The 56,461-nt window shown below is 66.3% G+C and carries 53 protein-coding genes, 1 tRNA gene and 1 riboswitch (2 of these 55 cut by a window edge); of the genes, 29 read left to right on the top strand and 25 right to left on the bottom strand.

The genetic code is table 11. The features are described 5' to 3' along the window. Both NU688_RS13385 and adeC read left to right on the top strand, forming a co-directional pair. Positions 1-2,777, top strand: the 3' portion of a protein-coding gene (locus tag NU688_RS13385; RefSeq protein WP_257861113.1) for an efflux RND transporter permease subunit. Its footprint begins 382 nt before the window's first position; the window shows 2,777 of its 3,159 coding nt (coding positions 383-3,159); the start codon falls outside the window, past its left edge; its stop codon occupies positions 2,775-2,777. A gap of 10 nt (positions 2,778-2,787) precedes the next feature. Then, positions 2,788-4,296, top strand: coding sequence for an AdeC/AdeK/OprM family multidrug efflux complex outer membrane factor (gene adeC / locus NU688_RS13380; protein WP_257861111.1), 1,509 nt, complete (start codon positions 2,788-2,790; stop codon positions 4,294-4,296). Between the two features lie 165 nt (positions 4,297-4,461). On the opposite strand, the gene NU688_RS13375 is transcribed toward adeC, so the two are convergent. The 11 genes from NU688_RS13375 to NU688_RS13325 form a co-directional block, all read right to left on the bottom strand. Beyond that, positions 4,462-4,538: transfer RNA gene (locus NU688_RS13375), tRNA-Pro, on the bottom strand. Between the two features lie 26 nt (positions 4,539-4,564). Further along, the gene (locus NU688_RS13370; RefSeq protein ID WP_257861110.1) at positions 4,565-5,023 is read right to left on the bottom strand and encodes a MerR family transcriptional regulator; all 459 of its coding nucleotides are present in this window, start codon (positions 5,021-5,023) and stop codon (positions 4,565-4,567) included. A 73-nt stretch (positions 5,024-5,096) separates the two neighbouring features. Continuing rightward, positions 5,097-5,468, bottom strand: coding sequence for an integration host factor subunit alpha (locus NU688_RS13365; protein ID WP_257861109.1), 372 nt, complete (start codon positions 5,466-5,468; stop codon positions 5,097-5,099). Positions 5,469-5,470: 2 nt separating this feature from the next. Further along, on the bottom strand, positions 5,471-7,912 hold the full coding sequence (gene pheT / locus NU688_RS13360) for a phenylalanine--tRNA ligase subunit beta (RefSeq protein WP_257861108.1): 2,442 nt from the start codon (positions 7,910-7,912) through the stop codon (positions 5,471-5,473). A gap of 38 nt (positions 7,913-7,950) precedes the next feature. Beyond that, positions 7,951-9,027, bottom strand: a complete 1,077-nt coding sequence (pheS, locus tag NU688_RS13355; RefSeq protein WP_257861107.1) for a phenylalanine--tRNA ligase subunit alpha — start codon at positions 9,025-9,027, stop codon at positions 7,951-7,953. Between the two features lie 113 nt (positions 9,028-9,140). Continuing rightward, positions 9,141-9,500, bottom strand: coding sequence for a 50S ribosomal protein L20 (rplT, locus tag NU688_RS13350; protein WP_007832499.1), 360 nt, complete (start codon positions 9,498-9,500; stop codon positions 9,141-9,143). Positions 9,501-9,524: 24 nt separating this feature from the next. Then, positions 9,525-9,728, bottom strand: coding sequence for a 50S ribosomal protein L35 (gene rpmI / locus NU688_RS13345; protein ID WP_007832497.1), 204 nt, complete (start codon positions 9,726-9,728; stop codon positions 9,525-9,527). Between the two features lie 154 nt (positions 9,729-9,882). Further along, positions 9,883-10,506: a translation initiation factor IF-3 gene (gene infC, locus NU688_RS13340; protein ID WP_257861208.1), complete on the bottom strand. Its 624-nt coding sequence runs from the start codon at positions 10,504-10,506 to the stop codon at positions 9,883-9,885. A gap of 101 nt (positions 10,507-10,607) precedes the next feature. Continuing rightward, a complete protein-coding gene (gene thrS, locus NU688_RS13335; protein WP_257861106.1) occupies positions 10,608-12,515 on the bottom strand; it encodes a threonine--tRNA ligase in 1,908 nt (635 codons plus the stop codon). Positions 12,516-12,847: 332 nt separating this feature from the next. Beyond that, positions 12,848-14,167 (bottom strand): isocitrate lyase, encoded by a 1,320-nt coding sequence (gene aceA, locus NU688_RS13330; RefSeq protein ID WP_176656518.1) that lies wholly within the window; start codon positions 14,165-14,167, stop codon positions 12,848-12,850. A gap of 218 nt (positions 14,168-14,385) precedes the next feature. Continuing rightward, entirely contained in the window at positions 14,386-14,799 is a 414-nt protein-coding gene (locus NU688_RS13325; protein WP_257861104.1) for a gamma-glutamylcyclotransferase, read from the bottom strand. A 40-nt stretch (positions 14,800-14,839) separates the two neighbouring features. Here NU688_RS13325 and NU688_RS13320 point away from each other — a divergent pair, with 40 nt between their 5' ends. Together NU688_RS13320 and NU688_RS13315 are read left to right on the top strand one after the other, a co-directional pair. After that, positions 14,840-15,763, top strand: coding sequence for a DMT family transporter (locus NU688_RS13320; protein WP_257861103.1), 924 nt, complete (start codon positions 14,840-14,842; stop codon positions 15,761-15,763). Positions 15,764-15,918: 155 nt separating this feature from the next. Continuing rightward, positions 15,919-16,365, top strand: a complete 447-nt coding sequence (locus NU688_RS13315) for an SWIB/MDM2 domain-containing protein (protein ID WP_257861102.1) — start codon at positions 15,919-15,921, stop codon at positions 16,363-16,365. A 39-nt stretch (positions 16,366-16,404) separates the two neighbouring features. Here NU688_RS13315 and NU688_RS13310 read toward each other — a convergent pair whose 3' ends face one another. Next, positions 16,405-17,184, bottom strand: a complete 780-nt coding sequence (locus tag NU688_RS13310) for a helix-turn-helix domain-containing protein (protein ID WP_257861100.1) — start codon at positions 17,182-17,184, stop codon at positions 16,405-16,407. Between the two features lie 103 nt (positions 17,185-17,287). Between NU688_RS13310 and NU688_RS13305 the strand changes: the two genes are divergently transcribed. Further along, the gene (locus NU688_RS13305; protein ID WP_257861099.1) at positions 17,288-17,578 is read left to right on the top strand and encodes a hypothetical protein; all 291 of its coding nucleotides are present in this window, start codon (positions 17,288-17,290) and stop codon (positions 17,576-17,578) included. Here the strand turns inward: NU688_RS13305 and NU688_RS13300 are convergent. Further along, positions 17,547-19,268, bottom strand: a complete 1,722-nt coding sequence (locus NU688_RS13300) for a thiamine pyrophosphate-binding protein (RefSeq protein ID WP_257861098.1) — start codon at positions 19,266-19,268, stop codon at positions 17,547-17,549. The two genes, NU688_RS13305 and NU688_RS13300, sit on opposite strands and share 32 nt — an antisense overlap. A 93-nt stretch (positions 19,269-19,361) precedes the next feature. Here NU688_RS13300 and NU688_RS13295 point away from each other — a divergent pair, with 93 nt between their 5' ends. The 14 genes from NU688_RS13295 to arsC all read left to right on the top strand — a co-directional run bounded on the left by NU688_RS13295 (position 19,362) and on the right by arsC (position 34,190). After that, complete coding sequence (locus NU688_RS13295) at positions 19,362-20,018, top strand: TetR/AcrR family transcriptional regulator (RefSeq protein WP_257861097.1); 657 nt, start codon at positions 19,362-19,364, stop codon at positions 20,016-20,018. 148 nt (positions 20,019-20,166) lie between these two features. Further along, on the top strand, positions 20,167-21,159 hold the full coding sequence (locus tag NU688_RS13290) for a tripartite tricarboxylate transporter substrate binding protein (protein WP_257861096.1): 993 nt from the start codon (positions 20,167-20,169) through the stop codon (positions 21,157-21,159). A 26-nt stretch (positions 21,160-21,185) separates the two neighbouring features. Beyond that, positions 21,186-21,959, top strand: coding sequence for an ABC transporter permease (locus tag NU688_RS13285; RefSeq protein WP_257861095.1), 774 nt, complete (start codon positions 21,186-21,188; stop codon positions 21,957-21,959). Positions 21,960-22,000: 41 nt separating this feature from the next. Continuing rightward, complete coding sequence (locus NU688_RS13280) at positions 22,001-23,011, top strand: ABC transporter substrate-binding protein (RefSeq protein WP_257861094.1); 1,011 nt, start codon at positions 22,001-22,003, stop codon at positions 23,009-23,011. 41 nt (positions 23,012-23,052) lie between these two features. Then, positions 23,053-23,832 carry an ABC transporter ATP-binding protein gene (locus NU688_RS13275; protein ID WP_257861093.1) on the top strand — a complete coding sequence of 260 codons (780 nt, stop codon included), beginning with the start codon at positions 23,053-23,055 and terminating at the stop codon, positions 23,830-23,832. Positions 23,833-23,841: 9 nt separating this feature from the next. After that, positions 23,842-25,272, top strand: a complete 1,431-nt coding sequence (locus NU688_RS13270; RefSeq protein ID WP_257861092.1) for an enolase C-terminal domain-like protein — start codon at positions 23,842-23,844, stop codon at positions 25,270-25,272. Between the two features lie 31 nt (positions 25,273-25,303). After that, on the top strand, positions 25,304-26,467 hold the full coding sequence (locus NU688_RS13265; protein WP_206174280.1) for a Gfo/Idh/MocA family protein: 1,164 nt from the start codon (positions 25,304-25,306) through the stop codon (positions 26,465-26,467). 13 nt (positions 26,468-26,480) lie between these two features. Continuing rightward, complete coding sequence (locus NU688_RS13260; protein WP_257861091.1) at positions 26,481-27,668, top strand: dihydrodipicolinate synthase family protein; 1,188 nt, start codon at positions 26,481-26,483, stop codon at positions 27,666-27,668. 8 nt (positions 27,669-27,676) lie between these two features. Beyond that, entirely contained in the window at positions 27,677-28,555 is an 879-nt protein-coding gene (locus NU688_RS13255; protein WP_257861089.1) for a sugar phosphate isomerase/epimerase, read from the top strand. A 48-nt stretch (positions 28,556-28,603) separates the two neighbouring features. Next, entirely contained in the window at positions 28,604-29,695 is a 1,092-nt protein-coding gene (locus NU688_RS13250; protein ID WP_257861088.1) for a DNA glycosylase AlkZ-like family protein, read from the top strand. A 309-nt stretch (positions 29,696-30,004) separates the two neighbouring features. Further along, on the top strand, positions 30,005-32,191 hold the full coding sequence (locus NU688_RS13245; protein ID WP_257861087.1) for a TonB-dependent siderophore receptor: 2,187 nt from the start codon (positions 30,005-30,007) through the stop codon (positions 32,189-32,191). Positions 32,192-32,290: 99 nt separating this feature from the next. After that, a riboswitch (FMN riboswitch) is annotated at positions 32,291-32,454 on the top strand. Between the two features lie 100 nt (positions 32,455-32,554). Beyond that, positions 32,555-33,067, top strand: a complete 513-nt coding sequence (locus NU688_RS13240) for a 6,7-dimethyl-8-ribityllumazine synthase (protein ID WP_176656500.1) — start codon at positions 32,555-32,557, stop codon at positions 33,065-33,067. A gap of 32 nt (positions 33,068-33,099) precedes the next feature. Further along, positions 33,100-33,783 carry a glutathione S-transferase family protein gene (locus NU688_RS13235; RefSeq protein WP_257861085.1) on the top strand — a complete coding sequence of 228 codons (684 nt, stop codon included), beginning with the start codon at positions 33,100-33,102 and terminating at the stop codon, positions 33,781-33,783. Positions 33,784-33,809: 26 nt separating this feature from the next. Continuing rightward, positions 33,810-34,190 (top strand): arsenate reductase (glutaredoxin), encoded by a 381-nt coding sequence (gene arsC, locus NU688_RS13230; RefSeq protein ID WP_257861084.1) that lies wholly within the window; start codon positions 33,810-33,812, stop codon positions 34,188-34,190. A gap of 22 nt (positions 34,191-34,212) precedes the next feature. On the opposite strand, the gene NU688_RS13225 is transcribed toward arsC, so the two are convergent. From NU688_RS13225 to queG, 6 genes are all read right to left on the bottom strand, one after another. Then, positions 34,213-35,583, bottom strand: coding sequence for a sulfatase (locus tag NU688_RS13225; protein ID WP_257861082.1), 1,371 nt, complete (start codon positions 35,581-35,583; stop codon positions 34,213-34,215). 11 nt (positions 35,584-35,594) lie between these two features. Beyond that, positions 35,595-36,686 carry an ABC transporter substrate-binding protein gene (locus NU688_RS13220; protein WP_257861081.1) on the bottom strand — a complete coding sequence of 364 codons (1,092 nt, stop codon included), beginning with the start codon at positions 36,684-36,686 and terminating at the stop codon, positions 35,595-35,597. A gap of 21 nt (positions 36,687-36,707) precedes the next feature. Then, the gene (locus NU688_RS13215) at positions 36,708-37,526 is read right to left on the bottom strand and encodes an ABC transporter ATP-binding protein (protein ID WP_257861080.1); all 819 of its coding nucleotides are present in this window, start codon (positions 37,524-37,526) and stop codon (positions 36,708-36,710) included. Positions 37,527-37,545: 19 nt separating this feature from the next. After that, complete coding sequence (locus tag NU688_RS13210; RefSeq protein ID WP_257861079.1) at positions 37,546-38,367, bottom strand: ABC transporter permease; 822 nt, start codon at positions 38,365-38,367, stop codon at positions 37,546-37,548. 10 nt (positions 38,368-38,377) lie between these two features. Then, the gene (locus tag NU688_RS13205; RefSeq protein ID WP_257861078.1) at positions 38,378-39,235 is read right to left on the bottom strand and encodes an ABC transporter permease; all 858 of its coding nucleotides are present in this window, start codon (positions 39,233-39,235) and stop codon (positions 38,378-38,380) included. A 392-nt stretch (positions 39,236-39,627) separates the two neighbouring features. Then, on the bottom strand, positions 39,628-40,707 hold the full coding sequence (queG, locus tag NU688_RS13200) for a tRNA epoxyqueuosine(34) reductase QueG (protein ID WP_257861077.1): 1,080 nt from the start codon (positions 40,705-40,707) through the stop codon (positions 39,628-39,630). Between queG and tsaE the strand changes: the two genes are divergently transcribed. From tsaE to NU688_RS13185, 3 genes are all read left to right on the top strand, one after another. After that, positions 40,693-41,208 (top strand): tRNA (adenosine(37)-N6)-threonylcarbamoyltransferase complex ATPase subunit type 1 TsaE, encoded by a 516-nt coding sequence (gene tsaE / locus NU688_RS13195; protein WP_257861076.1) that lies wholly within the window; start codon positions 40,693-40,695, stop codon positions 41,206-41,208. The two genes, queG and tsaE, sit on opposite strands and share 15 nt — an antisense overlap. Further along, the gene (locus NU688_RS13190; protein ID WP_257861074.1) at positions 41,205-42,710 is read left to right on the top strand and encodes an N-acetylmuramoyl-L-alanine amidase; all 1,506 of its coding nucleotides are present in this window, start codon (positions 41,205-41,207) and stop codon (positions 42,708-42,710) included. The genes tsaE and NU688_RS13190 overlap by 4 nt, the downstream gene beginning before the upstream one ends. A gap of 153 nt (positions 42,711-42,863) precedes the next feature. After that, entirely contained in the window at positions 42,864-43,148 is a 285-nt protein-coding gene (locus NU688_RS13185) for a glycine zipper domain-containing protein (RefSeq protein ID WP_257861072.1), read from the top strand. 64 nt (positions 43,149-43,212) lie between these two features. Here the strand turns inward: NU688_RS13185 and NU688_RS13180 are convergent, their stop codons facing one another. Further along, complete coding sequence (locus tag NU688_RS13180) at positions 43,213-43,875, bottom strand: DedA family protein (RefSeq protein WP_257861071.1); 663 nt, start codon at positions 43,873-43,875, stop codon at positions 43,213-43,215. Between the two features lie 49 nt (positions 43,876-43,924). Between NU688_RS13180 and NU688_RS13175 the strand changes: the two genes are divergently transcribed. Both NU688_RS13175 and mutL read left to right on the top strand, forming a co-directional pair. Next, positions 43,925-44,416 (top strand): GNAT family N-acetyltransferase, encoded by a 492-nt coding sequence (locus NU688_RS13175; RefSeq protein ID WP_257861070.1) that lies wholly within the window; start codon positions 43,925-43,927, stop codon positions 44,414-44,416. Between the two features lie 90 nt (positions 44,417-44,506). Beyond that, positions 44,507-46,399, top strand: coding sequence for a DNA mismatch repair endonuclease MutL (gene mutL / locus NU688_RS13170; protein WP_257861069.1), 1,893 nt, complete (start codon positions 44,507-44,509; stop codon positions 46,397-46,399). Between the two features lie 17 nt (positions 46,400-46,416). Here mutL and NU688_RS13165 read toward each other — a convergent pair whose 3' ends face one another. After that, entirely contained in the window at positions 46,417-47,982 is a 1,566-nt protein-coding gene (locus NU688_RS13165; RefSeq protein ID WP_257861068.1) for an MFS transporter, read from the bottom strand. A 131-nt stretch (positions 47,983-48,113) separates the two neighbouring features. On the opposite strand from NU688_RS13165, the gene NU688_RS13160 reads away from it, so the two are divergent. Next, entirely contained in the window at positions 48,114-48,932 is an 819-nt protein-coding gene (locus NU688_RS13160) for a helix-turn-helix transcriptional regulator (RefSeq protein WP_257861067.1), read from the top strand. Positions 48,933-49,153: 221 nt separating this feature from the next. Next, positions 49,154-50,104, top strand: coding sequence for an alpha/beta hydrolase (locus tag NU688_RS13155; protein ID WP_257861207.1), 951 nt, complete (start codon positions 49,154-49,156; stop codon positions 50,102-50,104). A 41-nt stretch (positions 50,105-50,145) separates the two neighbouring features. On the opposite strand, the gene NU688_RS13150 is transcribed toward NU688_RS13155, so the two are convergent. The 4 genes from NU688_RS13150 to NU688_RS13135 all read right to left on the bottom strand — a co-directional run bounded on the left by NU688_RS13150 (position 50,146) and on the right by NU688_RS13135 (position 53,922). Continuing rightward, positions 50,146-50,724, bottom strand: a complete 579-nt coding sequence (locus NU688_RS13150) for a hypothetical protein (RefSeq protein WP_257861066.1) — start codon at positions 50,722-50,724, stop codon at positions 50,146-50,148. 63 nt (positions 50,725-50,787) lie between these two features. Continuing rightward, a complete protein-coding gene (locus tag NU688_RS13145) occupies positions 50,788-53,034 on the bottom strand; it encodes a xanthine dehydrogenase family protein molybdopterin-binding subunit (protein WP_257861065.1) in 2,247 nt (748 codons plus the stop codon). Between the two features lie 12 nt (positions 53,035-53,046). Continuing rightward, positions 53,047-53,520, bottom strand: coding sequence for a (2Fe-2S)-binding protein (locus NU688_RS13140; RefSeq protein ID WP_257861064.1), 474 nt, complete (start codon positions 53,518-53,520; stop codon positions 53,047-53,049). A 39-nt stretch (positions 53,521-53,559) separates the two neighbouring features. Next, on the bottom strand, positions 53,560-53,922 hold the full coding sequence (locus NU688_RS13135) for a c-type cytochrome (protein ID WP_257861063.1): 363 nt from the start codon (positions 53,920-53,922) through the stop codon (positions 53,560-53,562). 225 nt (positions 53,923-54,147) lie between these two features. On the opposite strand from NU688_RS13135, the gene NU688_RS13130 reads away from it, so the two are divergent. The 3 genes in view from NU688_RS13130 to NU688_RS13120 are tightly spaced (at most 57 nt apart) and all read left to right on the top strand, a layout consistent with a single transcriptional unit that may run on beyond the window. Further along, the gene (locus NU688_RS13130; protein ID WP_257861062.1) at positions 54,148-55,068 is read left to right on the top strand and encodes an AraC family transcriptional regulator; all 921 of its coding nucleotides are present in this window, start codon (positions 54,148-54,150) and stop codon (positions 55,066-55,068) included. 57 nt (positions 55,069-55,125) lie between these two features. Then, a complete protein-coding gene (gene miaA / locus NU688_RS13125) occupies positions 55,126-56,151 on the top strand; it encodes a tRNA (adenosine(37)-N6)-dimethylallyltransferase MiaA (RefSeq protein WP_257861060.1) in 1,026 nt (341 codons plus the stop codon). Next, a protein-coding gene (locus NU688_RS13120; protein ID WP_257861059.1) for an ABC transporter ATP-binding protein crosses the window boundary here: on the top strand, positions 56,148-56,461 show its start. Its footprint extends 340 nt past the window's final position; 314 of the gene's 654 nt are visible here — the first part of the coding sequence; its start codon is at positions 56,148-56,150; its stop codon lies beyond the right edge, outside the window. Before miaA ends, NU688_RS13120 begins: the two co-directional genes overlap by 4 nt.

The following is a 56,461-nucleotide window of genomic DNA, read 5'->3' as shown; positions in this document are numbered from 1 at the left end:
CCGTCACGAAGTCGGCCTCCAACTACCTGAACGTGCTGGCCTTCACCTCCGAAGACGGCAGCATGAACGGTGCCGACCTGTCCGACTACGTGGCGGCCAACGTGCAGGACCCGATCAGCCGCGTCGAGGGCGTGGGCGACACCACGCTCTTCGGTTCGCAGTACGCCATGCGCGTGTGGATCGACCCGAACAAGCTCTCCAACTTCAGCCTCACGCCGCTGGACGTGAAGAACGCGATCACGGCGCAGAACGCGCAGGTTTCCGCCGGCCAGCTCGGCGGCATGCCTGCTGCAAACAATCAGCAGCTCAACGCCACCATCACCACGCAGACACGCCTGAAGACCGCACAGGAGTTCGAAGACATCCTGCTGCGCACGCAGACCGATGGCTCGCAGGTTCGCCTGCGCGACGTGGCCCGCATCGAGCGCGGCAGCGAGTCGTACAACACGGTCGGGCGCTACAACGGCAAGCCGGCCGCGGGCCTGGCCATCAAGCTGGCCACGGGTGCCAACGCGCTCGACACGGTCAAGGGCATCGACGCCCGCGTCGCGGAACTCGCGAAGTTCTTCCCGCCGGGCATGAAGGTGCAGAAGCCCTACGACACCACGCCCTTCGTGCGCATTTCGATCGAGGAGGTTGTCAAGACGCTGATCGAAGCCGTCGTCCTGGTGTTCCTGGTGATGTACCTCTTCCTGCAGAACTTCCGCGCCACGCTGATCCCGACCATCGCGGTGCCGGTGGTGCTGCTGGGCACCTTCGGTGTGCTCGCGGCCTTCGGCTTCACGATCAATACGCTGACGATGTTCGCGATGGTGCTGGCCATCGGCCTCCTGGTCGACGATGCGATCGTGGTGGTCGAGAACGTCGAGCGCGTGATGGCCGACGAAGGACTCTCGCCCAAGGAAGCCACGCGCAAGTCGATGGACCAGATCACGGGGGCGCTGGTTGGCGTGGCGCTGGTGCTCGCGGCGGTGTTCGTGCCGATGGCCTTCTTCAGCGGCTCCACCGGCGTGATCTACCGGCAGTTCTCCATCACCATCGTCTCGGCGATGACGCTGTCGGTGCTGGTGGCGCTGGTGCTCACGCCCGCGCTCTGCGCCACGCTGCTCAAGCCGGTCGACAAGGACCACGCGATGGCCACCACCGGCTTCTTCGGCTGGTTCAACCGCAACTTCGACCGCGGCAACCACCGCTACCAGGGCATCGTGCGGCACATGGTGGGCAAGGGCTGGCGCTACATGGCCCTGTACGCGGTGCTGCTGGCCGTGGTGGTGGTCGGCTTCATGAAGCTGCCGGTCGGCTTCCTGCCGGACGAAGACCAGGGCACCATGTTCGCGCTGATCCAGCTGCCGCCGGGCGCCACCAATGCGCGCACGGACGAGGTGATCCGCCAGGTCGAGCACCACTTCCTGGTCGACCAGAAGGACGCGGTCTCGGGCCTCTTCACGGTGGCGGGCTTCAGCTTCGCTGGCGGCGGGCAGAACACCGGCTTCGCCTTCATCAAGCTCAAGCCCTGGGACGAGCGCAAGGGCGAAGCATTGAGCGTGACCGGCGTGGGGGGCAAGGCCGCCGCGTTCTTCGCGACGCTGCGCGACGCCAAGGTGTTCGCCTTCGCGCCACCGGCCGTGTCGGAACTCGGCAACGCGACCGGCTTCGACCTGATGCTGCAGGACCGCGCCAACCTCGGCCACGAGGCGCTGATGCAGGCGCGCAACCAGCTGCTCGGCACGCTCGCCAAGGACCCGCGGCTGGTGGCCGTGCGACCCAACGGCCAGGAGGACACGCCCGAGTTCAGACTCGACATCGATCCACACAGGGCACAGGCGCAGGGCCTCTCCATGGCCGACATCAACGACACCTTCTCCACCGCCTGGGGCAGCAGCTACGTCAACGACTTCATCGACCAGGGCCGCGTGAAGAAGGTGCTGCTGCAGGCCGACGCGCCGTTCCGCATGCTGCCGGAGGACATCGACCGCTGGTACGTGCGCAACAGCGCCGGCACCATGGTGCCCTTCACCTCGTTCTCGAAAGCGAGCTGGATGTCGGGCTCGCCGCGGCTGGAGCGCTACAACGGCGTGCCCTCGGTGGAAATCCTGGGCATGGCCAAGCCGGGCAGCGCCTCCAGCGGCGAGGCGCTGGCCATCGTCGAGGAGGCGGTCGCGAAGTTGCCTGCGGGCATCGGCTACGAATGGACCGGCCTGTCGCGCCAGGAGAAGGCATCGAGCGGCCAGACCGGCCTGCTCTATGCGTTGTCGATCCTGATCGTGTTCCTCTGCCTCGCGGCGCTGTACGAGAGCTGGGCGATTCCGTTCTCGGTGATCCTGGTGGTGCCGCTCGGCGTGCTAGGCGCGCTGATCGGCGCGATCTTGACGTGGAAGATGAACGACGTGTACTTCCAGGTCGGCCTGCTCACGACCATTGGCCTCGCGTCGAAGAACGCCATCCTGATCGTCGAGTTCGCGAAGGACCTGCATGCGCAGGGCAAGAGCCTGGTCGAGTCGGCGCTGGAGGCGGCGCGCATGCGGCTTCGGCCCATCCTCATGACATCGCTGGCCTTCGTGCTCGGCGTGCTGCCGATGGTGCTGGGCACCGGTGCCGGGGCCGGCGCGCAGCATGCGCTGGGCACGGCCGTGATCGGCGGCATGCTGTCGGGCACGCTGCTCGCCATCTTCTTCGTGCCTCTTTTCTTCGTGCTGGTGCGCGGCCTCTTCAAGGGGCGGTCCACCGCATCGCCCTCGCCGACCTCGCACGCGCAACCGGCTGCGGCCGCTTCCTGAGGAGCCTTCCATGAACACGTTCCGATTCGCCCCCCTCGCACTCGCCGCCTTGATGGCCGGCTGCAGCCTGATGCCCGCCTACCAGCAGCCCGCGGCGCCCGTGGCCGGCAGATTCGCCGGCGACACGGGCAATGCCCCGGCCTCCACGCCGGTGGCCGACCTCGGCTGGCACGACGTCTTCACCGATCCGTCGCTGCAGCGCGTGATCGAGATGAGCCTTGCCAACAACCGCGACCTGCGCGTGGCGGTGCTCAACATCGAGAAGGCCCGCGCCCAGTACCGGGTGCAGGACGCGGCGCTGTTCCCCACCGTCAACGCCAGTGCCGGCGGCAGCGGCAGCCGCACGCCGGCCGATCTGTCGTCAACGGGCGAAGCGCTCACAGCGCGGCAGTACAGCGCGTCGCTAGGGTTCAGCTCGTACGAGATCGACCTGTTCGGCCGCGTGCGAAGCCTGAGCGCGCAGGCGCTGGAGCAGTTCTTCTCCACGGCCGAGGCGCGCCGCAGCACGCAGATCACTCTCGTCGCCGAGGTGGCGACCAGCTACCTCACGCTCGCCGCCGACCAGGACCAGTTGAAGCTCGCGCGCGACACCCTGCGCAGCCAGAGCGACTCCTACGGCCTCAACCAGCGCAGCTTCGAACTGGGCGTGGCGTCGGCGCTCACGCTGAGCCAGGCGCAGACCAGCGTCGACACCGCGCGCGTCGACGTCGAGCGCTACACCTCGCAGGTGGCGCAGGACCGCAATGCGCTCGTGCTGCTCGTCGGTGCCGAAGTGCCGGACGATCTGCTGCCGCAGTCGCTGCCCGATGGCGCGGCGGCGGCCGCAAGCCCGCTGGCCACCATTCCGCCGGGACTGCCCTCGGAGCTGCTGCAGCGCCGGCCCGACATCCTGCAGGCCGAGCGCGGCCTGAAAGCCGCCAACGCGTACATCGGTGCGGCGCGCGCGGCCTTCTATCCGAGCATCAGCCTCACGGCGTCGGCCGGCACGTCGAGCAGCCAGCTCTCGGGTCTGTTCAAGGGCGGCTCGGGCAGTTGGAGCTTCGCGCCGCAGATCACGCTGCCGATCTTCGATGGCGGCGCCAACCGCGCGAACCTGAAGATCGCGACCGTGAGCCGCGACATCTCGGTGGCGCAGTACGAGAAGGCGATCCAGACGGCATTCCGCGAAGTGTCGGACGCACTGGCGCAACGCAGCACGCTGGGCCGCCAGCTCGATGCGCAGCAGTCGCTGGTGAATGCAACGGCAGAGAGCTACCGGCTCTCGGACGCGCGCTTCCGGCGCGGCGTCGACAGCTACCTGAGCGTGCTGGATTCGCAGCGCTCGCTCTACACCGCGCAGCAGAACCTCATCACCACGCGCCTGTCGCGCCTGACCAACCTCGTCACCTTCTATAAGACGCTGGGCGGTGGCTGGGTGGAGAACACCGGCGCGCCGGTCACGGCGTCGGATCAGCCGCCGTCGGCGCGCAACCGCAACCCAATCGCGCCGATGGCGAAGACCGCGCAGGCCTCGTCCTGATCGGGCATGTCGCCGCTGATGCCCACGGCCCCGGTCACGTGGCCATCGGCGTCGCGGATCGCGCCCCAGCGGGGAGCAGGTGGTTCCAGGACTGGTTCCATTCCTTCGCGCAAAGAAAAACGGGTCAGAGCTTGTGGCTCTGACCCGTTGATCTGACTGACGTTTTGGTCGGTGTGAAAGGATTCGAACCTTCGACCCCTTGCACCCCATGCAAGTGCGCTACCAGGCTGCGCCACACACCGAAGCCTGCAATTATAGCCGGCTGAAATCAGCGTCCGACGGTCAGGAGCTCACGAATTTCAAAAAGCTCGCGGCGAAGGTGCAACAACTGCGACAGGTCGACCGTGCGCGGCGCAGCCGAATCGGGGCTGTCCTGCACAACGGCGGCATCGAATTCTTCCTGGTCGATCTCGATCGCTTCCATGCCTTCGAGCGGCACTTCGCCGGCCTTGCGGCGATCGCGCTCGCCTTGCACGAGTTCTTGCAGCTTGTTGCGCGCGCCGCTGATCGTGAAGCCCTGGTCGTAGAGCAGGTCGCGGATGCGGCGGATCATGAGCACCTCGTGGTGCTGGTAGTAGCGACGGTTGCCGCGGCGCTTCATGGGCCGCAGCTGCGTGAACTCTTGCTCCCAGTAGCGCAGCACGTGGGGCTTGACGCCGCAGAGTTCGCCGACTTCACCGATGGTGAAGTAGCGTTTGACAGGAATCGGCGGGAGCGCTTTCTCCATTATTTCCATTGAAATCAAGACGGTGCGCGGGAAACCGGAGAGATTACTCTACGCAACCGCCGAGCACCAAGCACTATTCGGTGCCCAGGCTCCACTCGACTTCGGATGAGCCGCCCTGCTCGATGCTTCCGTGAATCTGTTCCTTGAGCTTGGCGCTCGCATGGAACGTGGCAACGCGACGTTCGCCGATCGGAATGGCTTCGCCGGTGCGCGGATTGCGACCGGGCCGCGGCGCCTTCACGCGAATCTGGAAGTTGCCGAAGCCCGAAATCTTCACGTCCGTGCCTTCGATCAGGCTGCTGGCCACGAGCTCGAAGAACGCCTCGACCATGTCCTTGGACTCGCGCTTGTTGAGGCCGATCTGCTCGAACAGCAGATCGGCCAAATGCGCCTTGGTGAGCGCCGGCGTTTCGAGCGCCTCGAGCGTGAATTCGGCAGCGTTCATCTTCATCCTCTCAAGCGGCCGCCGACCTTGGCGCCCAGTTGTTCGACGATTGCACGGACCGCAGGCTCGACCTGCTCGTCCGTCAAGGTGGCGCTGTCGCTCTGGAAGCTCAGGCGCACCGCCATGCTCTTCTCGCCCTGCGCCAGCGCGCCGGGTGCTGCGACCGCACCGCCCTGCAGCGGCTGCGGACGGTAGATGTCGAACAACGTCGCATCGCGCAGCAGGCCCTGTGCGGCCGCGGTGGCGCGGATGGCTTGCATCAGCGCATCGTGCGTGACTGCCTCGGCGACCACGACCGCGATGTCGCGCTCGACGGCCTGGTGCTTGGGCACAGGCTGCGCCACGGGCACGAGGCGCGCGGTGACGGCATCGAGGTCGAGCTCGAACAGCACGGGCGCCTGCGCGAAGTCCCACTTCTGGCGCCAGCGCGGATGCAACTCGCCGACGAAGCCGATGGCCTTGCCGTCGATCGACACGCGGGCCGAGCGACCAGGGTGCAAGGCGGGATGCTCGGCCGGCTCGAAGCTCGGCACCAGCGGTGCGAGCAGCGCTTCGACGTCGCCCTTGACGTCGTAGAAATCGACGCGATGCGCCTTGCCGTCCCAGCGCGCTTCATCAGCGTCGCCCCAGGCGAGACCTGCCACGCGCATCGGCTGATTCACACCACGCACGGTGCTGTCGGTCGTGACCACACTGTCGTCGCGCATGAACACGCGGCCCAGTTCGAACACGCGCACACGCGGCGCCTTGCGGTCAAGGTTGAACTTCAGCACCTGCAGCAGCGAGCCGAGCAGCGAGGAGCGCATCACGCTCATCTGGCTGGCAATGGGGTTCAGCAGCTTGACGGGATTGGCATTGCCGGCGAGGTCCTGCTCCCAATGCGCTTCGACAAAGCTGAAGTTGATGGTTTCCTGGTAGCCGAGCGCCGCGATGCTGCGACGCACCGCGAAGCGGCTGCGCTGCGCCTCGGGCCGCACGCGAGCGGTGATGGGCGCGAGCGGTGCGGTGGTCGGCAGGTTGTTGAAGCCGATCAGGCGTGCGACTTCTTCGATCAGATCTTCCTCGATCAGCAGGTCGAAGCGATGCGGCGGCGGGGTCACAGTCAACGTGTCTTCGCCTTCGGTGATGGCGAAGCCGAGGCGGTTGAGCGCATCGGCGCATTGCGCCTGCGTCAATGGCATGCCGATCACACGCGCTGCGCGCGCCACGCGCAGCGTGACGGGCACGGCGGCCGGCACGTTCAGCGTCTGATCGTCCATCTTGCCGGCTTCGCCGCCGCAGATCTCGATGATCAGTTGCGTGATGCGCTCGATGATCTCGACGCTCCGGCTCGGATCGACACCGCGCTCGTAGCGGTGGCCCGCATCGGTCGAGAAGTTGAAACGGCGCGAACGGCCCTGCACAGCCTCGGGCCACCAGAACGCGGCCTCGACGTAGATGTTGCGGGTGTCGTCGGACACCGAGGTCGCATCGCCGCCCATGATGCCGGCCAGCGACTCGACTTCGCGGTCGTCGGCGATCACGCCGACCTTGTCGTCGACGGTGATCGTGGTGCCGTTCAGCAGCTTGAGTTGTTCGCCCGCCTTGCCCCAGCGCACCGTGAGGCCGCCGTGGATCTTGTCGAGGTCGAAGATGTGGCTGGGCTGGCCGTACTCGAACATCACGTAGTTCGAGATGTCGACCAGCGGCGTCACGCTGCGCTGGCCGCAGCGCGCGAGGCGCTCGACCATCCAGGCGGGCGTGGTGACCTTGGTGTTCACACCGCGCACGATGCGGCCGGAGAAACGACCGCAGAGTTCGGGCGCTTCGACCTTGACCGGAAGCACGTCGTTGAACGAAGTGGCCACGGGCGCGATCGTCGGCGTCTTGAGCGGCGCGCCGGTGAGTGCCGCGAGTTCGCGCGCGACACCGTAGACGCTGAGGCCGTGCGCCAGATTGGGCGTGAGCTTGAGGGTCAGCAGCGCGTCGTCGAGCTTGAGCACGTCGCGCACGTCCACGCCGATGGGCGCATCGGCATCGAGCTCCAACAAGCCGCCGTGGTCTTCGCTCAGCTTCAGTTCGCGCGCCGAGCACAGCATGCCCTGGCTCTCGACGCCGCGCAGCTTGCCCAGCTTGATGAGGAACGGCTGGCCGTCTTCACCCGGCGGCAGTTCGGCGCCAACGAGCGCGCAAGGCACCTTGATGCCGACGCGCGCATTGGGCGCGCCGCACACGATGTTGAGCAAGGCGCCCTGCCCCACATCGACCTGGCACACGCGCAGGCGATCGGCATTCGGGTGCTGCTCGGCTTCCTTGATTTCGCCGACCACGATGCGCGTGAAAGGCGGCGCCACCGGTCGGCGCTCTTCGACCTCGAAGCCGCCCATGGTGAGCGTTTCGGCCAATGTGGCGCTGTCGAGGGGCGGGTTGCAGAACTCGCGCAGCCAGGATTCCGGGAATTGCATCTCTTCGATCTCGATCTGGTTTTTCTGGGGATGGGTGCTTACTGGAACTGCGAGAGAAAACGCAGGTCGCCGTCGAAGAAGAGGCGCAGGTCGTTCACGCCGTAGCGCAGCATCGTGAGCCGGTCGGGGCCCATGCCGAAGGCGAAGCCGATGTAGCGCTCGGGGTCGAGCCCCATGTTGCGCACCACGTTCGGATGCACCTGGCCCGAACCCGACACCTCGAGCCAGCGGCCGGCCAGCGGTCCGCTCGCGAACTGGATGTCGATCTCGGCGCTCGGCTCGGTGAACGGAAAGAAGCTCGGGCGGAAGCGCAGCACGAGGTCGTCGCGCTCGAAGAAGGTGCGGCAGAAGTCGGTGAAGACAACCTTCAGGTCCTTGAAGCTCACGTTCTCGCCGAGCCAGAGACCTTCGCACTGGTGGAACATGGGCGAGTGGGTGGCGTCGCTGTCGACGCGATAGGTGCGGCCGGGGGCGATCACGCGGATCTCGGGCGCTTTCACGGTGCCGGTGGTGTCGGCTGCGGCCGCGGCGAATTCGGCCGCGTACTTCTTGATGTGCTGATGCGCGTAGCGCACCTGCATCGGGCTGGTGTGCGGACGCAGGTTGTAGGGGATGCCGTCGTCGCCGTTGAGGTCGACGTAGAAGGTGTCCTGCATCGATCGCGCAGGATGGTTCGGCGGGTTGTTGAGCGAGGTGAAGCTGTGCCAGTCGCTCTCGATCTCCGGACCGTCGGCCACGTCGAAGCCCATGCTCGAGAAGATCTCCTCGATGCGCTCCAGGGTGCGGCTCACGGGGTGCAGGCCACCGGGGATGCGGCGACGGCCGGGCAGGCTCACATCGAGCGCTTCGGCACGCAGTTGCTGGGAGAGTTCCTCGTCGGCCAGTTGCTGGCGGCGATCGGTCAGTGCGGACTCGATGGCCTGCTTGGCGACGTTGATCGCGGCGCCGCGGGACTTCTTCTCTTCGACACTCAGCGCGGCCATGCCCTTCATCAACTCGGTGATGCGGCCCGACTTGCCGAGGAACTGGGCCTTGGCGTTTTCGAGCTCGGCGGGCGTTCTCGCTTCGGCGAAGGCGGCGCGGGCGGTGGCTGCGAGGGAGTCCAACTCGTTCATGGCAACAAAAATCTTCGAGGGGAAATAAAAAAGAGCTGGAGCCTTTTCAAGCGCCAGCCCTTGAGCCGTGGGCGCAGGAAGCTGCCCGGAGGCAGCACCCCTGCTGTGCAGAATCAAGCAGCCAGCTTGGCCTTGACCTGCTCCACGATGCCGGCAAAAGCGGCCTTGTCGTGCACGGCGATGTCCGCAAGCATCTTGCGGTCGATCTCGATACCGGCCTTGCGGATGCCGTTGGCGAACTGGCTGTAGGTCAGGCCCAGTTCACGCGAGGCGGCGTTGATACGCGCGATCCACAGCTGACGGAACACGCGCTTCTTGGTACGGCGGTCACGGTAGGCGTATTGGCCTGCCTTCATCACCGCCTGTTTGGCGACGCGGAAGACATTGCCGCGGCGACCGCGGAAACCCTTGGCGAGTGCGAGAACTTTCTTGTGGCGGGCGCGAGCCGTTACACCACGTTTGACGCGAGGCATGTGTGTACTCCTTGTTCGTCTGAGTTAAATGCCACGGCCGGGCAGCATGGCGGCGACAGAAACCATGTTGGTCTCATGCACTGCGACTGCACCACGGAGGTGACGCTTGTTCTTGGTGGTCTTCTTCGTCAAGATGTGACGCTTGAAGGCTTGACCGCGCTTGACGGTGCCACCGGGACGAACGCGGAAACGTTTTTTCGCGCTGCTCTTGGTCTTCATTTTGGGCATGTGAATGCTCCTTTAGTTTGTGCTCGTGAGGCGCCATGGATGCTCCATGAACTTGTTGGCCCCGAGACACTTCTTTATCCCGCCGCTGCCTGCACTTCTTTCAAAGTGCCGGCAACAGCGAAATCCCTTCAAAACCTCGTCTGCTGCAAACGCCTCAGGCGGTTGCCGCGGGCGCCGTTGCCGGCGCAGCGTCTGCTGCCGGTTTGGGAGCACCGCCGCCGGCCTTCTTGCGGCCCGGCGCGATCATCATGATCATCTGCCGGCCTTCCAGCTTCGGGAACTGCTCGACCATGATCAGGTCGCCCAGCTCATCACGAATGCGCTGCAAGAGTGCCAGACCGAGCTCCTGGTGCGTGATCTCGCGACCGCGAAAGCGCAGCGTGATCTTGCATTTGTCGCCGTCTTCAAGAAAGCGCCTGATGTTGCGCATCTTGATGTTGTAGTCACCATCGTCGGTACCGGGCCGGAACTTGATTTCCTTGACCTCGATGACCTTCTGCTTTGACTTCGCCTCGGCCGCTTTTTTCTGCTCGTGGTACTTGAACTTGCCGTACTCGATCAGGCGACATACCGGCGGATTGGCCGCCGCGACGACCTCCACCAGATCCACATCGGCCTCGCCAGCAAGGCGCAAGGCCTCCGAGAGACTCATAACACCCATTGGCTCGTTTTCCGGGCCTACAAGGCGGACTTCCGGGGCCATGATTTCCCGGTTCAGGCGGTGTTGGCGTTCCTCGCGGTGGCGGCGGTCGCGAAATGCAGTAGCGATGGTCAGAATCCTTCAAAATTTGCTACAAAATCTGTAGCGAACGCCGGTCAGTCCTCGCGGACAAGCGGCACGATTTGGCTGGGAAACATATGGGGTGTTTCAGAGACAAATCAACGCTTGTCGGCAATATCCTGGACGAGCCGTTGCACGAACGATTCGAGGGACATTGCTCCGAGGTCTTGATTGCCCCGGGCGCGCACTGCGACGGCACCTGCTTCCTTTTCCTTGTCGCCCACGACGAGGATGTAAGGGAGCTTTTGCAACGAATGCTTCCGTATTTTATACGTAATCTTCTCGTTGTGCAGGTCCAGCTGAACCCTAAGCCCTTGATTTTGCAGCGTTTTCGCAACTTGCGCAGCGTAATCGGCCTGCCCTTCGCTGATATTGAGCACCGCCACCTGTACCGGAGCGAGCCATGCAGGCATCGCGCCGGAGTGGTGTTCGATCAGCATGCCGATGAAGCGCTCCAGGCTGCCCACGATGGCTCGATGCAACATCACGGGGTGCGCGCGGCCGCTCGATTCGGTCACGTACTCACCGCCCAAGCGCTCGGCCGTGTTGAAGTCGACCTGCATCGTGCCGCACTGCCACTGGCGGCCGATCGCGTCGCGCAGCGTGTATTCGATCTTGGGGCCGTAGAAAGCGCCATCGCCGGGCGAGATGATGAAGTCGACGCCCGAGCGGCGCAGCGACTCCATCACCGCATGCTCGGCCTTGTCCCACAGCTCGTCGGAACCGACGCGGTTCTCGGGCCGCGTGGCAACCTTGTAGAGGATGTCCGTGAAGCCGAAGTCGGCGTAGACCTTCTGCAACTGCTCCGTGTAGGCGATGCATTCGTCGAGGATCTGGTCTTCCGTGCAGAAGATGTGCCCGTCGTCCTGCGTGAAGCCGCGCACACGCATGATCCCGTGCAGCGCGCCGCTGGGTTCGTTGCGGTGGCACTGGCCGAACTCGCCGTAGCGCAGAGGCAGATCACGATAGCTGCGCAGATCGCTCTTGAAGATCAGCACGTGGCCCGGACAGTTCATCGGCTTCAACGCGTATTCGCGCTTCTCCGACTCCGTCGTGAACATGTTGTCGCGGTAGTTCTGCCAATGGCCCGTTTTCTCCCACAGGCTCTTGTCGAGGATCTGCGGGCCCTTCACTTCCCAGTAACCCGTGTCGCGGTAGATGCCGCGCATGTACTGCTCCACCGCCTGCCACAACGCCCAGCCCTTCGGGTGCCAAAACACCACACCCGGCGCCACTTCATCAATGTGGAACAGGTCGAGCTCCTTGCCGAGCTTGCGGTGGTCGCGCTTTTCGGCTTCCTCGATGCGCTGGATGTACTGGTCGAGCTGCTTCTTGTCGGCCCATGCCGTGCCGTAGATGCGTTGCAGCTGCTCGTTCTTGGCGTCGCCGCGCCAGTAGGCACCGGCCAGCTTCGTGAGTTTGAAGACCTTCAGGAAGCGCGTGTTCGGCACGTGCGGGCCGCGGCACATGTCGACGTATTCCTGGTGGTAGTAGAGGCCCATCGCCTGCTCGTCGGGCATGTCTTCGACGAGGCGCAGCTTGTAGTCCTCGCCACGCGACTTGAAGACCTCGATCACCTCGGCACGCGGCGTCATCTTCTTGACGACGTCGTAGTCCTGCGCAATCAACTCGCGCATGCGCGCCTCGATCGCGGCCATGTCCTCGGGCGTGAAGGGGCGTTCGTAGGAGATGTCGTAGTAGAAGCCCTCGTCGATCACCGGACCGATCACCATCTTGGCCGTCGGGTAGAGCTGCTTGACCGCATGGCCGACCAGGTGGGCCGTCGAGTGGCGAATGATCTCGAGGCCTTCGTCGTCCTTGGGCGTGATGATCTGGAGCTTGGCGTCGTGGTCGATGACGTCGCTGGCGTCGACGAGCCGGCCGTCGACCTTGCCGGCCACCGTCATCTTGGCGAGGCCGGGACCGATGGACTGAGCCACTTCGGCCACCGAAACCGGGCCAGGGAACTCGCGGCGCGAGTTGTCGGGGAGCGTGATCTGGATCATGTGAAACCTCGGGAGAAAACAAAAAAGCGCGGTGGATGCCGCGCTTTGCTTGGTTGGGAGCTGGAAGAAACCAGCGAGCGCGGGCTACCGGCTCTTTCCTTCGATCGCGTCGAAGAAGAAAAAGCCGCTGAATCCTTGCGGAGTAGTTCGCGGTGTCATAACCAAGGTGCCTTTCTCGCTCTTGTTGAGTGCAGAGACGACGATTCTAACTTCTGCCCGCCCGGGCCGTGGCGCCCACGTTCTCGAGCCCCTGCGCCTCGCCGGGCCGCGCGCAAAAAAGCCCGGCGCATGGCCGGGCTTGAAAGTGACAGCGAAAGATCTGGGTCGGCAGATCAGTGGAACTGCTCTTCTTCGGTCGAGCCGGTCAGCGCTGTGACGCTGGACTTGCCGCCCTGGATCACGGTGGTCACTTCGTCGAAGTAACCCGTGCCCACTTCCTGCTGGTGCGACACGAAGGTGTAGCCACGGTCGCGCGCCGCGAATTCAGGCTCCTGCACCTTCTCGACATAGGCCGACATGCCACGCGCCACGTAGTCCTGTGCCAGGTCGAACATGTTGAACCACATCGAGTGGATGCCGGCCAGCGTGATGAACTGGTACTTGTAGCCCATGGCGCCCAGTTCCTTCTGGAACTTGGCAATGGTGGCGTCGTCGAGGTTCTTCTTCCAGTTGAACGACGGCGAGCAGTTGTAGGCCAGCATCTTGCCGGGGTGCACCTTGTGCACGGCTTCGGCGAACTTGCGGGCGAACTCGAGGTCGGGCGTGCCGGTTTCGCACCACACTAGGTCGGCGTAGTAGGCGTAGGCGACGGCGCGGCTGATGGCCTGGTCCATGCCCTTCTTGGTCTTGTAGAAGCCTTCGGCGGTGCGCTCACCGGTCAGGAAGGGCTTGTCGTTCTCGTCGTAATCGCTGGTGATGAGGTCGGCCGCTTCCGCATCGGTGCGGGCGATCACGAGCGTCGGGGTGCCGCAGACGTCGGCCGCCATGCGGGCCGCGATGAGCTTCTGCACCGCCTCGGTGGTGGGCACGAGCACCTTGCCACCCATGTGGCCGCACTTCTTGACCGAAGCGAGCTGGTCTTCGAAGTGCACGCCGCCGGCGCCGGCCTTGATCATGGCCTTCATCAGTTCGAAGCCGTTCAGCACGCCACCGAAACCGGCTTCGGCATCGGCCACGATGGGCGCGAAGTAGTCGACGTAGCCCTTGTCGCCGGGGTTCACGTTCTTGGACCACTGGATCTCGTCGGCGCGGCGGAAGGTGTTGTTGATGCGCTCGACCACGGTCGGCACCGAGTCCACTGGGTACAGCGACTGGTCGGGGTACATCGAGGCGTAGCTGTTGTTGTCGGCGGCAACTTGCCAGCCCGACAGGTAGATGGCCTTCACGCCGGCCTTGACCTGCTGCATCGCCTGGCCGCCGGTGAGCGCGCCGAGGCAGTTGACGTAGGGCTCGTTGTTCACCAGGTCCCAGAGCTTCTCGGCGCCGCGGCGAGCCAGCGTGTGCTCGATGGGGAAGGAGCCGCGAAGGCGCACGACGTCGGCAGCGCTGTAGCCGCGCTTGATGCCCTTCCAGCGCGGATTGGTGGCCCAGTCTTTTTCGAGGGCGGCAATCTGCTGTTCGCGGCTCAGTTGTTCGGTGAGGGTCTGGGGCATGGTCACTCCGTGAGGTTGATTGAAGGGTTGAAAGCGGTTGGGCGCTGCGGCCTTGGGATCAACTGTAATTCGATCCGAGACTCTTATGTCTTATAGAAGACATATTTTTCAATCAATAAAATCAACAACTTATGGATATATCTCTCAATGCGAAATTATTTTTCTCATATTGAGAAAAAATATTGCGCCGCAACAGTCACGCCTTCCACGATGTGCAATCAATCTCTCGGTGGTGAAAACGTCAGCGATTTCTGCGCGGCATGGGCGATCCAATCGCCGCCACTGATCACCGGACGGCCCGCAATCCGCGAAGGATGGATCTCGTAGACCAGGCAATCGAGCCACTGCGCACCAACCGCCACGCGAACCTCGCGCTTGATGTACTCGCCCGAATCGTCCTCGGCCACTTCTTCCAGCAGATCGAGCGCCGCCTCGACCGCGGGCTCGACGCGATAGATCTCGCCCTTCACGCGCCCCACCCCGCCGAGCGCGATGCCTGGATAGGCACCAAGGTCGTACAACGTCCCGGCAATGCTTGCCTCTTCGACGAACACGGGCGCTGGCCGATAGCGCGCGATGTCGTTGCGGCCAAGCCGGCGCAGCGTGCCGTAGACAAAAACGTGGGGCATCATCGAATCCGCCTTCTTCCGCAACAACAAGAACTTCAGTCTATTGAACTCCGCTGCCCCCGCTTCCGGCCGCCTCGTGGCCTATGGCTGCCTCGCCCTGAGCATGTCGCTCGTCGGCGCCTACGTCGCCCTCTCCAAGCCCCTTGTCGCGGCCTTCCCGGTGCTGCTGCTCGCATGGCTGCGCTTCGGCATCGCAGCACTCGCCATGCCCCACTGGCTCAAGCGTGGCGCCGACGAACCACCGATGACGACGCACACGCGCTGGCTCGTCTTCCTCGAATCGTTCCTCGGCAACTTCCTGTTCTCGATCTGCATGCTCTTCGGCGTGAGCATGACGAGCGCGGTGTCGGCGGGCGTGATCATGGCGTCGATCCCCGCGATGGTCGCGGTGGCGAGTTGGCTCTTTCTGCGCGAGCGCATCACGGTACGCATCGGCCTGGCCATCGCCTGCGCTGCATTCGGCATCAGCTTGCTGGCACTCAGCCCCGCGCATGCACCGGCTTCATCCGGTGCAGCAAAGTCGTCGATGCCGTGGCTCGGCAACCTGCTGGTGTTCTGCGCGGAGCTCTGCGAGGCCGCGTATGTGGTGATCGGCAAGTCGCTCACCGGCCGGGTCGGACCGAAGCGCATCGCGTCGCTCATCAACCTCTGGGGCTTCGTGCTCTCGACACCCTTGGGCATCTGGTTCGCGTTGTCGTTCGACTTTGGCGCGGTGCACGGCGGCATGTGGGCCCTTCTGGTGGCCTACGCGCTCGCGGCGAGCATCTGGACGGTGTGGCTCTGGATGACGGGCCTTCGCCACGTTCCCGCAGCGCAGGCCGGTGTTTTCGCGGTGATGTTGCCCGTCAGCGCGGCCCTCGTGGGCGTCCTCGTACTCGGTGAAAACCTCTCCGAGCCACAGCTGATTGCATTCGCGCTTGCACTCGCAGGCGTGGTGCTCGCGACCTGGCCTGGGCGTCGAACGTGAAAAACGAGGCTTCTCTCCTCTGAAAAAACAACAACTCCCAATGAAAAAACCGTTTTTTCCCTTGGAAACGCGTTTTTTCTCCTTTAGCATCCGCATTGCCACTGGAGACGCAAGTTTTTCATTGGTGAATGTTCAACCAAAAAAGGAAATCAACCATGGCAACTGCAAAGAAGGCTCCGGCCAAGAAAGCTCCGGCAAAGAAGGCCGCTCCCGCAAAGAAGGCTGCGGCTCCTGCAAAGAAGGCTGCACCGGCGAAGAAGGCTGCTCCTGCAAAGAAGGCTGCTGCTCCCGCGAAGAAGGCCGCACCGGCGAAGAAGGCTGCTCCTGCAAAGAAGGCAGCTCCCGCCAAGAAGCGCACCCCCAACGCTGCGTTCATGAAGGCCCTGACCCCCAGCCCGGCACTCGCTGCCGTGGTCGGCTCGACGCCTCTGCCGCGCACCGCTGTCGTGAGCAAGCTGTGGGACTACATCAAGAAGAACAACCTTCAAGACAAGGCCAACAAGCGCAACATCAACGCCGACGCAAAGCTGAAGGAAATCTTCGGCAAGGCGCAAGTGTCGATGTTCGAACTGGCCGCGCTGATCGGCAAGCACGTCAAGTAAGCGCTCAGGGGCCTTGCGCTCCTGAATCGAAAAGCCGGCTCACGCCGGCTTTTTTTTCGCCTGCGGCAAGGCCATGCCCTCCTCGAAGAAACGCGCTGGCGTGCAGCCGAAGTTCTTGCGGAAGGTCTCGATGAATGCGCTCACCGAGCTGTAGCCAATCGTCAGCGCCACCGTCGTCACCGCCTCGCCAAGGCTCAGCAGTTCGACGGCCTTCAGCAGGCGCGACTGCTGCCGCCATTGCGCGAAGCTCAATCCGGTCTCGACCGCAAAGCGACGTGTGAGCGTCCTGCGCGCCATACCGATGCGACCGGCCCACTGGTCGATGGTGTCGGGCATCGCGGGATCGTTCGCCAACGCAGTGGCCATTGCGGCCAAGCGCTTGTCCTGCGGCATCGGCAGATGCAGCGACGGCCTGGCGCTCGCGGCGAGCTCGTCGAGCAACACAGCCACAAGACGCGCGCGGCGTTCCTCGAAGGCGCTCGACGATGCGTCGAGCGATGTCAGCCGATCCACCACCGCCTGCATCAGCGGCGTCGTCGCAAACACATGCGGCCCGCCAGGCAAGCCAGCCGCCATCGTCGGATCGATGTGCAGGCTCCAGCCTGCCGTGGCGCCAAAGCTCTGCGCCGCATGCGCGCAGCGCGGCGCAATCCACCCGATCCAGCCCGGCGGCTGCACCCAACGCCCCGATAGCGTCTCGATGACCTGCAGCCCCTCGCGCAAAGCGAACAACTGCCCCGTCTCGTGCGCGTGGTAGCCCGTGACCCGCGGCGCCTCGTAAGCGGTGATCCAGAGCCTGACCGGTGCCTCAGCCGCCATGCCTGGCCCGCCGGAGGTATCGATTGGCCCCGCGCCGCAAGCCACAGAGCGCCCTGCTGCCTAGCATCGAGTCCATCTTCACAACGCCTTCAAAGGAACGCTCATGCAAGCCCAGGATGTATTGCCCGACGGCCAGGACTTCGTCATCAGGAACGGACTCCAGTTGCGCAAGGGATCGGTCGGCGCCTTCCTCGTCAACGCGCAGCTGCTTCAGGACCCAAGCGCAACCGCCGAAGCAAAGCAGGCCGCCGAGCGCGACCTGATCGACCTGCTGCCCGCCCTCGAGGCACTGGGCCTGTTCGACGTGTTCGAGTTGCGCTCGCCCACGTTGCGCGACGAGGTGGCCCGTCATCGCGCGGCGCTCAGCTCCGCGCCTGCTTCGCCGCGCGCGTGATCGACGCCAGCGTCCCGCGCGTGGTGATCAACTCGGGGTCCAGCGGAATCTCGATCAGCGTCCCCGTGTCGGCTGCCAGCGCACGCAGCAGCGCGGCTTCGAACTGCCCCGTCTCCGTCACCCGCTCGGCCGCATAGCCGTACGCGCGAGCGAGCCCGCAGAAATCCGGGTTGCGCAGCGCGGTCCCGCTGGTGCGCTCCGGGTACTCGCGCTCCTGGTGCATGCGGATCGTGCCGAACATGCCGTTGTTGAGCAGCACGACGATGCTCTTGCCGCCATGCTGCGAGGCCGTCGCCAGTTCCTGCCCCGTCATCAGGAAATCGCCATCGCCCGCGATCGTGAAGGCCACGCGCCCAGTCGCCAGGTTCGCTGCGATGCCGGCCGGCACGCCGTACCCCATCGCGCCGCTGGTCGGCGCCAGCTGCGTCTTGTGCCCCTTGGCGAGCCCGTGATAGCGGAAGTAGCGATGCACCCAGCTCGCGAAGTTGCCGGCGCCGTTGGTAATGGCCGCATCCGGCGGCAGGTGCTTCTGCAGCAGCGCGACGACCGCAGCCATGTCGACCGGGCCACGCGGGGTCTCCGCCGGCATGCCGGCCAGCGCCTGCGGCACGAGGTTAGCGTCGTAGTCCGCATGCGCCTGCTCGGTCCATTCTTCCCAGGGCAAGGTGGGCGGCGCGCTCAGCACCTCGAGGCTGCGCGCCGCGGCGCTCATGCCGGCATTGATCGCCAGATCGGCCTGGTAGACGCGGTTGAGTTCTTCCGCACTCGAATGGATGTGCACCAGTGTCTGCTTCGCCTTCGGCGCTTCGAGCAGCGTGTAGCCACCGGTCGTCATCTCGCCGAGGCGCGGGCCGATCGCGAGGATCAGGTCTGCATCCTTCACGCGCTGCGCGAGCTTGGGGTTGATCGCAATGCCGACGTCGCCCGCGTACAGCGGATGGTGGTTGTCGAACGTGTCCTGGTAGCGAAAGGCGTTGGTCACCGGCAAGCGCCAGTTCTCGGCAAAGCGCTGCAGCGCCTGCGCAGCCTGTGTCGTCCAGCCACCACCGCCCGCGATCACCAGCGGCTGCCGCGACTTCAACAGCAACTCGCGCAAAGTGCGCAGCGCACCCGGATCGCTCCACGGCTGCACCGCCTCAACACGCGGTAGCGGTCGCGCTGAAGTCTCCGAACGCAGCATGTCCTCGGGCAACACCAGCACCACCGGCCCCGGCCGCCCGTTCATCGCAGTGGCAAAGGCACGCGCCACATATTCCGGAATGCGGTCCGCATCGTCGATGCGCTCCACGCGCTTGGCGAATCCCTTCGTGCTCGGCCCGAAGAAGCTGCCGTAGTCCACCTCCTGGAAGGCCTCGCGGTCGCGGAAATCGCTGCCGACGTCGCCCACGAACAGCACCATCGGCGTCGAGTCCTGGAACGCGTTGTGCACGCCGATCGATGCGTTGGTGGCGCCCGGCCCGCGGGTGACGAAGCACACGCCCGGCCGCCCGGTGAGCTTGCCGTGCGCCTCGGCCATGAAGGCTGCACCGCCCTCCTGCCGGTTCACGATGAAGCGCGCGCGGTCGCCATACGCATGAAAGCCGTCGAGCACCGCGAGGAAGCTTTCTCCCGGCACGCCGAACGCGATCTCCATGCCTTGCGCGATCAGGCACTCGACGATCAGGTGGCCTGCGGGTTGTGATGTACTCATGAGAAGTCGAACCTCAGCTGCAATGTCTCCGGCAATTATGTGCGTCTGCTCCTCATGCCTTGCGTTAATTCCCCAAATGGTTAAATTCGCGCCATGAAGGCCCTGAAGGATTCCCCGACCGAAACGATCGAACCGCGCTCGCGCGATGCCGACCGCTCGCAGCTCGCCATCCTCGCCGCGGCGCGCGAGGAGTTCTCGCAACTGGGCCTCGCCGGCGCCCGCATGGACAGCATCGCGACGCGCGCGGGCCTGAACAAGCGCCTCATCTACTACTACTTCGGCAGCAAGGACGACCTGTTCCTCGCGGTGCTCGAGCGCACCTACGCCGACATCCGCGAAGCCGAGCAGCGGCTGCACCTGGACGAGATCGAGCCAGTCGAGGCGATCCGCCAGCTCGTGTCGTTCACCTGGCACTACTACCTCGAACACCCGGAGTTCATCACGCTGCTCAACAGCGAGAACCTGCACCGCGCGGCGCACCTGAAGCGCTCCGAGCGCATCCAGGAGATGAACTCGCCGCTGGTGCAACTGCTCGACACTGTGCTGGAGCGCGGCCGCCGCGAGAACCTGTTTCACGCGGGCGTGGACCCGGTGCAGCTGTACATCTCGATCGCGTCTCTGTGCTACTTCTACCTCTCGAACAACCACACGCTCTCGGCCATCTTCGGGCGTGACCTGCGTGCGCCCAAGGCGATGGCGCAACGCCTCTCGCACATGACCGATCTGGTCCTGGGCTACGTCCTGCGCTGAGCGCGCGGGCGTTTACAGAACCCCTGCGGGTATTCACTAGGCGGCGTCGGTTGACGCTGCGGCGCAGCCGTTCCTAAAATCGTTAATTCACTTATTGGTGAATTGATCGACTCAAGACAGCGGCCTGACCGCGCGGAGACAGACAACCATGAAGCAACTCGCACGCACCACCGCCACCACCGCATTCGTTGCACTCATCGGCCTGGCCGCGCTGATGCCGGGCCGGGCCTTCGCACAGAACGGCTACCCCACCAAGCCGATCCGCGTGATCGTTCCCTTTGCGGCCGGCAGCACCACCGACATCATTGCGCGTGCCATCGCCGACAAGATGGGCGCCAGCATGGGCCAGGCGCTGGTCATCGACAACCGCGGCGGCGCAAGCGGCACCATCGGCCAGCAGGCGGTGGCCACGGCCGCACCGGACGGCTACACGGTCATGATCCATTCGTCGTCGCACACGGTGAGCCCCTCGACCTTCGCCAAGCTGCCATTCGACACGGTGGGCGATTTCGCCGGCGTCACGCCGATCTCGTCGCTGCCCAACGCGCTCGTCATCTCGCCCTCGATGAACATCAAGACGCTGCAGCAGTTGCTGGCCGCCGCACGCGCCAAGCCCGGCAGCATGAACTTCGCCTCGGCCGGCCAGGGCAGCGCCACGCACCTGAACGCCGAGAAATTCAAGATGGCCGCAAAGATCGACGCGACCAACATCCCCTTCAAGGGATCGGGCGAGGCCGTGACCGAGGTGCTCTCGGGTCGCGTCGACTACTACTTCTCGCCCATCGCCCCGGTGATCGGCCAGATCAAGGAAGGCCAGCTGCTCGCGCTCGCCGTCGGCTCGCCCAAGCGCGCGGCCGCCCTGCCCGACGTGCCCACCACCACCGAGGCCGGCGTCCCCGGCTCCGAGTTCAACTTCTGGATCGGGATGATGGCGCCCGCCAAGACGCCGCGCGACATCGTCAACCGCCTGCACGACGAAGTGGCCAAGGCTCTCGCCTCGCCCGAGGTGAAGGAGCGCTTCGCGAAGCTCGGCGCCGATGCCTGGACGCTCAAGCCAGAGCAGTTCGACGCCTACATCAAGGAAGAGATCGCGAGCAACGCGCAGCTCGTGAAGGCCGCGGGCCTGCAGGTCCAACAGTAAGAGCAAGCCAGCCTCCTCGCGTCCTCATGCTCCGCAAGCTCCTGCTCTTCCCGGCCCTGCGCCCGTTCCTGCTGATCCTGTTGCTGCTGGTGCTGTGGGACCTCGTGATCCGGCTCTTCAAGATCCCGGCCTACCTGATTCCGCCGCCGTGGGAGGTGGTCAAGCAACTCGTCGCCGAATGGCCTCGCCTGCTCGGCGAAGCCTGGAAGACCACGCTCGCCACGCTCGGCGGCTTCGGCCTCACGATCCTCATCGGCATTCCAATCGCGATGGTCATCGCCTACTCGCGGCTGGTCGAGTCGTATGTGTACCCGCTGCTGGTGTTCTCGCAGAGCATCCCCAAGGTCGCGATCGCGCCGCTCTTCGTGGTGTGGTTCGGCTTCGGCATCCTGCCCAAGGTGATCAGCGCCTTCCTGCTGGGCTTCTTCCCGGTGGTGGTGTCCACGGTGATGGGCTTCAAGTCGGTAGAGCCCGACATGCTCGACCTGGCCCGCTCGATGGGCGCGAGCCGCCTGCAGACCTTCTTCAAGATCAGCCTGCCGCAGGCTCTGCCCGCGATCTTCAGCGGCCTCAAGGTGTCGGTCACGCTGGCCGTTGTCGGTGCGGTGGTCGGCGAATTCGTCGGCTCCAACTCGGGCATCGGGTACGTGCTGCAAGTGGCCAACGGCAACTTCGACCTGCCCCTGATGTTCGCCGCGCTGGTCGTGCTGTCGAGCATCGGCGTGATCCTTTTCGTCGCGGTCGACCTGGTCGAGCGCTTGATGATTCCGTGGCACGCATCGCAGCGCCCCGCGCACTGAGCTCTCTCGTCATATCCAAAAAACTCCCGGAGACAAACGCCATGAAGAAACTGCTTCCCTCGATGCTTGCCGTCGCCGTCGCGGCCCTTGCAACCTTTGCCATCGCACCGGCCCATGCCCAGGCTGAAAAGCCCAAGGACAAGGTCACGTTGATGCTCAACTGGTACCTCTACAGCGAGCACGCGCCCTTCTTCCTCGGCAAGGAGAAAGGCTTCTACGCCGAGGAAGGCATCGACCTGGACATCCAGGAGGGCCGCGGCTCCGCCGTCACCGCGCAGGCCGTGGCCGCCAAGTCGGCGACCTTCGGCTACATCGACGTCACCACGATGATCAAGGCCGCCGCCAAGGGCGCGCCGCTCAAGTCGACCGGCGTGCTGTTCCAGGTGAGCCCGATGTCGGTCATGGGCTTCAGCGAGAAGAACATCAAGACGCCCAAGGACATCATCGGCAAGACCGTGGCCGTGACGCCGGGCGATTCGATGTCGCAGATGTGGCCGCTCTTCCTCAAGGTGAACGACATCAAGCCCGACCAGGTGAAGATCGTCTCGGGCGACGGCCAGACCAAGCTCAATGCGGTGACCAACGGCCAGGCCGACCTGCTGCTCGGCTACGTGATGGACCAGGCCATCAAGCTGCAGGACGCCACCGGCAAGCCGGTAACGCCGATCCGTTTCGCCGACTCCGGCGTGAACCAGATCAGCTCCGGGATCATCACCAACAAGAACCTGCTGACCGAGAACCCCGAACTCGTGAAGCGCTTCATGCGCGCCTCCACCAAGGCCGCCGAAGCCGCCGAGAAGAGCCCCGAGTCTGCGGTCGACGCCATGCTCAAGGCCAACCCGAAGGCCGGCGTGCGCGACACGCTGATCGTGGGCATGAAGCAGAGCGTGGCGCTCTATCACACGAAGGAAACGGCGAACCAGCGCCCGTTCCGCGTGGCGATGAAGAACGTGAACGACTCGCTCGACCTGCTGGTGCAGTACGGCGGCATGGACCCGTCCACGCGCGGCAAGCCCGAGGACTACGTGACGCTCGACTTCCTGCCGAACTGATCCCTCTGCGCGCTCGCTGTTTGCCACCTCTCACGCACCCCATGTCCCAAGTCAACCTGATCGAAGCGCGCGGCGTCTCGAAAACGTATCAAAGCAAGGACGGCCCGGTCGAATCGCTCAAGCCTCTGGACTTCGCTATCCAGGAAGGCGAGTTCGTCTCCGTCGTCGGCCCGTCGGGCTGTGGCAAGAGCACGCTGCTGAAAATGGTGGCGGGCCTGCTGCCCATCAGCGGCGGTGAGCTCACGCTGGCCGGCAAGCCGATCAACGGGCCGCAGAAGGACGTGGGCATCGTGTTCCAGAGCGCCGTGCTGCTGCCCTGGCGCAGCGTGGAAGACAACATCCTTCTGCAGGCCGAGATGCGCCACCTGCCCAAGGCGGCCTCGCAGGCCCGGGCGCGCGAGCTGATGGAGATGGCCGGCCTCAAGGGCTTCGAGGGCAAGTACCCGTGGCAGCTCTCGGGCGGCATGCAGCAACGCGCCTCGATCTGCCGCGCGCTGCTGCACGACCCCTCGGTGCTGCTGATGGACGAGCCCTTCGGCGCGCTCGACGCGATGACGCGCGAGAAGATGAACCTGGAGTTGCAGCGCATCTGGATGGCCTCGAAGAAGACCGTGATGCTCATCACCCACAGCATTCCCGAGGCGATCTTCCTGTCGGACCGCGTGATCGTGATGAGCGAGCGCCCCGGCTCGATCGCGGCCGTGTACGACATCGACCTGCCGCGCCCCCGCACGCTCGACATGATGGCCTCGCCCGAGTTCGGCCAGTACACGAAGCTGGTGCGCGCACATTTCTTCTCGCAGGGCATCCTGGACCACTGAACGCCAGCCATGGACGCGCCCCGTTTCCACATCGAAGAGATTCGCTTCGCCGAGCGCGACGTGGCGCTCAGGCTACCGTTTCGCTTCGGCGCCGCCACCGTCACCGCGTGTCCGCAGGTGTACGTGCGGGCCCGCATTCGCTTCGAGAACGGCGGCACGGCCGAGGGCTGCGCGGCCGAGATGATGGTGCCCAAGTGGTTCGACAAGAACCCAGCCCTCAACAACGAGCAGAACTTCGAGCAGTTGCGTTTCGCGCTGCGCGATGCACGTGACGCCTACGTCGCCGAAGACGATGCGCAAACCGCGTGGACGCACTTCGCCTCGAACTACGCTGCGCTGCAAGCCCGCGCGAAGGCCAAGGGCCTGCAGGCGCTGGTGGCGAGCTACGGCCCGGCGCTGATCGACCGCGCCGTCATGGACGCGCTGTGCCTGCACACCGGCACGAGCTTCGCAGAGGCGATGAGCGCCAACCTCTGCGGAATCGACATCGCAGGCAGCGGGCTCGCCGATGACCTCGCGGGCTTCGACATGCCCGCCTTCCTGGCCAGCCAATCGCCGCGCCCAAGCATTGCGGCACGCCACACCGTCGGCCTCGCCGATGCCATCGACGACAGCGACGCACTGCCCGACGCTCCCGCCGACGGCCTGCCCACCACGCTCGCCGCGGCGGTGCAACGCTACGGCCTCACGCATTTCAAGCTCAAGCTCTGCGGCAATACCGCGCAAGACATCGACCGGCTCCAACGCATCGCCCGCGTGATCGACGGCCACGCGCAGCTCGTGACGCTCGACGGCAACGAGCAATACGCCGACGCCGATGACTTCGCCGTCTTCCTCGACCGCATGCTGTCCACGCCCGTGCTGTGGAAGCTCGCGCAGAAGACCGTTTTCGTCGAGCAACCGATCCGCCGCGATGCAGCCCTGGAGCGCGACGTCTCGGCTCTGGGCAAGCGCATTCCGCTGCTGATCGACGAATCCGACGCCACGCTCGATGCCTTCGTGCAGGCCCGCGCGCTCGGCTACACGGGCGTGTCGAGCAAGAGCTGCAAGGGCTTCTACAAATCGGTCGTCAATGCGGCGCGCTGCGCGCACTGGAATGCGGCGGAAGACGAGCCGCGCTATTTCCTGTCCGGCGAAGACCTCACCATGCAGGCCGGCATCGGCGTGCAGCAAGACCTCGCGCTCGTCGGCTGGCTCGGCCTCTCGCACGTCGAGCGCAACGGACACCACTACGTCAACGGCCTCGCGGCCGTGCCCGAGGTGGAGCAGCAAGCGCTGCTGAAGCTTCACCCGGGCCTCTACGAAACCAGCGACGGCGCCGTGCGCCTCGCCATCCGCGGCGGACAGCTCCCCCTGTCGCCGCTCGCCACCGCGCCCGGTTTTACCACTGGCATTCCCGGCGCCGGCATCTCGTGGGACGCCATGCGTTCCGTCTACTGAAGCACCCTCTCGCATCCCAAGGAAGAAAACGATGGCCACCCAACGTCTAGGAATCATCATGCACGGCGTCACCGGCCGCATGGGCATGAACCAGCACCTGATCCGCTCGATCTGCGCGATCCGCGCGCAAGGCGGCGTCACGCTGTCGAACGGCGACAAGGTGATGCCCGACCCCATCCTCATCGGCCGCAACGCCGAGAAGATGGAAGCGCTCGCCAAGGCCCACAACATCGCGCGCTGGGGCACCGACCTCGACAAGGCATTGGAGAACAAGGACGACACCATCTTCTTCGACGCCGGCACCACGCAGATGCGCCCCACCCTGCTGGCCAAGGCCATCCGCGCCGGCAAGCACGTCTACTGCGAGAAGCCGATCGCGACCAACCTGAACGAAGCGGTGGAAATCGCGCGCCTCGCCGAAGGCTCGGGCCTCAAGCACGGTGCGGTGCAAGACAAGCTCTTCCTGCCGGGCCTGCGCAAGCTGGACATGCTGCGCCGCGCCGGCTTCTTCGGCCGCATGCTCAGCGTGCGCCTGGAGTTCGGCTACTGGGTGTTCGAGGGCGACCTGCAGCCCATTCAGCGCCCGAGCTGGAACTACCGCAAGGAAGACGGCGGCGGGATGATCCTGGACATGATGTGCCACTGGCGCTACGTGCTGGACAACCTGTTCGGCGAGGTGAAGTCGGTGTCGTGCATCGGCGCGACGCACATCCCCAAGCGCTGGGACGAGGCCGGCAAGCCGTATGAGGCCACCGCCGACGACGCGGCCTACGCCACCTGCGAACTGACCGGCCACAACGGCGAGCCGGTGATCGCGCAGATCAACATGAGCTGGGTCACGCGCGTGCGCCGCGACGACCTCGTGACCTTCCATGTCGATGGCACCGACGGCTCGGCCGTCGCGGGCTTGTCGAGCTGCCGCGCCCAGTCGCGCGTGGCCACGCCGCGCCCGGTGTGGAACCCCGACGAGAAGCAGATGATGAATTTCTTCGACCAGTGGCAGGAGATTCCGGACTCGCAGGTCTACGACAACGGCTTCAAGATCCAGTGGGAGCACTTCATCCGCCACGTGGTCGAGAACGAGCCCTACAAGTGGACGCTGCCCGAAGGCGCCAAGGGCGTGCAGCTGGTCGAGGCCGCACTCGAATCGTGGAAGGACCGCCGCTGGGTCGACGTGCCCGCGCTGAAGGTCTGAGGAAGAAGCTGCCATGGCACTGTCGTTGACCCTCCCCACCGCGAACGGCGCGCTCGCGCCCTACGCCCTTCGCGGCACCGCGCCCATCAAGCCTGATGCGGACGTCAAGTTCAACCGCATCGCCTATTCGGCCGCGCACGTCGTGGCTGATCCGCTCGCGGCCGTCGACCCGTGGCTGCAAGCGGCGGTCGATTGGGACACCACCATCGCCTACCGCCGCCACCTGTTCTCGCTGGGCCTGGGCGTGGCCGAGGCGATGGACACCGCGCAGCGCGGCATGGGCCTCGATTGGCCCACGTCGCTCGAACTGATCCGCCGCTCGCTCGATGCGGCGAAAGATGTGCCTGGCGCGCTCGTCGCCTCGGGCTGCGGCACCGACCACCTGAACATCGACGACGTGAAGAGCGTCGATGACGTGATCCGCGGCTACGAGGAGCAGATGGCCGCCATCGAGGCGCTGGGCGGCAAGCTCATCGTGATGGCGAGCCGCGCGCTCGCCCGCGTGGCGAAGAGCCCCGCCGACTACGAGCGCGTGTACGACCGCATCCTCAGTCAGGCGAAGCATCCCGTGGTGCTGCACTGGCTCGGCGACATGTTCGACCCGGCGCTCGCGGGCTACTGGGGCACGAAGAATGTCGATGCGGCAATGGACACCGCCGTCGGCATCATCGCGGCGCATCCGGACAAGGTCGACGGCATCAAGATCTCGCTGCTCGACAAGGACAAGGAAATCGCGATGCGCCGCCGCCTGCCCAAGGGCGTGCGCATGTACACGGGCGACGACTTCAACTACGCCGAGCTGATTGCCGGCGACGGCTTCGGTGACGAGCCCACGCACGGCAAGAGCGATGCGCTGCTCGGCATCTTCGACGCCATCGCACCAGCGGCCAGCGCCGCACTAGGTGCACTGGCCCAAGGCAACACCGAGAAGTTCCACGCCATCCTCGGCCCCACGGTACCGCTGTCGCGCCACATCTTCGCGGCGCCCACGCGCTTCTACAAGACGGGCGTGGTGTTCATGGCCTGGCTCAACGGCCACCAGAAGCACTTCACGATGGTGGGCGGCCAGCAGAGCACGCGCTCGTTGCCGCACTTCGCCGAACTGTTCCGCCTCGCGGACGCGGCGAACCTGCTGGAACAACCTGAACTGGCGGTTCGACGCATGAAGACGCTGCTCGCACTGCACGGCGTGGAAGGTTGAGCGAGCCCATGCGCGATTTCTCGCAGAACCACGACTGGCTCTCGATCAACACCGCGACCGTGCGCAAGCAGTCGGGCGCCGAGGTGTCGCTGGACCGCATCATCGACCAGTGCGCCGAGCGCGGTATCCGTGCGATCAGCCCATGGCGCGATCAGGTCGCTGCCGTCGGGCTCGACAAGGTGGCGAAGCAGTTGAAGGCGCACGGCATCGGCCTCTCGGGCTACTGTCGCGGCGGCTTCTTTCCCGCGCCCGATGCGGCAGGCCTGAAGGCCGCGCTCGACGACAACCGCCGCGCCATCGACGAGGCAAGAACGCTCGATGCACCCTGTCTCGTTCTCGTGGTCGGCGCCCTTCCCGGTGCGCTCGAAAGCAAGCCCGCATACAAGGACATCGCCCGCGCACGCGGCGAGGTGCGCGACGGCATCGCCGCATCGCTGGAACACGCCCGCGAAGTCGGCATGCCGCTCGCCATCGAGCCCTTGCATCCGATGCAGGCGGCCGACCGCGCCTGCATCAACACGCTCGAACACGCACTCGACCTCTGCGACGAACTCGACGCAGGCAAGAGCGGCATGCTCGGCGTGGCGCTCGACATCTATCACGTCTGGTGGGACCCGAAGCTGCAGCAGCAGATCGCCCGCGCCGGCCGCGAGCGCCTGCTGGCGCACCACGTCTGCGACTGGCTCACGCCCACGCGCGACCTGCTCTCCGACCGCGGGATGATGGGCGACGGCGTGGTCGAGCTCAAGAAGATCCGAGGCTGGGTCGAAGACGCGGGCTTTGTGGGCTTCAGCGAGGTCGAGATCTTCTCGAACCTCGACTGGTGGCAACGGCCGGGGGCCGAAACACTCGACGTTTGCATCGAGCGTCACCGCAGCGTGGTCTGACGCATTGCGCCGAAGCGAAGCGCGGCCGCTTGTGCTGCAATTCGCCGCATGGCTGACCCGACCCTCGACGACCTGCGCCGCTACGCGGTGGCACGCACCCTCTTCAAACCGACCACCTTGCCCGGCGCGATCCGCCAGCTCGGCTTCGTGCAGGCCGACCCGATCCGCGCCCCGGCGCGCGCGCAAGACCTGACGCTGCGCCACCGCGTGAAGGACTACCGCGCGGGCGATCTCGAAAGCCGCTACACGCGCCTCGCGATCGAGGAAGACTGTCTCGTCAACTATGGGTTCCTCCCGCGCGAGCACCTCGCGCTGATGCATCCGCGCGAAGCCAAGGCAGCCTGGGACGCCGACACCCGACGCAAAGCCGCCGACGTGCTGGCCTATGTGCGCGAACACGGCCCGGTGCATCCGCGCCAGGTCGAGCAGCATTTCGCGCACGGCCGCATCAAGAACTACTGGGGCGGCTCGAGCAACGCGACCACGCACCTGCTCGACGGCATGCACTACCGCGGCATGCTGCGCGTGGTGCGGCGCGACAGCGGCACGCGCGTCTACGAAGCCGTGACGCACGTGCCCGCCGACGACAGCCCCGCCAGCCGCGCGCAACGCGCCGCCGCGCTCATCGAGCTGATCGTGCGCAAGTACGCGCCGCTGCCGGCGGCCAGCCTCACCTACCTCGTGCGCCTGCTCGGCTACGGCGCGCCGCATCTCGCGGCACAGACGCAGGCGGCGCTGCGCCTCGCACGCGAAGAGCTCGCGAACTGCCGCATCGACGGCACCACCTGGTACTGGCCCGGGGACGAGAACCCGGCCTCCCGCCGCCATGCGCCCGACGATGCGGTGCGCCTGCTCGCGCCCTTCGATCCGGTCGTGTGGGACCGCCGCCGCTTCGAACTGCTGTGGGGCTGGACGTACAAGTTCGAGGCCTACACGCCCGCGCCGAAGCGCCAGTTCGGCTACTACGCGCTGCCGATGCTGTGGCATGACCGGGTGATCGGCTGGGCCAATGTGACTGCGCCCGAAGGCCGGCTGAAACCTACCTTCGGCTACGCGGACAGGAAGCCGCGCGATGCGGCATTTCGCGCGGCGCTCGACGAAGAGCTGCACCGCATGACGCTCTTCCTCTCGGGCCGATGATCCGCTTCGGCTTCTCCAAAAAGCCGCTTCTATAATTTCGCTCCTCAGCCAGCCGCCCGACAAGGGCCTGCCAGCTGTCTCCGAAGGAACGGAGACGGCAGCCGCTGCGGACCGACGCCTCGCCGTCGGGACCGTCGGTTGCCACCCCTACGACGCCAGAAGACCCACAGACAACATCAGCCGGTCGCCCTGCCCTGGGCGCACGGCCGGTTGCGTTCGTATTCCACACACTGACCCGAGAAGCCAGGCACGCCCCCGTCGCGTGCCGCAGCCACTCCCCCAATCGCTGGACACCAGGAGAAGCTGCACATGACCCATTCGAAGACCCGCCAGAAGCCGAGCCACGCGCACCACCGCCGCCGCATCGCTCTCGCCGCTGCCGCCATGGCATTGGGCGCAACAGCCCCCGTATACGCGGAAGAGAAGGACGAATCCATAGAGCACGGCAAGGCCTTGCCCACCGTGACAGTCACCAGCGGCGCCGAGGAAAGCGCGACCGGCCCGGTGACCGGCTTCGTCGCCAAACGCGGCGCCACCGCCACCAAGACCGACACGCCGCTGATCGAGACGCCGCAAGCCATCTCGGTCATCACGCGCGACCAGATCGAGGCCCAGGGCGCGCTCACGCTGCGCGAAGTCACCAACTACACGGCCGGCGTGGTGTCGAGCTACTTCGACAGCCGTGGCGATTCGTTCAAGGTGCGTGGCGGCGATGCGGTGCAGTACCTCGACGGCCTGCAGCGCACCTACGGCTTCTACAACACCACCAAGCCCGATCCGTACACGCTAGAACGCGTCGAGCTGCTGCGCGGCCCCTCGTCAGTGCTCTACGGCCAGGGCGGCGTCGGCGGTGTGCTGAACCTCGTGTCCAAGCGCCCGCAGGCCGAGACCCAGCGCGAAGTGCAACTGCAGTTGGACAACCACAGCCGCAAGCAGATCGCGGCCGACTTCACTGGCTCGCTGGACCCCGAGAGCAAATGGCTCTACCGCCTGGTGGCCGTGGGCCGCGACAGCGGCACGCAGGTCGACCATGTGCGCGACGACCGCCAACTGATCGCGCCCTCGTTGACCTGGCGCCCGAGTGCGGACACCTCGCTCACGCTGCAACTGCTGTCGCAGAAGGACAAGAGCGGCTCGCTGATCGGCTTCTTCCCGTGGCAGGGCACGCTGTACCCCTCGCGCTACGGCCGCATCCCGACCTCGACCTTCACGGGCGAGCCCGGCTTCGACCGCTTCGACACGCAGCAGACCTCGCTGGGCTACCTGTTCAGCCACCGCTTCAACGACACCTGGACGGTGCGGCAGAACCTGCGCTCGACCGAAAGCAAGGTCATCTACAACACGTCGTACACCAGCTTTGCCGCGAACCGCCGCACCGGGCGGCCGGCGCGCCCGGTGTTCAACGCGGATGCGCGCACCATCGAACGCGACCTCAGCGCCACGATCAACACCGCCCGGATGGTGCTGCTCGACAACCAGGCCGAGGCGAAGTTCAGGACCGGCGAATTCGAGCACACCGTGCTGATCGGTGCCGACTTCCAGCGCAACGAAACGACCCAGGCCAGAGGCAACGGCACGGCGGGTGCGCTGGATGTCTATGCACCGGTCTATGGCAACTACACGCCGCCCACCGTCATTGCGCGCCAGCCGGGCGTGCTGCAAAAGCAGGCCGGCATCTACGTGCAGGACCAGGTCAAGTACGGCCGCTGGGTCGGCCTGCTGGGTCTGCGCCATGACAAGGCGACCACCGACACCGAAGGCCGTCCCGCCGCGGCAGCCGACGACAAGGCCAACACCAAGCGCGCCGGCCTCGTCTACCTGGCCGACGGCGGATGGGCGCCGTACCTGAGCTACGCCGAGTCGTTCCTGCCGCTGGGCGGCGTCGACCTGAACAACACGGCCTTCAAGCCGCAGCGCGGCAAGCAGTGGGAAGCCGGCGTGAAGTGGGAGCCCGTGGGCCAGCGCACATCGTTCATGGCGGCTGTGTATGACCTGCGCGACACCAACCGCAAGACCACCGATCCGGCCAACCCGCTCAACAGCGTGCAGCTGGGCGAAGTGCACGTGAAGGGACTGGAGCTCGAATACAAGGGCAGCATCGCGCGCGACTGGGACTGGATTGCCTCCTACGCCTACACCGACGCGCGCGTCTCGCGCAGCAACGGCTCGGACCTGGGCAAGCGCATCTCGGGCGTGCCGAAGCACACGGCATCGGCGTGGGTGACGCATCGCTTCTCCATCGGCGGCGTGTCGGGCTTCTCGGTGGGCGGCGGCTTGCGCTACCTCGGCCCGTCGTACGACGGCATGGACAACAACCGCGTGCCCTCGGTCACGCTGGTCGATGCCATGCTGGCCTGGGACGGCGGCCCGTGGCGCATCGCGCTCAATGCATCGAACCTGACGGACAAGGTGCAGATCACCACCTGCATCGCACGCGGCGACTGCTTCTATGGCCAGCGCCGTACCTTGACCGCGACCGCCTCGTATCGCTTCTGAAGAAAATCCCCGCGCGTGCCAAGGTCTGGCGCGCGGGCGACAACCCTCTGCCACAGGGGGCTTCTAGAATCGCGGCCGTCGCCCGGTTCGCCGGGCGGCAAGCGTTCTCAGGGCGGGGTGCAATTCCCCACCGGCGGTGATGGCAGCTGAAAAGTTGCACAAGCCCGCGAGCGCCCGAAGCCTGCGCAAGCAGGCCGAGGGGTCAGCAGATTTCGGTGCGATTCCGAAGCCGACGGTCACAGTCCGGATGAAAGAGAGCGCGAAATGCGGGCACGCCCGCGCGCTCTGCCATGCACGAGCGCGCGGCGAGTCTTGCGGTTTCGTGCGCCCTGATTCAGGAAACCTGCTTTTCAGAGGCACACCATGAGTCAGATCAACGACCTTCCCCTCTCCGCCATCACCGCGTCGAATTCGTCGCGCGGCGAGCGCATCGCTTTCGTCGAGGCGCAATGGCATTCCGACATCGTTCACCAGGCACGCGACGCTTTTCTCGAAGAGATGGCGCGCCTGGGCGTGGCGCGCGAGCTCATCGACATCTTCGATGTGCCCGGCGCCTTCGAGATTCCGCTGCATGCCAAGCGACTGGCCAACTCCGGCAAGTACGCGGCCATCATCGGCTGCGCGCTGGTGGTCGACGGCGGCATCTACCGCCACGAGTTCGTCGCGAACACGGTGGTCAGCACGCTGATGTCGCTTCAGCTCGAGACCGACGTGCCGATCTTCTCGGCCGTGCTCACGCCGCACCATTTCCACGAGCATGTGGAGCATCGCAAGTATTTCCATCGCCATTTCGCGATCAAGGGCACCGAAGTGGCCGAGGCCTGCTTCAAGACGCTCGAAGCGCTAAAGAAGGTGGACGCGGCGCTGGCTGCGTGACAGCGAGGGGCCGTCCGCAGTAATCTGTGCGGATGGCTTCTTCACCCGCCTCCGAAGACCGCTACATCCTCTATGGCGCGCCCGGCTCGGGCGCCACGCCGGTCCATGCGGCGCTGACGCTGATCGGCGCACAGGTCGAGACGATCGACGTCGCCACCTGGGAGGGCGAGTCCGAGCGCGAGCGCATGTCGAAGGTCAACCCGATGCGGCAGGTGCCCGCGCTCGTGCTGCCTTCGGGCGAAGTGATGACCGAGAGCGCGGCCATCCTGATCTGGCTCGGCGACCACTACCCCGAAGCCGGGCTCTGCCCCGCGCCCGGCGACCCATTGCGCGCGCGTTACCTGCGATGGATGGTCTACCTGCCGGCCTCGATCTATTCGCTCTTCTGGGTGCGCGACGATCCCACGCGCCTCACGCCCGATCCCGCGGCGCAGGCCGTGATGCTCGAACGCACGGCCGAGCGCATCGCGCACTGCTGGCACCTGATGGACACGCAGATCGACGAGCCCGCGCCCTACCTGCTCGGCGAGAAGATCAGCATGCTCGACCTGTACGTGACCGTGATGTCGCGCTGGACGCCGCAGCGCCGACGCTTCTACCGCGTGGCGCCGCGCATGGCGCGCGTGGTGCGGCGCGTGGATGCCGACCCAAGGCTGGCCGAGTTCTGGGCCGCGCGATTTCCGTTCTCGATGGACGAGGAAGCCAAGAAGAACTGACGCCCGCTCTTCCGATAATCGACGCCATGACCGCACGCACCCCCACCACCGATTACCCGATGACGATCTATCACAAGCCCAACTGCAGCACGTCGCGCAACGTGCTGGGCTTGATCCGCGAAAGCGGCGTGGAGCCGACGATCGTTCTGTACCTGGAAATGCCGCCTTCGAAGAAGAAGCTGCGCGAACTCGCCAAGGCCATGGGCATGACGGCTCGCGACCTGCTGCGCACGAAGGAAGCGCCTTACGAAGAACTCAGGCTGGCCGACGCGAAGTGGACCGACGACCAGTTGTTCGATGCGATCGTGGAGAACCCGATCCTGCTGCAGCGCCCGATCGTCGTCTCGCCGCGTGGCACGTTGATGTGCCGGCCGTGGGAGCGCGTGCGCGAAATCCTGCCGGCCTGAAAGCCCGGCCTTCGGGCTCTACTCAGTCTTCGTCGGGGCCCACGCCTTGCAGCGCACCGAGCACCGCACGCTGCAAGCGCTCAGGCACGTAGCGATCCGCCTGTATGTCGGGCGTCACGCCATGCGTGAACACCTCGTCGGTGATCGGCAGAAAATCCTGATCCCACGCTGCCCATTGCCGGCGCAGCCGCTCGAAAACCTCCGGCTCGCGCTCACGCAGGTTCGCGCGCTCGCGCTGGTCGACGGCCACGTCGAACAGGAACTCGTTGTCGTTGATCTTGAGGTACTTCCAGTCGCCGTCGCGCACCGCGCGCTGCGACTGCGATTTGTAGCGCCAGTAGAGTTGCCTCGAATGCACGGGTGCGCTGCCCTCCAGCACCGGCAGGATGTTCTCGCCGTCGCTGGGATAGTCAGGATGCGTCGCCACGCCGGCAGCCGCGAGCAGGGTCGGCAACCAATCCATCGAGATGGTCACCTGCGGCTGGACCTGCGGCTCGAGGCGCTTGCGCCAGCGCAGCAGCGTCGGCACGCGCAGGCCGCCTTCGAGCAGTTCGGTCTTCTGACCGGTGAAGGGCCAGTTCTTGGAAAAGCGCTCGCCGCCGTTGTCGCTGGTGAAGACGACGATGGTGTTGTCGCCCAGGCCGTTCTGGTCGAGCGCCGCCAGCACCTGTCCGACCGCCGCATCGAGGGCGCTCACGATCTTTCCGTAGGTCTCCAGGTTGCCGCCGTCGTAGTGAAACAGGTCCTTGAGCCCGCGCGAGACCTGCTCATCCTCCGGCCCCTCCCAGGGCCAATGCGGCGCCGTGAAATGCAGCGAAAGAAAGAAGGGCCTGTCGGGCGTTTCGGCGCGCTCGCGCACGTAGGCCGCGGCCTCGTCGGCCAGGATCTGGGTGTAGTAGCCGGTGCGTTCGACCGGCACCTCGCCTTCGTACAGATCGCGCGGCAGGTGGTCGCCGACACCCGACTTGTGCGTGAAGTAGTCGACGGCACCGCCGAGGTTGCCGAAGAAGCGGTCGTAGCCACTGCGCTGCGGGCCGTATTCGGGTGGCCGGCCCAGATGCCATTTGCCGATCAGGGCGGTGTCGTAGCCCGCCGCCTTGAGCAGCGAAGGCAGCGTCGGGTGCTCGGGCGGCAGGCCGAGGCCCTTGCCGCTGGTGGCGATCGGCTCCTCCAGCCCTCCTCGCAGCCGGTATTGGTAGCGCCCGGTGATCAGTGCAAAGCGTGTCGCCGAGCAAACGGCCGAGTTCGCGTAGGCCTGGGTGAAGCGCACGCCCTCCGCGGCCAGGCCGTCCAGATGCGGGGTCGCGAAGCCGGTCTGGCCGTAGACGCCGAGGTCCGCGTAGCCGAGGTCGTCCGCCAGGATGAAGACGATGTTGGGGGTCTTGCTGCTCATCTCGACCGACCTCACTGTTTCGCGGCCAGGCCTGCCGCGTTGGTGGACGCCCAGAAATTCTCGAGCTGAAGCTCCTTGAGCGCACGCGCGAGGAAGCTCGGATCGGCCCAGGCCCGGGCGTCGAAGGTCTGGCGGATGATGCCGACCTTCTTCGCGCCATCGATCACGTCGGCGTAATGCGAGACGAAGCCGTCGTCCAGCAACGGCGAGTAGCGCTCCTTGAGCGAGGCGCCCTCGAAGTCGCTGCTGAACAGCGCCACAGGATGGCCGCTGATCTCGCCAAAGCGGGCGAACAGCGCATCGCGCTTGCTGTTGTCGGAAGCCGACTGCGCCTGCTTCACGATCACCTTGATCAACCGTGTGAGAGCTTCGGGATGTTGCTTGGCGAATGCGTCGGTTGCGATCACGCCCGAGTTGATGCCGTAGATCGGCCCCCTGCCGCGGGTACTGACCGGGATCTCGGCCGTGCCCGCGATCTTGAGCAACTGGAGGTCGGAGCCGCCGAAGGTCGCATCGATGTCCTTGCTGACCAGCGCCGCCTTCGAGGTCGGCCAGTCGAGGTTGGTGAAGCGCACATCCTTCTCGGTCAGGCCGGCATCTTCGAGCAGGCGGTTGAAGGACAACTGGTAGGCCGTGCCGCGCAGCACCGCGACGCGCTTGCCCTTCAGGTCCTTGAAGCTTCGGATGTTGCTGCCCAGCGCGGTTGCCAGATAGCTGTTGCTGTTGCGTCCGCCCGAGGCGACCAGCCGTGTCTTCAGGCCATTGGCGCGACCGATCACGCCGGCCAGGTCGCCCAGGAACACGACGTCGAGCTGACCCGTGGCGAGGGCTTCGTTGATGGCCGGGCCCGCGCCCTTGAAGAACTTCCATTCGACCTTCACGCCGTCCTTCTCGAACTCGGCCTCCAGCGCCTTCTGGGCATAGACCAGCGACACCGGCCCGGCGCCGGCGAAGGACCTGCCCTGGCTGCCCTGCTCAGGGGCGGCCAGCCGGATCACCTTGGGCAGGTCGGCCGCTGATGCCAGGCTGGTGCCAAGCACGCCGGCGAGCACGGCGGCGGCAATGAACGACCTGCGGCCGCGGGAAGGAAATGAAGTGCGCATGGATGCTCCCTTTGGAAAAGATCAGATGGCGAACAGCACGGACTCCGCGCTGCGCGATGCAGGCACGAGCGCCGGCGCCTCGGTCGGCTGTCCCGAGAATTCGGCGAGCACGCGCTCCTTGATCTCGGCGAAAGCCTGGCTCGCCCGGTTGCGCGGATGCGCGAGCGGCACCGGAACGATGCGGCGGATGCGCCCCGGGCGAGGCTCCATCACGACCACCTTGTCGCCCAGGAACACGGCCTCCTCCACGTCGTGCGTGACCAGGATGGTGGTGATGCCTTCGGCCTGCCAGATGCGCAGCAGCTCCTGCTGCAGGTGAGCGCGCGTCATCGCATCGAGCGCGCCGAAGGGCTCGTCGAGCAGCAGCACCTCGGGCCGGTTGACCAGGGCCCGCGCAATCGCCACGCGCTGGGACATCCCGCCCGAGAGCTGATGCGGAAACGCCTTCTCGAAGCCCTGCAGCCCGACCAGCTCGATGTGCTCCTGCACCTGCACGCGCTTCTGCGCTTCGGTCAGCGGCGCGTTGAGCAGGCTCAGCGCGATGTTGTCCTCGACGTTGAGCCACGGAAACAGCCTGTGCTCCTGGAACACGATGCCGCGCTCCAGGCTGGTGCCGACGATGCGATCGCCGTCGAGCAGCAGCTCGCCCTGGTAATCGCCCTCCAGGCCGACCAGCAGCCGCAGCAGCGTCGACTTGCCGCATCCGCTGGTGCCGACGATGCTGACGAATTCGCCCGGCGCGATGCTCAGCGAGATGTCGCTGAGCACGGGCAGCGGCGTGCCCTCTACCTCGTACTGCTTGTGGAGATGCCGGATGTCCAGCGTTCCTGCGTGAGCCACGGTCGTGTTCCTTGCGTTGTCAGAATTGGGCGACCAGCCGTCCGCGCCAGGCGAGCAGCCGGGTCTCGATGCGGGTGGCGATCCAGTTGAGCGTGAAGCCGGTGAGGCCGACCACGACCACGCCGAAGATCACCAGGTCCATCTGGAAATGCTCGCGCCCGTCGATCATGGTGTTGCCGATGCCCTTGCCCGAGACCAGCAGGTACTCGGCACCCAGCGTTGCAAGCCAGGCGTAGATCAGCGCCAGGTGGATGCCCGCGAAGATCGAGGGCGAAGCGCTCGGCAGGACCACGCGCGTGAGCATCTGCCAACGGCTGAACTTCAGCGCCCGTGCAACCTCGATCAGCTCGCGCGGCACGCTGCGAATGCCTTCGTGGGTGTTGAGCACCACCGGGAAGAAAGCGGCCAGCGAGAGAAAGGCCACCTTGGCGGCATCGCCCAGGCCGAACCAGACCGAGATCAGCGGGATCCACGCGAACAGCGATATCTGCTTGAGCGTGTGAAAGCTCGGCCCGAGCGCCCGCTCCGCCAGCCGCGACAGGCCGAGCAAACCACCGCCCACCAAGCCTGCCGTCACGCCAATGGCGAAGCCGGCAAGGTCGCGCCACAGGCTCGAACCCAGCGCCACCCAAAGCTCGCCGCTCGCCGTGTAGCTCACCGCGCGCTGCCACACCGCTTCGGGCGATACCAGGAAGGCCGAATTGCCCCAGCCGAAGCGCGCGGCAGTCCACCAGAGCGCGACAAGCAGCAGTGGCACGACCCACCCGCGCAAGGCCTTGGGCACGGGGTGTGCGCGGCGGACCTGCACCGCAGGTGCCGTCGGTGCGATGTGTTCACTCATGCGCTCTTCCTCAGAATCCGGGGCGTTGCCAGCGCGTGAGGCGCTTCTCGATCAGCGCGAAGATCTTGTCGAGCGCGAAGCCGACGGCACCGACCACCACGACGGCGGCCAGCACCACATCGAGCTGGAACAACTGCCGGCCATAGACGATCAGGAAACCGATGCCCTCGCTGGAGGCCAGCAGCTCGACCACGACCAGCGCGAGCCAGGCATGCGTGAAGCCATAGCGCACACCGTTCCAGATCGGCGCAAAGGCCGAAGGCAACACCACCTTGCGCAGCAGTTGCCAGCGCGAGAACCGGAGCACGCGCGCCACCTCGATGTAACGCGTGGGCACGCCCTGGATGCCCTTGTAGGTATTGAGCACCACCGGCACCAGTGCGGCCTTGGCGATGAGAAGGACCTTGAGCGATTCGTCGATGCCGACCAGCAGCATCAACAGCGGCAGCCAACCCAGCACCGGCACCTGGCTGAACGCCTTGAACAACGGATAGGCGTAGTCCTTGAAGATCGGAGACAGCCCCATGGCCACGCCCAGCGCAAAACCTGCGCACAGCCCCAAAGCGAAGCCCGCGAGCACGCGCGTCAGGCTGATCTGCAGGTGCCACCAGATTTCGCCGGTGCTGAACAGATCGACCAGCGTGTTCCAGACCACGGCGGGTGCCGGCAGCACCTGTGGCGCGATCCATTCATAGTGCGCGCCGAGCTGCCACAGCAGCAACACCAGCAGCGGAAAGGGCCAGGCGATCCAGCGCGATGAGGCGACATGCCGTGCCGATGCGCGCAGCCATTGCGCCAGCGAAAGGGCACGCGGTGCATTGCCAGTTGCAAGCTTGACCAGAGGAAGTTCGGCAGAAGGTACGGCCATGGTGCTTTGGGAACAATTGGAGGGCGTGCATCTCCCGGGTTTTGGGCGAGCAGCGATGGGTTGTCGCGGGCGGGCAAACTGCGCCGCCGCATTCAAGGCGCGCTGTCGTCAGCCAGACATCGACGCGCCGAATCCGCTGCCAGTTGCAGGCGGAAAGACAAGCGCGTGAATTGAAGTTCGTGATGCATTGCGATGAAGCCGCATTTTGATTTGCGCACCACGGATTCAGAACGAATCAAACGTCAGTTGCATATAGCCAACTCAACCGATGCACAGATGCATACGGGCACGCATTCAAGGCCTGGTGCGATGGCGCATGCGCGCGTTCCTGGTGAAGTCACCATCGCGCACATCGGTCTTGATGTCGGGGTTCGCGGCAGCCTGCCGGAACATCACGGCTGCGTCACCGCTTGTTGCGCAAGCCCCCATGCGACGTGCTCGCGCACGAGTTCGCTCGCGTGCTCGGCGCGCGTCGCCAGCGCTTCCTTCGCACCGCCCTCGCCCGTCCTCACCGCATTGCCCAACGCCACCGCGATGTTGCGCAGCCACCGCTCGTGTCCGATGCGCCGTATCGGGCTGCCCTCGGTGCGGCGAAGGAACTCGTCTTCGGTCCATGCGAAGAGTTCGGCCAGCGTGCGGCCCGTGAGCCCTTCGCGCGCATCGAAATCGGGCAGCGCGCTCTTCTTCGCGAACTTGTTCCAGGGGCAGATCAGCTGGCAGTCGTCGCAGCCGTAGATGCGGTTGGCCATCAAGGGCCGCAGTTCCTCCGGGATCGGCCCGCCGTGCTCGATGGTGAGGTACGAGATGCAGCGCCGCGCGTCGAGCCGCCGCGGCGCGACGATGGCCTGCGTCGGGCACACGTCGATGCAGGCGCTGCAGCTGCCGCAGTGCGCGGTGACGGGTTCGCTCTCGGGCAGCGCCATGTCGATGTAGATCTCGCCGAGGAAGAACATCGAGCCCGCGTCGCGGTCGAGCACCAGCGTGTGCTTGCCGCGCCAGCCCTGGCCGCTGCGCGAGGCGAGCTCGGCTTCGAGCACGGGCGCCGAATCGGTGAAGGCGCGGTGGCCGAAGGGGCCGACCTCTTCGGCGATCTTCTCGGCCAGTTTCGCGAGGCGATTGCGCAGCACCTTGTGATAGTCGCGGCCCCGCGCATAGACCGACACGATGGCTTCGCCGGGGCGCGCGAGGCGGTCGAACTCGATGGCCTGCCACTCGGGCGGGGTGTCGCGCGGCAGGTAGTCCATGCGCGCGGTGATCACGCTCACGGTGCCCGGCACCAGCTCGGCGGGACGTGCGCGGCGGGTGCCGTGCGTTTCCATGTATTGCATCTCGCCATGGAACCCATGGGCCAGCCATTGCATCAGACCGTCCTCGGCGCTCGATAAATCGACGCCCGCGATTCCGATTTGGGAGAATCCGAGTTCCCGGGCCAAAGCCTGAATACGAACAACGAGTGGATGGCTGACGATCACTTGCCGATTGTAGAAACGCCCAAGGGCACCTCAAGCACCCGCGTCCTGCGCTGGGGCAGCGAAGCCGACACCGACGCCTTCGCGCAATCGCTCGCCGCCTCGCCCGCATTGCGCGATGCCTTCATCGCGCTCGAAGGCGACCTGGGCGCCGGCAAGACCACCTTCGTTCGCCACCTGCTGCGCGCCTTGGGCATCGAGGGCCGCATCAAGAGCCCCACCTATGCGGTGGTCGAGCCGCACGAGGCACCCGACGGCCTGGCCATCTTCCACTTCGACTTCTACCGCTTCGCCGATCCGCGCGAATGGGACGACGCCGGCTTCCGTGACATCTTCGCGGGGTCGGGCCTCAAGCTGGCCGAATGGCCGGAAAACGCCGCGGGCCGCACACCTGTTGCGGACCTCGCTATTAAAATAGAAGCAATGACCGACGACACACGCAGCGTGACCCTCCTCGCGAACACCCCTCGCGGCAGCGATCTGCTGGCGCGCATCGCCGCATGAAGGCGGGTGGACTGAAACGGCGCGTGCTGCTGCAGGGCGGCAGCATCGCGCTGATGCTCGGCGTGCACCAGATCGCGCGCGGCGCCACCATCCTCGCGGTTCGCGTCTGGCCCGCGGCCGACTACACCCGCGTGACCATCGAGTCCGATGCACGGCTCACCTCGCAGCAACTCGTGGTGGGCAGCCCGCCGCGGCTGGCCGTGGACATCGAAGGCATCGAGCTCAACAGCGAACTGCGCGAACTGGTCGGCAAGATCAAGCCGGGCGATCCGTACATCAACGGCCTGCGCGTCGGGCAGAACGCACCGACCGTCGTGCGCATCGTGTTCGACCTGAAGCAGACGGTGCGCCCGCAGGTGTTCTCCCTCGCGCCCGTGGCCGCCTACAAGCACCGGCTGGTGCTCGACCTGTATCCCGAGCAGGCCATCGATCCGATGGAGGCGCTGATTGCCGAGCGGCTGCGCGATGCGCCCAAGCCAGGCACCGGCAGCAACAATGGCTCGGCGGTGGCGGGCATTGCGCCTTCCCCGCCCGCAGCACCAGTGCGCCCCGCGATGCCCGCGGGCGATCCGCTGGGCGATCTCATGGCGCAGCAGTCGATGCGCCCAGGCCCCGCCGCACCTGCGCCGCCCGTCGTGGCGGGCGCTGACCGGCCTTCCGCACCGCCCGTGCTCGTGGCGCCGGCCCCGCTGCCGCCCGTGGTGGGCACCGCGCCGGTGAAGCCCGCGTCGCCGCCCGTCGCGGCCGCACGCGGCGGCGCCACGGCGAGCCGCACCGACCGCATCATCATCGTGGCGCTCGACCCCGGCCACGGCGGCGAGGACCCCGGCGCCACCGGCCCGAGCGGCACGCGCGAGAAAGACATCGTGCTGCAGATCGCCTTTCGCCTGCGCGACCGCATCAACGCGGGCAGCGTCAACGGCAACCCGATGCGCGCCTTTCTCACGCGCGATGCCGACTTCTTCGTGCCGCTGGGCGTGCGCGTTCAGAAGGCGCGGCGCGTGCAGGCCGACCTGTTCGTGAGCATCCACGCCGACGCGTTCACCACGCCCGCCGCGCGCGGCGCCAGCGTGTTCGCGCTGAGCCAGAGCGGCGCATCGAGCAGCGCAGCGCGCTGGCTCGCCAACAAGGAGAACGACGCCGACAAGGTCGGCGGCGTGAACGTCGGCAACCATGAGGCGCAGGTGCAGCGCGCGCTGCTCGACATGAGCACCACCGCGCAGATCAACGACAGCCTGAAGCTCGGTGGCGCGATGCTCGGCGAGATCAAGGGCATCGGTGCGCGGCTGCACAAGGGCCAGGTCGAGCAGGCCGGCTTCGCGGTGCTGAAGGCGCCGGACATTCCGAGCGTGCTGGTGGAGACGGCCTTCATCAGTAACCCCGAGGAAGAAGCCAACCTGCGCCGCGTCGACTACCAGGAGAACCTGGCCGATGCGCTGATGCGCGGCATCCAACGCTACTTCGCCCAGAACCCACCGCTCGCACGCAGCCGCCAGCTCTGATCGCGCACGCGGAGTTTTGTAAAGCTAAAGCACGCCCTTCTGTCCCACGCAGGCCGGCCCATCACACCGCACAGGCAGGCGCGGCAGGCTCCTACACCGGGCGGGTGGGCCTTTTGTCGATGATGAACCATCACTCCTCGAAAGGTGGACATCATGAACACACGTCTCTGGATCGCTGCAACCGCAGCCGCTTCGGTCATGACGATTGCAGGCTGCGCGAGCGGCCCCAACCAGAACCTCGGTACTGGTGTCGGTGCGGTCGGCGGGGCACTGGTGGGCAATGCCATCGGTGGCAATACGGCCAGCACGGTGGGCGGTGCGGCCATCGGTGGCCTCATCGGGAATCAGGTCGGCCGCAGTGCCGACGAGCGGAACTACAACCGCCAGCGCTATCCGCAAGGTAGCGGCTACTACCCCAGCAACGGCCCGAGCTACTGATCGACCGTTCGCATAAAAAAGCGCGTCATCGACGCGCTTTTTCTTTGAGTGAACGGAGAACGGCTCAGGCCTGCGCGGCGGCCCGCGCTTTCTCGGCCTTCGACGCGCGCCACGCACCGAAGATCGCCAGCAGCCCCGGCACGAAGATCAACGCCCAGATGATCTTGTCCAGGTGTTGCCGCACGAACGGCAGGTTGCCGAAGAAGTAGCCGGCCGTCGCGATGCCCAGCACCCAGATCAGCGCGCCCACCACGTTGTACATGGTGAACTTCGCGCGGCTCATTTCCGCGACGCCCGCCACGAACGGTGCGAAGGTGCGGATGAAGGGCATGAAGCGCGCGAGGATGATGGTGATGCCGCCATAGCGCTCGTAGAAGCCATGGGCCTGGTCGAAGGCCTTGCGATTGAAGAAGCGCGAGTTCTCCCACTGGAAGACCTTCGGCCCGAAGTACCGGCCGATCGAATAGTTGGTCTGGTCCCCCAGGATGGCCGCGGCGATCAGGATGCCGCAGGCCAGCGGGAAGTTCATGAGCCCCGCGCCGCACAGCGCGCCGACGATGAAGAGCAGCGAATCGCCCGGCAGGAACGGCATCACCACCGCGCCGGTTTCCACGAAGACGATCAGGAAGAGCAGCGCATAGACCCAGGGCCCGTAGGCGATGACGAAGGCTTCGAGGTGTTTGTCGACGTGAAGGATGAAGTCGACGAGAAAGCTGATGATTTCCATGGCCGCGGATTATCCTTGTTGGCGTCCCGCATCCTTTTCGAATCACCCCATGATCCACATACGTGAAGCCCTCGATGCGGACTGGCCCGCCATCTGGGCCGTGCTCGAGCCGACCTTTCGCTGCGGCGATACCTACACCTTCGCCACCGACGTGACAGAAGACGAGGCGCGCCATGCGTGGACGAAAGTTCCCACTGCCACCTTCATTGCGTGCGACGAGCAGGGCACGGTGCTCGGCACCTACGTCATCAAGCCCAACCAGCCCGGCCAGGGCGCGCATGTGAGCAACTGCGGCTACGTGGTGTCCGAGGCCGCGCGCGGCCTGGGCGTGGCGTCGGCGCTGTGCGAACACTCGCAGCAGCAGGCCCTGCGCATGGGCTTTCTGGCGATGCAGTTCAACTTCGTGGTGTCCACCAACGAGCGCGCGGTGCGGCTCTGGCAGAAGATGGGCTTCGGCATCGTCGGCACCCTGCCCGGCGCGTTCAAGCATCCGCAGCACGGCTTCGTGGATGCCTTCGTCATGTACAAGCGGTTGCAATAAAAACCAAACCGTCGACCACGTGGGTCCCGCGCTGAAAGGGTTCTTCCGGCCAAACCGAGCCAGGATTGTTTGCACTTCTAAAATGCCCCGGTGAGCGCACTACCCTCTTCCATTTCCCCCTCCCCACGCCGCCCGATCCGCGAGCTCCCCGACGAGCTGATCAGCCAGATCGCCGCCGGCGAAGTGGTCGAGCGGCCGGCCTCGGTGGTGCGCGAACTGCTGGACAACGCACTCGATGCGGGTGCCAGCCAGGTCACGGTGCGGCTCGCCTCGGGCGGCGTGCGGCTGATCTCGGTGGAAGACGACGGTCTCGGCATTCCGCGCGAAGAACTCACGGTGGCGCTGCGCCGCCATGCCACCAGCAAGATCGCGAGCCTGGACGACCTGGAGACGGTCGGCACCATGGGCTTTCGCGGCGAAGCGCTCGCGGCCATCAACGCGATTGCCGAGCTCAGCATTCTTTCGCGCTTCACCGGCGCCGACAGTGCCTTTGCGCTCGATGGCCGCACGGGCGAACTGCGGCCGGTGGCCCGCTCTGTCGGCACCACGGTCGAAGTGCGCGAGCTGTTCTTCGCGACCCCCGCGCGCCGCAAATTCCTGAAGACGGACGCCACCGAGCTGGCCCATTGCATCGAGGCCGTGCGCCGTCATGCGCTGGCGCGGCCCGAGGTCGGCTTCTCGGTGTGGCACGACGGCAAACTGGTCGAGCAATGGCGCGCCGCCGAAGCACGCGAGCAGCGGCTGGCCGATGCGCTCAGCGACGACTTCGTGGCGAAGAGCGTGGCCGTTGAGCATGTCGGCGGCGTGGTGCGCGTGGTCGGCCGTGCCGGCATTCCCGATGCGGCGCGCTCGCGCGGCGACCAGCAGTTCTTCTACGTCAACGGCCGCTTCGTGCGCGACAAGGTGCTCTCGCACGCGGTGCGCAGCGCCTATGAAGACGTGCTGCACGGCCAGCGCCAGCCGATCTATGCGCTGTACCTGGAAATCGATCCGTCGCGTGTCGACGTGAACGTGCATCCGACCAAGATCGAGGTGCGCTTTCGCGATGGCCGCGAAGTGCACCAGGCGGTGCGCCACGCCATCGAAGACGCACTGGCCGCGCCGCGCGCCGGGGACGCCGAGGCGCCCTCCGGTCCGCCGCAGCCCTTCTTCAAGGAAACCGCGCTGCCCGAGAGCGCGAGCTGGTCGCAGCCGGCCATGAACTTCGTGGCACGGGAGCGCGGCGCCGGCGATTTCGAGGCGATGTGGCCGCGCCGCACTGACGAGCTCGGGCACGCGCCCGATTCCACGCCCTCGCACTGGCCCCTGACGGGCACGGCGCCGATGACGTTCCGGGCGCCCGTGGGGCTGCCTGCGAGCCCCGAAGAAGATCCCACCGCCGCTGCAACCAACGAGGAAGCCTGGCCCCTCGGCCGCGCGCTGGCCCAGCTGCAGGGCATCTACATCCTGGCCGAGAACACCCAGGGCCTGGTGGTGGTCGACATGCATGCGGCGCACGAGCGCATCGTCTACGAGCGGCTCAAGACGCAGCTCGACGGCGCCGCCATCACCAGCCAGCCGCTGCTGATTCCGGCCACCTTCGCGGCCACGCCGCAGGAGGTGGCCACGGCCGAAGCCTGCGCCGAGGTGCTGCCCACGCTGGGGCTGGAGATCACCGCCTTCTCGGCACGCACGCTCGCGGTGCGCGCCGTGCCCGGCACGCTGGCCGATGGCGACCCGGTCGAGCTGGCGCGCAGCGTGCTGGCCGAACTGGGCCAGCACGACGCCAGCACCGTGGTGCAGCGCGCCCAGAACGAATTGCTCTCCACCATGGCCTGCCACGGCGCCGTGCGGGCCAACCGCAAGCTCACCATCGACGAGATGAACGCGCTGTTGCGCCAGATGGAAGCGACCGAGCGTTCGGACCAGTGCAACCACGGCCGGCCGACCTGGCGGCAACTGTCGATCCGCGAGCTCGACACGTTGTTCATGCGCGGCCGATAGACGCCGAGCTTCTTCCGTCAGGATTTCCCCTCGTCGGCGCCACCGCCGGCCACGCCGATGTGCCGCAACATGACCGCGGCCAATACAGCCAGGATCGCGATGCCGACGGCGCTCGTGGCTGCAGCCACCTGGAGTCCCGCCATGAAAGCGGCTTGCGCCTGCTCCAGCACGCCAGCGGGCAGATTCAGCGAGACCGACCGGGCACCGGCGAGGCTGTCCGATACCGCGCGTTGAATCTCCGGAGCTCCCAGGCCGCCGGCTGCATCGACCATCCGGGTGCGATAGACGGCGGTCGTCAGGCTGCCCAGCGTGGCGATGCCCACGGCGAGGCCGAGTTCCTGCACCGTTTCGGACAGGGCCGAAGCCGATCCCGCCTTCTCGGCAGGTGCCGCACCCACCACCAGGTCCGTCCCGAGCGCGGCGATGGTGCCCAGGCCGAGGTACACCAGCGAGAACGATGCGGTCACCAGGGCAATGCCATGCTCGTGCGGTGCTTGGTCAAGCCGCGCCAGCATCAGGTAGCCCACGGCCGACAGCCCCAGCGCACCCGCCATCACATGGCCCGGCCGGATTCGCCTCGCAAGCAGGGGCGCCGTGATGCCGGCCGCGAGCATGGCGAGTGCCGGTGGCCCCATCCACAGCCCGGCCGCCAGCGGCGACAACCCCGCCACCAATTGCAGGTACTGGGTCACCAGCAGCATCGTTCCGCCGACGCCGACCAGGCCCACCAGGAGCACCACCAGCGCGACGCTGAATGCCCGGTGCGAGAACAGGCCGAGGTCGATCAGCGGGTTGCTCAACCGGCGTTGTCGCCGAACGAACAACAGCATGAAGACAACCCCGCCCGCGACAGCCAACGCGGCGCCAACGCCGATGCCGTCCTTGGCGATCTGCTTGATGCCGTAGACGATCGGCAGCAACGCCAGCAGCGACAGCGCGACGCTGGCCAGATCCAGCCGGCCCTGCTGCGGCGCGCGGTACTCCGGCAGGAGGAACGGCGCGGCCATCAGCAGGAGCCCGACCACCGGCAGCGCAACGAGAAACGCCGAGCCCCAGCCGTGATGCGCCAGCAGGACGCCGCCCACCACGGGCCCGGCCGCCATGCCCAGCGCGAACATGGTCGCCCACACCCCGATGGCCAGCGCGCGCTGGTGGGGATGGAGAAACATGTTGCTGATCAGCGCCAGGGTCGAGGGCATCAGCGTCGCGCCCGCCACGCCCAGCACGGCGCGCGCGGCGATCAACTGGGAAGCGCTGCTCGCACAGGCCGCCATCACCGACGCCACCCCGAAAGCGGTGGCGCCCAGCATGAGCAGCTTGCGTCGGCCGATGCGGTCCCCCAGCGTTCCCATCGTGACGAGGAAGCCGGCAATCATGAAACCGTAGGCATCGACGATCCAGAGCGCCTCTGCACTGGTCGGGCGCAGGTCCATCGCCAGCGCGGGCAAGGCCAGATGCAGCAGCGTCAGGTCGAGCCCGAGCAGGATGGTCGGCAGCGCCAGCAGGGCCAGGCCGGTCCACTCGCGGGCGCCTGCGCGTGCATCGGCCCGATGGCTGGGGCGCGGCTGGCGCCTTTCGGGCATGGGAGATGAATCGCAAAGTGATGTCAAAAGTGGCCTCCGGCTTCGCTCGGGTGGTGGCGGAAGCCCCATCTTCAGGACAACATCATCCAATTACAATTTAAGTGTTTATCCTATTACTGGAGACAACAGCCTTGATCGAAAGAAGCCTCGACCGCACCAAGAACGACCTGTCGGAGTTCCTGACCCGGCGCCGCACGAAACTGACGCCCGCCGATGTCGGCCTGCCCTCTCGCGGGCGGCGCCGCACGCCGGGCCTGCGCAGGGAAGAAGTCGCGGCAATGGCTGGCGTGGGGCTCACCTGGTACACCTGGTTCGAGCAGGGACGGGACATCCAGGTGTCGGAGAAATTCCTGCTGGGCGTGGCGCACGCCCTCAAGCTGGACGATGCCGATTGCAGCCACCTGTTTCTCCTGGCCCACAAGCGTCCGCCGCCACCGGAAGCGCACCAATGGGTGTCGGTCACGCCGCTCGTGCAGCAGCTGATGGACGACCTGGCGAACCGGCCCGCCTACGTGTGCAACCTGCGCTGGGACGTCGTGGCCTGGAACGCGGCCGCCGATGCGCTGTTCGGCTTCGGCGCACGGGAAAGGGAGCTGCGCAACATCCTGCGGATGGTGTTTGCCGACCCCGAACTGCGACGGCGCCTGCCCGCCTGGCATGACGATGCGCCCCGGCTGCTCGCGCAGTTCCGCTACGACTTCGCCGTGGCGCCGGACGATCCGCCCATGCTGGGCTTGGTCGCGGACCTGAAGGGCCTGTCGGCCGACTTCCGGCGCTGGTGGGAGACCCGGGACAGCGCGGAGGCCCGGCGCGGCATCGGATCCGTGCTCGCGGCCGAAACCGGGCCCGGGCGCGGGCGGCTGGATTTCCGCCACGAGACGCTGGTGGTGGACGAACACCGGCATCTCCGGATGGTGGTGTATTTCGCGGAACCGGCCGCCGCCGGCTGAATATCGCCGGGCGGACAGGGGCAGAGAGGCGCCGGCAGCGCCCTTTTGAGGGTTTTCGAGGATTCCGCGGGGTCATCCACAGAGCGGGCACGCACGTTGCATGGTCTCGTGCAAAGCGCCGGTGAGCGCCGCACAGGGGGAGGCTGATACGCGATGCCGATGCGTTTCAGAAAGCAAGCGCATGAAACTTTCGGCCGACTTCACTGTCCCTCAACCCCATGATGAAACGCTGGACCCTCCTCGCGTCTGTCCTCTCGCTGTGCGCCCTGCTCGCCGCCGGTTGCTCCACGCTCGACGAACAACAGCGCGAATGGATCTTCCAACCCAGCGACCGCAGCTGGGGCAACACCGCCACCATGACCGAAGGGATGCAGGACGTCTGGATCGATTTCCAGTCCTCCATCAGCGGCGAGCCCGCGCGCCTGCACGGCCTGTGGCTGGGCGGCGCGCCCGAGACCACCGACACGCCCGTGCTGCTGTACCTGCACGGCGCCCGCTACAACGTGGCCGGATCGGCGCCGCGCATCCAGCGCATGCACGAGCTGGGCTTCTCGGTGCTGGCCATCGACTACCGCGGCTTCGGCAAGAGCTCCAAGGGCCTGCCTTCGGAGGAATCGGCGCGCGAGGACGCCCGCGCCGCCTGGACCTGGCTGGCCGCGCGCCATCCGAAACAGCATCGCTACATCTTCGGACACTCGCTGGGCGGCGCCATCGGCATCGACCTGGCGGCCCATGTGAACGACGAGAGCGGCACCATCGTCGAGAGCACCTTCACCTCCATCGCCGACGTGGTGAGCAGCTTCAAGTGGGGCTGGCTGCCTTTCGGCCCCTTCATCACGCAGCGCTTCGAGGCCATCAATACCGTCAAGGACATCGGCGCGCCGCTGCTCGTGGTGCATGGCACTGCCGACAGCCTGATCAACCCCACGCTGGGCCGCAAGCTCTATGACGCGGCCACGGTGCCCAAGCTGTTCGTGCTGGTCGAGGGCGGCTCGCACCACAACACCAACTCAGTCGGCGAGACGCAGTACCGCGCGGCGCTGACGCAGCTGTTCCGCATGAAGCCCGACAGCATGATGGCGCGCAGCCAGCCGAAGCTGTCGCCGCCCGCGGTGGCGCCGCAGGACGTGCGCGGCGAGGCGCGCGCGAGCAGCGTGCCCGCAGCGATCTAGAGACGGTTTTCCAAAGCCTCGGCGAGCCCCGGTCCTGCGCGTCAGCCGCGCAGAACCACGCCGGGTTCAATGGGGCCCTTGTCCGCAGACAGGGCCTGCGTGATCTCTTCGAGCGTCTGGCGCCAATCCCCCTTGAAAGGGATGACGGTGCCGCGGAACGCATCGGCGTTGGCCCAGTCCGGGCGATCGTCGATCAGAAAATCCCCGGCGGCCCCGACGCAGCCCTTGTCGGGAGACAGGATCACCCTGTCTGCGAGGCTCGGGAGATGGCGCCTGACCCACAGGAGCTTTTCGGTCGCGGAGTAAGGGTTGCCCGATGGCAGCTTGCTCAGGACCCAGGTGTGCAGCCCCACCCGCGAGAGCGAGTCCACCGCTTCGATCGCGCCCTCGATGGGATCGAGCTGGTAGTACGCCCCCGCCAGCTTCTTGTAGATCGCCGGTTCGTGCCCATGGCGCCTGTAACTGGCCTCGAAGTCGGCAAGCGTGCCATCGAGATCGATATAGACGCGGGGTCCTGCTGGATATTTTCGAATGCCCATGGATGGAATGTCGGCGACGTTGAGGCTTTGAGAAAAGTGCCGGAAGGCACCACCTGATTCACGCCGAATCAGTGTACGCAAGTGGCTTCCGGCATTTCGGGCCCGCGGCCATGGCCGCGGACCTCGTCCACACGCATCAACGCATCAAGCCAGGTTGAACGGCAACTGCCGCAAGGGCTTGCCCGTGATCTGCGCCACCGCATTGGCGAACGCAGGCGCCAGCGGCGGCAGCCCCGGCTCCCCCATCCCCTTGGGCGCATCGGCGCTGGGCACGATGTGGATATCGAACTCCGGCACCTGCGTGATGCGGGCCACCGTGAAATCGCCGAAGTTGCCCTGCTGCACCACGCCGTCCTTCAACGTGATCGCGCTGCCTTGCAGGCAGGTCGACAGCCCCATCACCGCCGCACCCTGCACCTGCGCTTCCACGCTGCGCGGGTTGACGGCCAGGTTGCAATGCACGCCGCTGGTCACACGGTGCAAGACCGGCTGGCCATCCTTCACCGAGGCCTCCACCACATAGGCCACCACCGACTCGAAGGACTCGTGCACGGCCACGCCCCAGGCGCGGCCGTCCGCCAGCTTCTTCTTGCCGTAGCCGCTCTTGTCCACGGCCAGCTGCAACGCGGCGCGATGGCGCGGGTGCTTGTCGCCGAAGAGCTGCATGCGGTAGGCCACCGGGTCCTGCTTCGTGCTGCGGGCGATCTCGTCGATCAGCGTCTCCATCACGAAGGCGGTGTGGGTGGAGCCCACGCTGCGCCACCACAGCACCGGCACGTTGACCTGCGGGTGGTGCACCGTGAGGCGCATCGGCACGGGGTACGGATCGCGCATGCCCTCCACCGCCGTGGCATCGATGCCGTCCTTCACCATCATGCCGGCGAACACCGTGCCCGCGGTGATCGACTGGCCCACGATGACGTGGTCCCACGCGAGGATCTTGCCGCGCTCGTCGAAGCCGATGCTTGCGCGGTGCAGGTGCATCGGGCGGTAGTAGCCGCCCTTCATGTCGTCCTCGCGGCTCCACAAGAGGCGCACGGGCGCATCGAGCCCGGCGGCGCGCGCGGCCTTGGCGATTTCGCAGGCCTCGACCACGAAGTCGCTCGAGCCGACGAAGCGCCGACCGAAGCCGCCGCCCGCCATCTGCACGTTCACCTTCACTTGCTCGGGCTTGAGCTTCAGCGTGCGCGCCGCGGCCTGGCCGTCGAGGTCGGCGGACTGGGTGCCGACCCACAGCTCGGCGCGTCCGTCCGACAGCTTCACGGTGCAGTTCAGCGGCTCCATCGGCGCATGCGCGAGGTACGGGAACACGAACTCGGCCTCGAGCTTGCGCGGCGCATTGGTCAGCGGTGCCATGTCGGCGTCGAACTTGCGGTTGCCGGGGCGGCCGGCCAGCTCGCGGTACTGGGCCAGTTGCTTGTCGCTGTCGACCTTTTCCACGGCGGACGTGTTCCACTCCAGCTTCAGCGCGTCGCGCCCCAGCTTGGCCGGCCAGTAGCCGTCGGCCACCACCGCCACGCCTTCGGCGCCGCGGTCCAGCGGAATGCGCACCACGGCCTTCACGCCCTTGACGGCGCGCGCCGCGCTGTCGTCGACCGAGGACAGGCGTGCGCCGAACACCGGTGGGTGCGCGACCACGGCCGTCAACTGGCCGGGTTGCTTCACGTCGATGCCGAAGTCCTGGCGTCCGCTGCTCTTCGCACGCGCGTCCAGGCGCGTGGTCGCGCGGCCGATGATGCGGAAGTTCTTCGGGTCTTTCAGCACGACCTTCTCGGGCACCGGCAGGGCCATGGCCGCTTCGGCCAGCTCGCCGTAGCTCAGCTTGCGGCCACCGGGGCCGATCACCGTGCCGGCCTGTGTGCGCAGCGTAGTCACGTCGACCTTCCAGCGCGCCGCCGCGGCAGACAGCAACATCGCCCGTGCGCGCGCGCCCAGTTCGCGGTACTGCGTGAAGCTGTTCTTGATCGTGTTGGAGCCGCCGGTCAGGTGAATGCCGAAGAGCGGGTCGGCATACGCGGCATCGTTGGTGCCGCTGCGGCTGCGCACCAGAGCCCAGTCGGCGTCCAGCTCCTCGGCCAGGATCATCGGCAGGCCGGTCTGCACGCCCTGGCCGAACTCGAGGCGGTTGATGGTCACCATGACTTCGCCGTTGGGCGCGATCTGCACGAAGGCCGAAGGCTGCTGCGTCGGCTTCAAGCCGCCGGCCGCCTGCTTCGCGCCGTCGGCCTGCGCCATGGCCAGATGAGGAAAGGCGCCGAGCACGAGGCCACCGGCGCCGGCCATCTTCAGGAAGCTGCGGCGGGGCAGCGTGGCGGCTTCGTCAGTGGAGGGTTGGGTCATCAGACGCTGCAGCGCACGCGGCAGGTCGTTGTAGTCGATGTTGGGCAGCATGGTGGCGGCTCCTCAGGCAAGGTTGCGGGCCGCATCGGCCACGGCGGCGCGAATGCGCACATAGGTGCCACATCGGCAGATGTTGCCGGCCATGGCCGAATCGATCTCGTCCACGCTGGGCTGCTTGCCCTTGGGCAGCGACTTCAGGAACGCGGTCGCGCTCATGATCTGGCCGCTCTGGCAGTAGCCGCACTGCGCGACGTCGTGCTTGACCCACGCGGCGTGCACGGATGCGCCGACGGGGTCGCTGCCATCGGTGGTGGCTTCGATCGTGGTGATCTTCTTGCCCTCTGCGGCGGAGATCGGCGTGATGCACGAACGGATCGCCTGGCCATCGAGGTGCACGGTGCAGGCGCCGCACAGCGCGGCGCCGCAGCCGAACTTGGTGCCGGTCATGCCCAGCGTGTCGCGCAGGGCCCAGAGGATGGGGGTGCCGGGATCGGCATCGACCGTGTGGTCACGGCCATTGACGTGGAGCGCAGTCATGTTCTTTTTCTCCGTGGGTGGTGGTTGGGTGGAATCTGTTTACTTGGCGCCGTCGAGCAGCCACTGCGCGAGCGCCTGCAGGTCGGCATCGGGGACCTGGGCCTGCGGCGGCATCGGCATCGGGCCCCATTTGCCAGAGCTGCCGGCCTTGATGCTGGCGGCGAGTTGCGCTGCAGTGCCCTTGCCGTCGCCATACTTCGCGCCGATGTCCTTCCACGACGGGCCCACCACCTTGGTGGCGGGCTGGTGGCATGCGACGCACGAATACTTCTGCGCCAGTGCCAGGCTCGCGCTGGCGTGCAGGGGCCACATGGCACCAGCGCCAAGGCCCAGGACCATGGCCAGGGAGGCGACGAGAGCGCGCGGCTGGTTTCGCGGGGAGTCGGTCGTTTCTGTTTTCATCGTGGTTTCGTGGGAAAGAGAGTTGTCTGAATCGACGGATGGCTCTCGGCGCATGACACCGCATGCAGGCCGGCACATCGCGGATCAGTGTCGAGCGAAGACCCACTCGCCGTTTGCCCAATCCGCGCGTGTTCTTGCCTGAAACAACGAGACTGCGCCGTAAACGCGTGGCACACGAAGTGCGCCAGCTAGACTTTTTCACTCGCGTCATTCGAAAGGATTCAGATGGAAGCGGCACAGCCGGCGAAGCAGGAAGAGGGATCGGGCGTCCTGGGCGACCTGACCCGGGCGGTCGCGCGCATTGCGCAGAGCGACGGCGACTACCTGACCGCGATTCCCGAGCTCTCGCTGCACCGCCGAAGCGCCACGACCGATCCGATGCATTGCCTCTACGGCTTCGGCGTCGGCATCACCGTGAGCGGACAGAAACGGGTCGCGCTCGGCGAGGAGGTGTTCGACTATTCGGCGGGCCAATCGCTGCTGACGACCGCCGATCTGCCCGTCGTGACGCACATCACCCACGCGAGCGCCGCGCAACCCTTCATGGGCCTCATGCTCCGGCTCGATCCGCGCACCGTGGTGCAGGCAGCCGCCGAGATGGCCCTGCCCCAGCCGGGCAAGGATTCCAGCTACCGCGCCATGTCGCTCGGCGCCCTCGATACGACCCTGCTCGGCGCGGTGACGCGGCTCGTCGAACTGATCGACGAGCCCCGGTTGCTGCCGCAGCTCGCGCCGCTCTTGCAGCGCGAAATTCTCGTGCGGCTGCTCGCCGGGCGCCATGGCCCGCAACTGCAGCGCCTCGTGGCGGTCGGCTCGCCGAGCCAGCAGGTGGTGCAGAGCATGGCCTGGCTCAAGGTGAACTTCACGCAGCCCGTGCTGGCGGACGACCTGGCCGCGTCCGTGCACATGAGTCCTTCGACCTTTCGCCAGCATTTCCGCGCCGTGGCGGGCATGAGCCCGATGCAGTACCTGAAGCAACTGCGCCTGCAGGAAGCGCGGCAGCTGATGCTGAACCAGGGCATCGACGCCGGCACCGCGGGCGTGCGCGTGGGCTACGAGAGCGCCTCGCAGTTCAGCCGCGAATACGCGCGGCTGTTCGGCGCGCCGCCGCTGCGCGATATACGGCGGATGCGCGAAGCGACCTAGGGTCATCCGCGCCCCTCCCGCCGACCGGCGCGCGCCATTTGCTACCCTCGGCGCACCATGTTTTCCCGTTCCGCACCGGCCGCCGAGGCCGCTCCTTCGGCCTCGCTTGCCGCTGCGCCTTCCGGCTTGCCACGCTACGTGGCGCTCGCCGGCCCCACCGCTTCGGGCAAGACGGCCGCCGCGCTCGCGCTCGCACAACTGCAGCCGGTCGAAATCATCTCGGTCGATTCCGCGCTGGTCTACCGCGGCATGGACATCGGCACCGCCAAGCCCACCGCGGCCGAACAGGCCGCCGTGCCACATCACCTGATCGACATCCTCGATGCGCGCGAGAGCTACAGTGCCGCCGCCTTCGTGGCCGATGCGACGCGACTCATCGACGAGATCCGCGCGCGCGGCGCATTGCCGCTGCTGGTGGGCGGCACGATGCTGTATTTCAAGGCGCTGTTCGACGGCATCGACGCGATGCCCGCAGCCGATGCCACGGTGCGCGCGCGCATCGACGCACAAGCCGCCGAGCGGGGCTGGCCCGCGATGCACGCACGGCTTGCCGAGGTCGACCCCGTGACGGCCGCGCGCCTCGCACCGCAAGACAGCCAGCGCATCCAGCGCGCCCTCGAAGTGTGGGAGAGCAGCGGCCAGCCGCTCGCGAGCTTTCACGCAAGCGACAACAAGACCGCGAAGGCCGTGGACGGTGGCGTGCTCTTCTCGCTCGAACCCACCGACCGCGCCTGGCTGCACTCGCGCATCGCCGACCGCTTCGACGCGATGCTCGCCGCCGGCTTTATCGACGAGGTGAAGGCTTTGCGCGCACGCGGCGATCTCTCGACCGACCTGCCCTCGATGCGCTGCGTCGGCTACCGGCAGGCGTGGGAGATGCTCGATGCCTGCGGCACTTCCGCGCCTGACGCCAAGGCCATGGATGATCTGCGCGAACGCGGCATCGCCGCCACGCGCCAGCTCGCCAAGCGGCAGATCACCTGGCTGCGCAGCATGCCGCAGCGCACCGTGATCGCCTGCGATGCGCCCGACGCGGTGCAGACCGCCGTTCAACTGATCGCCAAGACCACCCAACCCGGATGACGCTGCGCATTTCCAACCTCGGCAAGCACTACGGTGAATCGCCGGTCTTCGAGAACGTGACCCTGGAGGTTCAGCCCGGCGAGTTCGTCGCCATCGTGGGCGAATCGGGCGTGGGCAAATCAACGTTGCTCAACTGCATGGCCGGCCTCGACAGTTGGGACCAGGGCACGGTGACGCACGACGGCACCGACATCGGCGCGCTCGACGGCGAAGCCTGCGCGCTCTGGCGGCGCAAGCACGTCGGCTTCGTGTTCCAGGCCTTCCACGTGCTGCCGCATCTCGATGTGGCGCAGAACGTGTCGCTGCCGCT

The sequence above is a fragment of the Variovorax sp. ZS18.2.2 genome, assembly GCF_024701975.1.
In the GTDB taxonomy this organism is placed as follows: Bacteria; Pseudomonadota; Gammaproteobacteria; order Burkholderiales; family Burkholderiaceae_C; genus Variovorax.
The sequence above is the reverse complement of the archived record's forward strand: the minus strand, read 5'-3'. Positions and strand labels throughout refer to the sequence as shown.

What these genes read in the sequence shown, in the direction of transcription:
- adeC (WP_257861111.1), top strand. Translation starts at nt 2,788, where the DNA reads ATGAACACGTTCCGATTCGCCCCCCTCGCACTCGCCGCCTTGATGGCC.
- NU688_RS13370 (WP_257861110.1), bottom strand. Translation starts at nt 5,023, where the DNA reads ATGGAGAAAGCGCTCCCGCCGATTCCTGTCAAACGCTACTTCACCATC.
- NU688_RS13365 (WP_257861109.1), bottom strand. Translation starts at nt 5,468, where the DNA reads ATGAACGCTGCCGAATTCACGCTCGAGGCGCTCGAAACGCCGGCGCTC.
- pheT (WP_257861108.1), bottom strand. Translation starts at nt 7,912, where the DNA reads ATGCAATTCCCGGAATCCTGGCTGCGCGAGTTCTGCAACCCGCCCCTC.
- pheS (WP_257861107.1), bottom strand. Translation starts at nt 9,027, where the DNA reads ATGAACGAGTTGGACTCCCTCGCAGCCACCGCCCGCGCCGCCTTCGCC.
- rplT (WP_007832499.1), bottom strand. Translation starts at nt 9,500, where the DNA reads ATGCCTCGCGTCAAACGTGGTGTAACGGCTCGCGCCCGCCACAAGAAA.
- rpmI (WP_007832497.1), bottom strand. Translation starts at nt 9,728, where the DNA reads ATGCCCAAAATGAAGACCAAGAGCAGCGCGAAAAAACGTTTCCGCGTT.
- thrS (WP_257861106.1), bottom strand. Translation starts at nt 12,515, where the DNA reads ATGATCCAGATCACGCTCCCCGACAACTCGCGCCGCGAGTTCCCTGGC.
- aceA (WP_176656518.1), bottom strand. Translation starts at nt 14,167, where the DNA reads ATGCCCCAGACCCTCACCGAACAACTGAGCCGCGAACAGCAGATTGCC.
- NU688_RS13325 (WP_257861104.1), bottom strand. Translation starts at nt 14,799, where the DNA reads ATGATGCCCCACGTTTTTGTCTACGGCACGCTGCGCCGGCTTGGCCGC.
- NU688_RS13315 (WP_257861102.1), top strand. Translation starts at nt 15,919, where the DNA reads ATGGCAACTGCAAAGAAGGCTCCGGCCAAGAAAGCTCCGGCAAAGAAG.
- NU688_RS13310 (WP_257861100.1), bottom strand. Translation starts at nt 17,184, where the DNA reads ATGGCGGCTGAGGCACCGGTCAGGCTCTGGATCACCGCTTACGAGGCG.
- NU688_RS13305 (WP_257861099.1), top strand. Translation starts at nt 17,288, where the DNA reads ATGCAAGCCCAGGATGTATTGCCCGACGGCCAGGACTTCGTCATCAGG.
- NU688_RS13300 (WP_257861098.1), bottom strand. Translation starts at nt 19,268, where the DNA reads ATGAGTACATCACAACCCGCAGGCCACCTGATCGTCGAGTGCCTGATC.
- NU688_RS13295 (WP_257861097.1), top strand. Translation starts at nt 19,362, where the DNA reads ATGAAGGCCCTGAAGGATTCCCCGACCGAAACGATCGAACCGCGCTCG.
- NU688_RS13290 (WP_257861096.1), top strand. Translation starts at nt 20,167, where the DNA reads ATGAAGCAACTCGCACGCACCACCGCCACCACCGCATTCGTTGCACTC.
- NU688_RS13285 (WP_257861095.1), top strand. Translation starts at nt 21,186, where the DNA reads ATGCTCCGCAAGCTCCTGCTCTTCCCGGCCCTGCGCCCGTTCCTGCTG.
- NU688_RS13280 (WP_257861094.1), top strand. Translation starts at nt 22,001, where the DNA reads ATGAAGAAACTGCTTCCCTCGATGCTTGCCGTCGCCGTCGCGGCCCTT.
- NU688_RS13275 (WP_257861093.1), top strand. Translation starts at nt 23,053, where the DNA reads ATGTCCCAAGTCAACCTGATCGAAGCGCGCGGCGTCTCGAAAACGTAT.
- NU688_RS13270 (WP_257861092.1), top strand. Translation starts at nt 23,842, where the DNA reads ATGGACGCGCCCCGTTTCCACATCGAAGAGATTCGCTTCGCCGAGCGC.
- NU688_RS13265 (WP_206174280.1), top strand. Translation starts at nt 25,304, where the DNA reads ATGGCCACCCAACGTCTAGGAATCATCATGCACGGCGTCACCGGCCGC.
- NU688_RS13260 (WP_257861091.1), top strand. Translation starts at nt 26,481, where the DNA reads ATGGCACTGTCGTTGACCCTCCCCACCGCGAACGGCGCGCTCGCGCCC.
- NU688_RS13255 (WP_257861089.1), top strand. Translation starts at nt 27,677, where the DNA reads ATGCGCGATTTCTCGCAGAACCACGACTGGCTCTCGATCAACACCGCG.
- NU688_RS13250 (WP_257861088.1), top strand. Translation starts at nt 28,604, where the DNA reads ATGGCTGACCCGACCCTCGACGACCTGCGCCGCTACGCGGTGGCACGC.
- NU688_RS13245 (WP_257861087.1), top strand. Translation starts at nt 30,005, where the DNA reads ATGACCCATTCGAAGACCCGCCAGAAGCCGAGCCACGCGCACCACCGC.
- NU688_RS13240 (WP_176656500.1), top strand. Translation starts at nt 32,555, where the DNA reads ATGAGTCAGATCAACGACCTTCCCCTCTCCGCCATCACCGCGTCGAAT.
- NU688_RS13235 (WP_257861085.1), top strand. Translation starts at nt 33,100, where the DNA reads ATGGCTTCTTCACCCGCCTCCGAAGACCGCTACATCCTCTATGGCGCG.
- arsC (WP_257861084.1), top strand. Translation starts at nt 33,810, where the DNA reads ATGACCGCACGCACCCCCACCACCGATTACCCGATGACGATCTATCAC.
- NU688_RS13225 (WP_257861082.1), bottom strand. Translation starts at nt 35,583, where the DNA reads ATGAGCAGCAAGACCCCCAACATCGTCTTCATCCTGGCGGACGACCTC.
- NU688_RS13220 (WP_257861081.1), bottom strand. Translation starts at nt 36,686, where the DNA reads ATGCGCACTTCATTTCCTTCCCGCGGCCGCAGGTCGTTCATTGCCGCC.
- NU688_RS13210 (WP_257861079.1), bottom strand. Translation starts at nt 38,367, where the DNA reads ATGAGTGAACACATCGCACCGACGGCACCTGCGGTGCAGGTCCGCCGC.
- NU688_RS13205 (WP_257861078.1), bottom strand. Translation starts at nt 39,235, where the DNA reads ATGGCCGTACCTTCTGCCGAACTTCCTCTGGTCAAGCTTGCAACTGGC.
- tsaE (WP_257861076.1), top strand. Translation starts at nt 40,693, where the DNA reads ATGGCTGACGATCACTTGCCGATTGTAGAAACGCCCAAGGGCACCTCA.
- NU688_RS13190 (WP_257861074.1), top strand. Translation starts at nt 41,205, where the DNA reads ATGAAGGCGGGTGGACTGAAACGGCGCGTGCTGCTGCAGGGCGGCAGC.
- NU688_RS13185 (WP_257861072.1), top strand. Translation starts at nt 42,864, where the DNA reads ATGAACACACGTCTCTGGATCGCTGCAACCGCAGCCGCTTCGGTCATG.
- NU688_RS13180 (WP_257861071.1), bottom strand. Translation starts at nt 43,875, where the DNA reads ATGGAAATCATCAGCTTTCTCGTCGACTTCATCCTTCACGTCGACAAA.
- NU688_RS13175 (WP_257861070.1), top strand. Translation starts at nt 43,925, where the DNA reads ATGATCCACATACGTGAAGCCCTCGATGCGGACTGGCCCGCCATCTGG.
- NU688_RS13165 (WP_257861068.1), bottom strand. Translation starts at nt 47,982, where the DNA reads ATGCCCGAAAGGCGCCAGCCGCGCCCCAGCCATCGGGCCGATGCACGC.
- NU688_RS13155 (WP_257861207.1), top strand. Translation starts at nt 49,154, where the DNA reads ATGAAACGCTGGACCCTCCTCGCGTCTGTCCTCTCGCTGTGCGCCCTG.
- NU688_RS13145 (WP_257861065.1), bottom strand. Translation starts at nt 53,034, where the DNA reads ATGCTGCCCAACATCGACTACAACGACCTGCCGCGTGCGCTGCAGCGT.
- NU688_RS13140 (WP_257861064.1), bottom strand. Translation starts at nt 53,520, where the DNA reads ATGACTGCGCTCCACGTCAATGGCCGTGACCACACGGTCGATGCCGAT.
- NU688_RS13135 (WP_257861063.1), bottom strand. Translation starts at nt 53,922, where the DNA reads ATGAAAACAGAAACGACCGACTCCCCGCGAAACCAGCCGCGCGCTCTC.
- NU688_RS13130 (WP_257861062.1), top strand. Translation starts at nt 54,148, where the DNA reads ATGGAAGCGGCACAGCCGGCGAAGCAGGAAGAGGGATCGGGCGTCCTG.
- miaA (WP_257861060.1), top strand. Translation starts at nt 55,126, where the DNA reads ATGTTTTCCCGTTCCGCACCGGCCGCCGAGGCCGCTCCTTCGGCCTCG.